The organism is Paracoccus aminovorans, assembly GCF_900005615.1.
Classification (GTDB): Bacteria; Pseudomonadota; Alphaproteobacteria; order Rhodobacterales; family Rhodobacteraceae; genus Paracoccus; species Paracoccus aminovorans.
This window is the reverse complement of the sequence record NZ_LN832559.1, coordinates 767580-823119: the sequence shown is the minus strand read 5'-3', so window position 1 is coordinate 823119 and position 55540 is coordinate 767580. Positions and strand designations below refer to the sequence as shown.

52 protein-coding genes and 1 tRNA gene (2 of these 53 only partly in view) are annotated in these 55540 nt (G+C 68.1%); 21 read left to right on the top strand and 32 right to left on the bottom strand.

What is annotated here, in order from left to right; genetic code table 11:
* From JCM7685_RS04130 to JCM7685_RS19995, 3 genes are all read right to left on the bottom strand, one after another.
* On the bottom strand, positions 1-591 hold the beginning of the coding sequence (locus tag JCM7685_RS04130; protein WP_074968382.1) for an MFS transporter. 720 nt of this gene lie to the left of the window's left edge; 591 of the gene's 1311 nt are visible here — the first part of the coding sequence; it begins with the start codon at positions 589-591; its stop codon lies off the left edge, out of view.
* 159 nt (positions 592-750) lie between these two features.
* Entirely contained in the window at positions 751-1977 is a 1227-nt protein-coding gene (locus tag JCM7685_RS04125) for a hypothetical protein (RefSeq protein WP_170848933.1), read from the bottom strand.
* A gap of 29 nt (positions 1978-2006) precedes the next feature.
* Positions 2007-3470, bottom strand: coding sequence for a hypothetical protein (locus tag JCM7685_RS19995; protein WP_197701067.1), 1464 nt, complete (start codon positions 3468-3470; stop codon positions 2007-2009).
* Between the two features lie 225 nt (positions 3471-3695).
* Between JCM7685_RS19995 and JCM7685_RS04115 the strand changes: the two genes are divergently transcribed.
* Positions 3696-4610 (top strand): hypothetical protein, encoded by a 915-nt coding sequence (locus JCM7685_RS04115; RefSeq protein WP_074968385.1) that lies wholly within the window; start codon positions 3696-3698, stop codon positions 4608-4610.
* Positions 4611-4622: 12 nt separating this feature from the next.
* Here the strand turns inward: JCM7685_RS04115 and JCM7685_RS04110 are convergent, their stop codons facing one another.
* From JCM7685_RS04110 to JCM7685_RS04090, 5 genes are all read right to left on the bottom strand, one after another.
* Positions 4623-5528, bottom strand: a complete 906-nt coding sequence (locus tag JCM7685_RS04110) for a glycosyltransferase (RefSeq protein ID WP_074968387.1) — start codon at positions 5526-5528, stop codon at positions 4623-4625.
* Positions 5529-5920: 392 nt separating this feature from the next.
* Positions 5921-5996: transfer RNA gene (locus tag JCM7685_RS04105), tRNA-Thr, on the bottom strand.
* A 52-nt stretch (positions 5997-6048) separates the two neighbouring features.
* Positions 6049-7845, bottom strand: coding sequence for a heme biosynthesis protein HemY (locus JCM7685_RS04100; protein ID WP_074968389.1), 1797 nt, complete (start codon positions 7843-7845; stop codon positions 6049-6051).
* Positions 7846-7856: 11 nt separating this feature from the next.
* Complete coding sequence (locus JCM7685_RS04095; RefSeq protein WP_074968390.1) at positions 7857-9314, bottom strand: COG4223 family protein; 1458 nt, start codon at positions 9312-9314, stop codon at positions 7857-7859.
* An 83-nt stretch (positions 9315-9397) separates the two neighbouring features.
* Positions 9398-10105 (bottom strand): uroporphyrinogen-III synthase, encoded by a 708-nt coding sequence (locus JCM7685_RS04090; RefSeq protein WP_074968392.1) that lies wholly within the window; start codon positions 10103-10105, stop codon positions 9398-9400.
* 70 nt (positions 10106-10175) lie between these two features.
* On the opposite strand from JCM7685_RS04090, the gene tsaD reads away from it, so the two are divergent.
* The 5 genes from tsaD to JCM7685_RS04065 are packed head-to-tail and all read left to right on the top strand — an operon-like array spanning position 10176 to position 14707.
* Positions 10176-11240 (top strand): tRNA (adenosine(37)-N6)-threonylcarbamoyltransferase complex transferase subunit TsaD, encoded by a 1065-nt coding sequence (gene tsaD / locus JCM7685_RS04085; RefSeq protein WP_074968394.1) that lies wholly within the window; start codon positions 10176-10178, stop codon positions 11238-11240.
* Positions 11237-12175, top strand: a complete 939-nt coding sequence (locus tag JCM7685_RS04080; RefSeq protein WP_074968396.1) for an NAD(P)H-dependent glycerol-3-phosphate dehydrogenase — start codon at positions 11237-11239, stop codon at positions 12173-12175. Before tsaD ends, JCM7685_RS04080 begins: the two co-directional genes overlap by 4 nt.
* Positions 12175-12447: a YciI family protein gene (locus JCM7685_RS04075; RefSeq protein WP_074968398.1), complete on the top strand. Its 273-nt coding sequence runs from the start codon at positions 12175-12177 to the stop codon at positions 12445-12447. Before JCM7685_RS04080 ends, JCM7685_RS04075 begins: the two co-directional genes overlap by 1 nt.
* Positions 12447-12872 carry an EVE domain-containing protein gene (locus tag JCM7685_RS04070; protein WP_074968400.1) on the top strand — a complete coding sequence of 142 codons (426 nt, stop codon included), beginning with the start codon at positions 12447-12449 and terminating at the stop codon, positions 12870-12872. The genes JCM7685_RS04075 and JCM7685_RS04070 overlap by 1 nt, the downstream gene beginning before the upstream one ends.
* Positions 12873-12910: 38 nt before the next feature.
* Entirely contained in the window at positions 12911-14707 is a 1797-nt protein-coding gene (locus JCM7685_RS04065; protein WP_074968401.1) for an ABC transporter transmembrane domain-containing protein, read from the top strand.
* Between the two features lie 30 nt (positions 14708-14737).
* Here the strand turns inward: JCM7685_RS04065 and JCM7685_RS04060 are convergent, their stop codons facing one another.
* The gene (locus JCM7685_RS04060; RefSeq protein WP_083412771.1) at positions 14738-15280 is read right to left on the bottom strand and encodes a CAP domain-containing protein; all 543 of its coding nucleotides are present in this window, start codon (positions 15278-15280) and stop codon (positions 14738-14740) included.
* A 132-nt stretch (positions 15281-15412) separates the two neighbouring features.
* Here JCM7685_RS04060 and lysM point away from each other — a divergent pair, with 132 nt between their 5' ends.
* The 3 genes from lysM (at position 15413) to JCM7685_RS04045 (ending at position 18949) form a co-directional block, all read left to right on the top strand.
* Positions 15413-15910: a peptidoglycan-binding protein LysM gene (gene lysM, locus JCM7685_RS04055; RefSeq protein WP_074968403.1), complete on the top strand. Its 498-nt coding sequence runs from the start codon at positions 15413-15415 to the stop codon at positions 15908-15910.
* Between the two features lie 127 nt (positions 15911-16037).
* Positions 16038-17924 carry an acyl-CoA synthetase gene (locus tag JCM7685_RS04050; protein ID WP_074968405.1) on the top strand — a complete coding sequence of 629 codons (1887 nt, stop codon included), beginning with the start codon at positions 16038-16040 and terminating at the stop codon, positions 17922-17924.
* Positions 17925-18214: 290 nt separating this feature from the next.
* Positions 18215-18949 carry a hypothetical protein gene (locus tag JCM7685_RS04045; RefSeq protein ID WP_074968407.1) on the top strand — a complete coding sequence of 245 codons (735 nt, stop codon included), beginning with the start codon at positions 18215-18217 and terminating at the stop codon, positions 18947-18949.
* A gap of 48 nt (positions 18950-18997) precedes the next feature.
* Here the strand turns inward: JCM7685_RS04045 and ettA are convergent, their stop codons facing one another.
* Complete coding sequence (gene ettA / locus JCM7685_RS04040) at positions 18998-20653, bottom strand: energy-dependent translational throttle protein EttA (RefSeq protein ID WP_074968409.1); 1656 nt, start codon at positions 20651-20653, stop codon at positions 18998-19000.
* Between the two features lie 71 nt (positions 20654-20724).
* Entirely contained in the window at positions 20725-21582 is an 858-nt protein-coding gene (locus tag JCM7685_RS04035) for a sulfotransferase family protein (RefSeq protein ID WP_074968411.1), read from the bottom strand.
* Positions 21583-21757: 175 nt separating this feature from the next.
* Here JCM7685_RS04035 and JCM7685_RS04030 point away from each other — a divergent pair, with 175 nt between their 5' ends.
* Both JCM7685_RS04030 and JCM7685_RS04025 read left to right on the top strand, forming a co-directional pair.
* Positions 21758-22609 (top strand): hypothetical protein, encoded by an 852-nt coding sequence (locus tag JCM7685_RS04030; RefSeq protein ID WP_074968413.1) that lies wholly within the window; start codon positions 21758-21760, stop codon positions 22607-22609.
* Between the two features lie 174 nt (positions 22610-22783).
* Positions 22784-23170 (top strand): putative zinc-binding protein, encoded by a 387-nt coding sequence (locus JCM7685_RS04025; RefSeq protein ID WP_074968415.1) that lies wholly within the window; start codon positions 22784-22786, stop codon positions 23168-23170.
* A gap of 68 nt (positions 23171-23238) precedes the next feature.
* Here the strand turns inward: JCM7685_RS04025 and rimO are convergent, their stop codons facing one another.
* Positions 23239-24624, bottom strand: a complete 1386-nt coding sequence (gene rimO / locus JCM7685_RS04020; RefSeq protein WP_074968417.1) for a 30S ribosomal protein S12 methylthiotransferase RimO — start codon at positions 24622-24624, stop codon at positions 23239-23241.
* A gap of 109 nt (positions 24625-24733) precedes the next feature.
* Here rimO and JCM7685_RS04015 point away from each other — a divergent pair, with 109 nt between their 5' ends.
* Positions 24734-25192, top strand: coding sequence for a hypothetical protein (locus JCM7685_RS04015; protein ID WP_231964683.1), 459 nt, complete (start codon positions 24734-24736; stop codon positions 25190-25192).
* 63 nt (positions 25193-25255) lie between these two features.
* Here JCM7685_RS04015 and JCM7685_RS04010 read toward each other — a convergent pair whose 3' ends face one another.
* From JCM7685_RS04010 to JCM7685_RS03985, 6 genes are all read right to left on the bottom strand, one after another.
* Positions 25256-25912 carry a L,D-transpeptidase gene (locus tag JCM7685_RS04010; protein ID WP_074968421.1) on the bottom strand — a complete coding sequence of 219 codons (657 nt, stop codon included), beginning with the start codon at positions 25910-25912 and terminating at the stop codon, positions 25256-25258.
* A gap of 144 nt (positions 25913-26056) precedes the next feature.
* Positions 26057-26818: an ABC transporter permease gene (locus JCM7685_RS04005; protein WP_074968423.1), complete on the bottom strand. Its 762-nt coding sequence runs from the start codon at positions 26816-26818 to the stop codon at positions 26057-26059.
* Complete coding sequence (locus JCM7685_RS04000; protein WP_074968425.1) at positions 26815-27744, bottom strand: ABC transporter ATP-binding protein; 930 nt, start codon at positions 27742-27744, stop codon at positions 26815-26817. Before JCM7685_RS04000 ends, JCM7685_RS04005 begins: the two co-directional genes overlap by 4 nt.
* A 121-nt stretch (positions 27745-27865) precedes the next feature.
* Positions 27866-28642: a lysophospholipid acyltransferase family protein gene (locus JCM7685_RS03995; RefSeq protein ID WP_074968427.1), complete on the bottom strand. Its 777-nt coding sequence runs from the start codon at positions 28640-28642 to the stop codon at positions 27866-27868.
* Entirely contained in the window at positions 28643-29572 is a 930-nt protein-coding gene (locus tag JCM7685_RS03990) for a cell division protein FtsX (RefSeq protein WP_074968429.1), read from the bottom strand.
* Entirely contained in the window at positions 29569-30243 is a 675-nt protein-coding gene (locus JCM7685_RS03985) for a cell division ATP-binding protein FtsE (RefSeq protein WP_074968431.1), read from the bottom strand. Before JCM7685_RS03985 ends, JCM7685_RS03990 begins: the two co-directional genes overlap by 4 nt.
* A 136-nt stretch (positions 30244-30379) precedes the next feature.
* Here JCM7685_RS03985 and JCM7685_RS03980 point away from each other — a divergent pair, with 136 nt between their 5' ends.
* Complete coding sequence (locus JCM7685_RS03980; RefSeq protein WP_074968433.1) at positions 30380-31300, top strand: zinc-ribbon domain-containing protein; 921 nt, start codon at positions 30380-30382, stop codon at positions 31298-31300.
* A gap of 3 nt (positions 31301-31303) precedes the next feature.
* Here the strand turns inward: JCM7685_RS03980 and JCM7685_RS03975 are convergent, their stop codons facing one another.
* The 4 genes from JCM7685_RS03975 to argH form a co-directional block, all read right to left on the bottom strand.
* Positions 31304-33808, bottom strand: a complete 2505-nt coding sequence (locus JCM7685_RS03975) for a DUF4175 domain-containing protein (RefSeq protein WP_074968435.1) — start codon at positions 33806-33808, stop codon at positions 31304-31306.
* Positions 33809-33898: 90 nt separating this feature from the next.
* Positions 33899-35164 carry a diaminopimelate decarboxylase gene (lysA, locus tag JCM7685_RS03970; protein ID WP_074968437.1) on the bottom strand — a complete coding sequence of 422 codons (1266 nt, stop codon included), beginning with the start codon at positions 35162-35164 and terminating at the stop codon, positions 33899-33901.
* Positions 35165-35176: 12 nt separating this feature from the next.
* Entirely contained in the window at positions 35177-35329 is a 153-nt protein-coding gene (locus JCM7685_RS19810; protein WP_170848934.1) for a hypothetical protein, read from the bottom strand.
* Positions 35326-36723: an argininosuccinate lyase gene (argH, locus tag JCM7685_RS03965; RefSeq protein WP_074968439.1), complete on the bottom strand. Its 1398-nt coding sequence runs from the start codon at positions 36721-36723 to the stop codon at positions 35326-35328. Before argH ends, JCM7685_RS19810 begins: the two co-directional genes overlap by 4 nt.
* Positions 36724-36745: 22 nt before the next feature.
* On the opposite strand from argH, the gene JCM7685_RS03960 reads away from it, so the two are divergent.
* Positions 36746-37288, top strand: a complete 543-nt coding sequence (locus JCM7685_RS03960; RefSeq protein ID WP_074968441.1) for a TlpA family protein disulfide reductase — start codon at positions 36746-36748, stop codon at positions 37286-37288.
* Here JCM7685_RS03960 and JCM7685_RS03955 read toward each other — a convergent pair.
* Positions 37263-37841, bottom strand: coding sequence for a DNA-3-methyladenine glycosylase I (locus JCM7685_RS03955; RefSeq protein WP_170848938.1), 579 nt, complete (start codon positions 37839-37841; stop codon positions 37263-37265). The two genes, JCM7685_RS03960 and JCM7685_RS03955, sit on opposite strands and share 26 nt — an antisense overlap.
* 101 nt (positions 37842-37942) lie before the next feature.
* Here JCM7685_RS03955 and JCM7685_RS03950 point away from each other — a divergent pair, with 101 nt between their 5' ends.
* The 3 genes from JCM7685_RS03950 to phbB all read left to right on the top strand — a co-directional run bounded on the left by JCM7685_RS03950 (position 37943) and on the right by phbB (position 41114).
* Positions 37943-38770, top strand: coding sequence for an EAL domain-containing protein (locus tag JCM7685_RS03950; protein WP_074968445.1), 828 nt, complete (start codon positions 37943-37945; stop codon positions 38768-38770).
* 359 nt (positions 38771-39129) lie between these two features.
* A complete protein-coding gene (locus tag JCM7685_RS03945) occupies positions 39130-40302 on the top strand; it encodes an acetyl-CoA C-acetyltransferase (protein ID WP_074968447.1) in 1173 nt (390 codons plus the stop codon).
* Positions 40303-40388: 86 nt separating this feature from the next.
* The gene (gene phbB / locus JCM7685_RS03940) at positions 40389-41114 is read left to right on the top strand and encodes a beta-ketoacyl-ACP reductase (protein ID WP_074968449.1); all 726 of its coding nucleotides are present in this window, start codon (positions 40389-40391) and stop codon (positions 41112-41114) included.
* Between the two features lie 95 nt (positions 41115-41209).
* Here phbB and JCM7685_RS03935 read toward each other — a convergent pair whose 3' ends face one another.
* The 3 genes from JCM7685_RS03935 to JCM7685_RS03925 all read right to left on the bottom strand — a co-directional run bounded on the left by JCM7685_RS03935 (position 41210) and on the right by JCM7685_RS03925 (position 42397).
* A complete protein-coding gene (locus JCM7685_RS03935) occupies positions 41210-41374 on the bottom strand; it encodes a YdcH family protein (RefSeq protein WP_074968451.1) in 165 nt (54 codons plus the stop codon).
* 68 nt (positions 41375-41442) lie between these two features.
* Positions 41443-42192 carry a tRNA1(Val) (adenine(37)-N6)-methyltransferase gene (locus JCM7685_RS03930; protein ID WP_074968453.1) on the bottom strand — a complete coding sequence of 250 codons (750 nt, stop codon included), beginning with the start codon at positions 42190-42192 and terminating at the stop codon, positions 41443-41445.
* On the bottom strand, positions 42185-42397 hold the full coding sequence (locus JCM7685_RS03925) for a putative signal transducing protein (protein ID WP_074968455.1): 213 nt from the start codon (positions 42395-42397) through the stop codon (positions 42185-42187). The genes JCM7685_RS03930 and JCM7685_RS03925 overlap by 8 nt, the downstream gene beginning before the upstream one ends.
* A 75-nt stretch (positions 42398-42472) precedes the next feature.
* On the opposite strand from JCM7685_RS03925, the gene JCM7685_RS03920 reads away from it, so the two are divergent.
* Positions 42473-43474, top strand: coding sequence for a polyprenyl synthetase family protein (locus JCM7685_RS03920; RefSeq protein WP_074968457.1), 1002 nt, complete (start codon positions 42473-42475; stop codon positions 43472-43474).
* Between the two features lie 61 nt (positions 43475-43535).
* On the opposite strand, the gene JCM7685_RS03915 is transcribed toward JCM7685_RS03920, so the two are convergent.
* On the bottom strand, positions 43536-44963 hold the full coding sequence (locus tag JCM7685_RS03915) for an ammonium transporter (protein WP_100526027.1): 1428 nt from the start codon (positions 44961-44963) through the stop codon (positions 43536-43538).
* Between the two features lie 253 nt (positions 44964-45216).
* On the opposite strand from JCM7685_RS03915, the gene JCM7685_RS03910 reads away from it, so the two are divergent.
* Positions 45217-47562 (top strand): transglycosylase domain-containing protein, encoded by a 2346-nt coding sequence (locus tag JCM7685_RS03910; RefSeq protein WP_074968461.1) that lies wholly within the window; start codon positions 45217-45219, stop codon positions 47560-47562.
* A gap of 335 nt (positions 47563-47897) precedes the next feature.
* On the opposite strand, the gene istB is transcribed toward JCM7685_RS03910, so the two are convergent.
* Positions 47898-48626, bottom strand: a complete 729-nt coding sequence (gene istB, locus JCM7685_RS03905; RefSeq protein ID WP_028030902.1) for an IS21-like element helper ATPase IstB — start codon at positions 48624-48626, stop codon at positions 47898-47900.
* Complete coding sequence (gene istA / locus JCM7685_RS03900; RefSeq protein ID WP_090271472.1) at positions 48626-50125, bottom strand: IS21 family transposase; 1500 nt, start codon at positions 50123-50125, stop codon at positions 48626-48628. The genes istB and istA overlap by 1 nt, the downstream gene beginning before the upstream one ends.
* Positions 50126-50192: 67 nt before the next feature.
* On the opposite strand from istA, the gene JCM7685_RS03895 reads away from it, so the two are divergent.
* On the top strand, positions 50193-51446 hold the full coding sequence (locus JCM7685_RS03895; protein WP_197701066.1) for a DNA cytosine methyltransferase: 1254 nt from the start codon (positions 50193-50195) through the stop codon (positions 51444-51446).
* Positions 51447-51585: 139 nt separating this feature from the next.
* Here the strand turns inward: JCM7685_RS03895 and JCM7685_RS03890 are convergent, their stop codons facing one another.
* From JCM7685_RS03890 to JCM7685_RS03880, 3 genes are all read right to left on the bottom strand, one after another.
* Positions 51586-52518, bottom strand: coding sequence for an IS5 family transposase (locus JCM7685_RS03890; RefSeq protein ID WP_100526019.1), 933 nt, complete (start codon positions 52516-52518; stop codon positions 51586-51588).
* Between the two features lie 533 nt (positions 52519-53051).
* Positions 53052-53648 (bottom strand): MlaC/ttg2D family ABC transporter substrate-binding protein, encoded by a 597-nt coding sequence (locus tag JCM7685_RS03885; protein ID WP_074970164.1) that lies wholly within the window; start codon positions 53646-53648, stop codon positions 53052-53054.
* The gene (locus JCM7685_RS03880; protein WP_074970166.1) at positions 53638-54336 is read right to left on the bottom strand and encodes an MlaA family lipoprotein; all 699 of its coding nucleotides are present in this window, start codon (positions 54334-54336) and stop codon (positions 53638-53640) included. The genes JCM7685_RS03885 and JCM7685_RS03880 overlap by 11 nt, the downstream gene beginning before the upstream one ends.
* A gap of 159 nt (positions 54337-54495) precedes the next feature.
* Between JCM7685_RS03880 and JCM7685_RS03875 the strand changes: the two genes are divergently transcribed.
* On the top strand, positions 54496-55540 hold the 5' portion of the coding sequence (locus tag JCM7685_RS03875; RefSeq protein WP_074970168.1) for a type I secretion system permease/ATPase. Its footprint extends 698 nt past the window's final position; 1045 of the gene's 1743 nt are visible here — the first part of the coding sequence; the start codon lies at positions 54496-54498; its stop codon lies beyond the right edge, outside the window.

Below are 55540 nucleotides of genomic sequence, written 5' to 3'. Positions count from 1 at the left end.
CACCCAGAGCCGCAGCCAGATGCCGATCAGCGCCGGCAGCGCGGCGACGGCGAAGATCCAGCGCCAGGGCTCCTCGGCGCCGGCCAGATGCGCGGCCCAGGCGGTCAGGGCGATGAGGATGGTGCCGACGGCCCAGAACCCCTCCAGCCAGACCAGCCAGCGGCCGCGATTGCGGGGCGGCAGGAACTCGGCCATCATCGCGTAATCGACCGGCAGCGTGCCGCCCACCGCCATGCCGGTCAGGAAGCGCAGCAGCATCAGCGACCAGATGTCCGGGGCAAAGACCGAGGCGAGGCCGAAAGCCGCGTCGCAGCCCACCGTCAACAACAGCACGTTGCGCCGCCCGATCCGGTCGGCGATGCGCCCGAACAGCGTCGCGCCGGCGAACATGCCCAGGAAGAACAGCGTGCCCGTCTGCAGCGCCTGCGGCACGGTCAGGCCGAAGCTGGCCGCGATCGAGGCGGCGGTGAAGCCGATGGCGATGACCTGCATCGCATCCGCCGCCCAGACCAGGCCGAAGATGCTCAGCAACCGCCGCTGGAAACGGCCGGCGCCGCCCTGGGTCAGGGCTTCGTCGATGGTCAGGTTCATGGCTCGCCTCCGCTGATCCGCCTGCCGGGCAGTTTTGCGACCACGGCCGCCATGTCCACCCGAAAACGCCGCAGCGCGGCGATTTCGTTGCGATTCTTGCGCCGCGCATGGAAAAAGGGCCGCCCCGAAGGACGGCCCTTGGCAAGCCTAGGCGCGCGCCTAGCCCAGGATCAGCTCGAAGCTGGGCAGCCACCGCTCGATGGTGAAGACGCGGCCGCCCCAGGCGACGCTGCGGGTCAGCGTGGTGCGGATCAGCCCGCGATGTGCAGCGTAGCCACAGCCCGAGGCATCGGTCAGCGTCCGGTAATCCGTCGCCGCACGCTGCATGGCATAGCGCACCGCCGTCACCGGCCCCGAGACGTCCAGCAGGATGGCGCCGCCCGACACCGAGGCCGCCGTGATCGTGCCGCCGCCCGCGACCTCCAGCCCCAGATGCGCCGGGTCGCCGCCGTAATCGGCATAGACCCCGGCGACGGTCGTCAGCGCCTCGTCCCCCCGGACCGAGATCGGGATGGTGATCCGGTCGCCCGTGCGCGTCGCAGGGCCGGGCAGCAGGCTCCAGGGCCGGCCGGCGGCGTCCTCGGCAGCGGCCCAGATCCCGGCCTCATAGGCGCGGACATATTCCGACCACAGCTTGTGGACGCCCTTCCCGTCGCCGTTGTCGATCTTGTAGGGATAAAGCGGCCCGATCAGCACCCCGCCCTGCGCCCGCACCAAGTCCAGCTGGTCCAGCTTGCAGTCGTGCAGATTGCTGGCGGCACCCTGCATATAGCCGCCGGTCTGGTGCAGGAACAGCTTCGGCGCCGCCGCCTGCCCGGTCAGCCGCGCGATCTGCGCGCGCCAGCCGGCCAGAGCCTCGGTCGCCGCCGCCAGCCACCAGCCGCGCGGACGCGAGACATCGGCCTCGCCCTGGTTCAGGAACAGGCGCGGCACCCGCACCTGCTTGCCATCGGCGGCAAAGACCCGCACCGCCTCGGCCAGCCACCATTCGGCGTTCTGCCAGGGCGTCAGCAGCCCGGCGCTGCCGGTCGCGGCGTCGCCGTCCAGATTCTCGATCGATTGCCCGCCGGCATCGTGGAACTGGAAGGCGATGCCGTTCGGCGCCAGCCCTTCGCGCAGCAAGCCGCAGGCCAGAACCGCGCCCTCGGGGATCGAAGTCTGCACCACCATGGGCGCGGCACCCGTGGCCGGAACCGCGGTGTCATAACCGTTCAGCAGCGGATTGGCGACATTGGCCACCGCGACCCCGTCCACGCGCCGCAGCCCTGCCAGCATCAGCGCGCCGGGATTTGCCACGCCGCCGAAAATATCGCGCCAGCGCCGGCCGTCCGGTGCGATCTCGGCGCCGAAATTCGCCCCCAGTGCCAAGGACTGGCCCCGGGACATCATCAGATCGACGGTATTGTCAGGCGCCGTTACGCCCCCCGAAAATGCGCGATCACATCCTCGAACCGCAGCGCGAAACTGCCGCCGACCGGCTTGGTGCAGACCGCGATCTGCTTGACCGTGCCGCGAACATATTGCCCGGTGCGCACCTGCGAGAAGTTGACGCCCGGCGTGCCGGCCGGGGTTTCCGACAGCATCGTGCCGGCCAGCGAAAAGGCGCGCACGGTGCCCGCCGCGTTGTTCACCTCGATGCCGACGACGAATTCCTGACCATAGGTCACGGTGCCCAGGGCGATGCTGCGGGCCGATCCGTCGTGATAGCGCGCCTGCAGGCTGCCGTTGTTGTTCTGGATCGCGATGGTGCCGCCCGAAGGGTTCGCCGCCAGGATCTGCGCCACGCCCGAGCCATAGGCGTCCAGCACCGCCCGCACCACGATGAAGGCCCCGTCCACATTGGGATTGCTGAGGTTCGTCGCCTGCAGGCTGCGGCCGTCGGCAAAGACGATGCCCTCGGCGCCCATGGCGATGGCCGCGCCCGATGCGGTCGCCGCCAGCGCCCAGCCGCCATTGCCCGCATTGGCCAGACCGGTCACCGCCGCGGCCGAGCCGGCAACGGCCGAATTCGCGTCGAAATAGCCCGCCGCCCGGGTCATATCCACCACCACCGGCGCCTCTGGCTCGACGATCAGCGAGGCGGTGGTGGCCTGGACCGCACCGGCCTCGTTCACCCAGCGCACCGCCAGCGCATATTCCCCCGCCCGCGCCAGTTGCAGCCGCATCTGCCCGTCGACCGAGGCGCGCAGGGAATCGCCGTTCAGCGTCACGTCCCATTCCGCCACCGGCGCCGGCGTGCCCGTGGCCGCGCCGAGGTTCAGCACCACCGTCGCCCCCAGCCCGGCGCCGGCCGGCGTGATCGTCGGCTGCTGCGCCACCGTGGGGGCGACGCCGGCGCCCTGCCCCGCGATCAGCGTGGCCCCCCGTGCATCCAGAAGCGGCACCGCGCGCCCGCCCAGATAGACCCGTTGCACGCCGCGGAACAGCGCCCCGCTGAGCCCGGCGTGGATCGCCAGCGGCGCGTCGCGCGCATCGACCAGCACCAGGTCGCTGTCGCGCTTCTGCCCAAAGGGCAGCGCCTCGTAACCGCTGAAATCCTGCGCCACGATCAGCCGCGCCAGCCCGCCCTCTTTCGCGGCCTTCAGGTTCTGGGCGCTGGTGCGTTCAAGGTCGCCCAAGGTGATGTCCTGCGCCGAGGCCAGAAACAGCGATTTCACCTCGAAGACCTTGGCGACATATTGGTTGTAACCCTCAATGGTCCAACTGGTGCCTGCCGTGTCGCCCTCGGCGTTCACGATCAGGTTCAGCGACCACTCGCCCCGCGCGTTGGTCGTGGCCTCGACGCGCTGGGTGACGATCCGGGTGCCGCCGAACACGTCCGAGCCGCTCAGCGTGGCGACGATCTTGCCCTCGGAAATGGGGGCGAGGGTGGCGTCCATCAGGACGCCCCTGACAATGGCTTTGTTCGGCATGGTGTTCCTCTGCTCATTCCGAAAGGCGCCGCCATTATCCCGGCGTTTCGGACGCGTTGCCGGCCCGGGAAAAGCAACGCCCCGGCGGCAAGGAAGCGGACCCAGGGCCCCGCAATTTTCAGTTGTATTTTACTTAATGCTGAACCAGTTTGTCGAAAACAACCTTTGCGTGTGCAACTTGCGAGGCCGACGATGGGACGGAAGCATATTCTTGCCGATCATGCCGACTATCGGATCACCCTGCTGCAAGCCGGAAACGCGCCCGCCGCGCGGGTGGTGGTCAGCTTCGGCGGCCAACCCTCGGACCTGTCGGATGTCGGCTTCGGCAGCAGTTTCGCGCTCGAGAACGGCTGGGACAACATCTTCGTAGCGCAGCGGCACGGCACGCAATACCAGGGGCTGTCGCTGCAGGATTTCCGCGCCGCTGTGCAGCCGGTGATCCAGGGGCGCGACGCGATCACCTATGGCGCCAGCCTGGGCGGCTATTGCGCGCTTTACTACGGCGGCGTGATCGATGCCCGCATCCTTGCCGCCGCGCCGATGCTGCCGGCCTGGAAACCGTTGAGAATCCGGCGCTACGCCGACCTGGAGATCCGTCATCTGGAACTGGCACAGGCGCCCCGTTCCAGCCGCAGCCCGGTGGTGCTTTTCGACCCCGAGCGGCGGCAGGACCATTTCCTGGTCAATCGCATGGTCCGGCCGGCCTATCCCGATGTCCGGCTGGTCCGCATTCCCTTCGCCGGCCATACCGTGCTGCTGACCCTGGCCGAGATGCGCTGCCTCAAGCCGCTGATCCGGGGCATCATCGAGCGGGACGAGATCGTGCCCTTCCAGCATCCCGACCCTCGGCATTCGGTCTGGCATATGGAAAACGCCCGCAAGCTGATGCGGACCGACCGCGGTCTGGCGATCCGGCATCTGGAAGCCAGCCTGGCGATCAAGCCCAGCAAGCAGGCGTTCAGCATGCTGGTCAGCGCCCTGCTGGGCGAACGGCGGACCGACGACCTGCGCCGCCTGCTGGACCAGAGCAAGGCCGCAGGCGACAAGGCGCTGACGCCGGTGCCCGCCGTGCAGCGCGAACTGGCGGCGGCCGGGCTGCCGTTCTAGGGGCGGGCGCGGTCAGGCCACGTCCTTGGCCTCGCCCTCGCCGTCCAGGCCCAAGAATTGCGGACGGCCGGCCTTTTCGCCGAGGTATCTGGCAAAGGTGGACAGCGCCAGGCCCTCGGGACCCAGATAGCTGAAATGCCGCGCCCACGCCCGCTGCACGTCCTCTTGCAGCGCCACGGTCATGCCGCGCTTGCGCAGGGTCTGCGCCTCGTGCCGCGGCGTGTCGTTGTCGCCGCGATGGGTGACGATGCAGGGGAAATGCGGATCGGTCACCGAAACCAGGTGTTGCGGAATCTTGTAATGCCCATAATCGAATACCGTGCGTGTGCTGTGCCGCACCGCAGCGCCGGCGCTGAAGAAGGGGCTGTACCAGTTGTAGATGCCCTCGGTCGGCCCGTCCGTCACGCAATAATACAGCGACGAGAAGCTGACCGCGAAATGGGCGTTGCGCCACAGGCCGGCGGCATGGCGGCGCAGGCGGCGGATGAAATCCTTGGACACGCAATCGTCGTCGTCCAGCCGGAACTGCACCGTGTCGGGCAAATCGAGGCCAAGCTCGGGCGCCAGCAGGGTGATCGCCTCGGACACATGCATCGGCGCGACGAAGCGCAACTCGACCTGCGCCATCCCCTCGCAGATCCGTTCCAGACGGGCGCGATAGGTTTCGGGCATGCGGTCCGAGGACAGGACCAGGAAGCGGAAATTCGGGTCGCTCTGCGCCTTCATCGAGGCCAGGGTCAGATGCTCGAAGGTGGCCAGCCGGGCCAGCATCCGCTCGGGCGCAAAAAGTTCGGCCGCCTTTTCGTCGTAGATCGCCTCAAGCTGGTCGTCGGTCTTGTTCCGATAGGCCTTCCAGTCGCCGCGCCCCAACATCGAGAACCGGCAAACGCCGAGGATCGCAATATCCTGTTCCTTCATTTACTCGCTCACAAGTTGCACCGCACCTGTTGCTAGCAAAGAAAAATGCATGGCGCTACAACAGAAAATACAATTTGTCTGCGCCTTGACGTTTCAGGCGGGCGCACAACGCAAGGTGGAAGCTGGAACCGCACGAAAGGACCAAGCCACCCGGCCCGACCGCGCCGTTCGCCCGTCCGTCTCTCGCCTCGCCGATGATCGCCTGGGCAGGACTGGAACTGGTCGATCGCGGGTGATCGTGCACGCTAGCCCGCCATCCCGGTCCTCGGCCTGTTCCGCGCGAACCGATTGACCCCCGGGACGACTAAAACTGCGGCGTGGTTCCGAAAGATGGATCAAAGAAAGAGAAACCCACGCAACTTCAATAAGTTGCGTGGGTTTTCGCTGGATCATGGTGCCGGTGAAGGGACTCGAACCCCCGACCCCATCATTACGAATGACGTGCTCTACCAGCTGAGCTACACCGGCATGCCATGTGCCGCGCCGGATAGCAGGTTCCGGCGCGGGCGGAAAGGGGGGATCAGTGTTTTTTCCCCGCAATCTTCACGGCATTCTCCTCGGGCGGCTCGACATCCGGGCGCACCGGCAGCAGGTCGCCCTGGCTGGCGATTACCGGCTTGTGCAGCGGTTCGGGCCGGGCCGGCGCCGCTTCCGCCGGCGGCGGAACAGGCGTCGGCGCGGGGGCCGCGACCGGCTCGGGATCGGGGTCGGTGACCGTCATCGCCGGCTCGGCGCCGGCCGCGCTCAGCGGGGCGCGGCGATAGTCCGATTCGCGCGGCACCATGCCCGGCTGGACATCGGCGATCTCGGCCGGCTCCTCTGCCGCGGCGGCTGCGGCTGCCGGGGCTTCGGGCGGCGCATCCACCATGCCCGCCGCCTGCGGCGGTCGCGGGGCGGCCGCGGCCGTCGGCACCGGGACCGGCGTCTCCGCCGCCTTGCCGCCGACCAGCAGCGGCAGCATCTCGGCCCCGCCGGCCGCCGGCGCGGTCCAGACCGCGCTTTCCGGCTCGCGCCAGGTCAGCGTGTCGAAACCGCCGCAGCTGTCGCAGACCGGAGACCAGTCGGCCATGACGTTGTGACATTTGTCGCAGACCCATTGCGGCCCCCGGCTGGCGACCAGCGCCCGCGCCAGGATGCCGCGCACCACCGCGTCGTCGGCGCCCTCGCCCCGCTCGATGGCGGCCAGGATCGACAGCGAGCGCACCGTAGGATGTTTCGAGGCCAGGTCGCCCAGCGCCCGCCGCGCGCCCGGGAAATCCTCGGCCGCCAGCAGCAGCTCGGCGTGCAGCAACCGGGTTTCCTCGTGGTCGGGGTTCTGCTTCATCAGATCCTCGAAGCGCCGCAACCGCGCGGCCGGCTTTTCGTCCGGCACGATCTCGGCATAGGCGGCGGCAAGCGAGGGATGCGGCCGGACGCTCCAGGTCTTTTGCAGGACTCGGCTGGCGTTCCTGGCATCGTTTTGGGCGATATAGCTGCGCGCGGCCAGCACGGCGGCCGGAATCAGGTCGGGACTGGCGCGGTTGGCGGAAATCGCCGCTTCGCGCGCGCTGATCGAATTGCCCTCGGCCAGCACCTCGGACGCTTCTTTCAGCGCCAGAACCGCATCGCGGCGCAGGTGCACGTCCTTGGGCAGCTGCCCCTGCTGGCGCTTGTCCTTCAGCACGGCACGGGCGCCTTTCCAGTCGCCCTCGCGGGTCTGCAGTTCCAGCAGCATGTCCTGAACCTCGCCATGCTTCGGCTTCAGCGCATAGGCCTTCTCGGCCAGCTTCAGCGCGGTGGCGGTGTCGCCCTCGGCCAGCTTCTGCCGCATCAGCCCGCGCACGCCGACGAAACGGGTGCGCTGGTCCGAAAGCAGCCGGCGATAGATCTCGCCCGCCTTGGCATTGTCGCCGGCGACCTCGGCCGCCTGCGCCGCCAGAAGGTCGGTGACATGCGGCCGGTCCAGCAGCTTCGCGGCCTTGGCCGCCTTGTCCTGGGCCAGCCTCCCCTCGCCCGAGGCGACGGCCAGCATGCCCTCGGACAGCGCGTCATAGCCCTTGCGCTCGCGCGAGCGGGCGAAATAGCGGTTGATCGCGGTCTCGTCGCCCAGAAGGAAGCGCACGAAGGCGACCAGCAGGCCCAGCAGCTTCACCGCCAGCCAGCCCAGCAGCACCACGACCAGAACCGAGACCAGCAGTTGCACCGGACCCAGCGTGTATTCGGTGCCGCCATAGACCATGCTCAGGCCCTGGCCGCTTTCCGAAAGCTGGATCGCGCCCAGGGTGACCGCCAGCACGATGGCGAAGAAGATCAGGATTTTCAAAGCCGAAAGCAGCATGCGCGCGTTCCTTACAAGCTGCCCGCGGCCAGAGCGGCCAGCGCGGCATTGGCTTCGACCCAGACCTTGGCCCGGCCGGTCCAACCCGACATGGCGTCCTGTCCGGGCTGCGGCAGGGTGGCGATCTCGGCCAGCGCACCCTTCAGGTCGCCCGCCTTCACCGCCGCATCGGCGCGCGACAGCACAGCGTCGGGATCGCTGCCCTCGCGCGGCTCGACCGAGCGGGCGCCGGTCTGCACCCGCAGGAAGTCGCCGATGGCGCCCAGCGCGCCGTCGCTCTGCGGCGCCTGCTTGATCGAGGCGGCCAGCCCCTCGCGCGCGGCGGCGGGGAATTCGGCACGCAGTTGCTCAAGCGTCGGCACGTCGCCCGCCAGCACCGGCGGAGGTTCGATCCCAGCTGCGCGAAGGTCGGACAGCGCCTGCTCGCGGGCGCCGCCGGTCTCGATCGCGGCCTGCAAAGCCGCGGCCGCGGTTGCGCCCAGGGCACGGCGATTGGCGGCATCGGCGCTTTCCTGCAAGGCACCGGCCTGGGATTCGGCGGCGGCGATGCGCTTCTCGGCCTCGGCGGCGGCGCTGGCGATCTGGGTCTGCAGCGCCTCGGCCTGGGCAGCAAAGCCCTGCAGCCGCTCGGCGACCGCCGGATCCACGACCGAGCGGGCGGCCAGTTCGTCGATGCGCAACTGCTGCGCGGACAGCCGGCCGTTCACGTCATCCAGGAATTGCCGCAAGCCGGCACCGTCCTCGCCCGAGACCACCGGCGAGACCGCCGGGCGGGCGGCCAGGTCCGAGACGGTCTTTTCCAGCGCCGCCAGCTTCTCGGCCTGCGCCTTCAGCGCCTCGGCATCCCCGGCATCCGCCAGCGCCTGCCGGGCGGCATCGGCGCCGGCCTCGGCGGCGCGCTTGGCAAAGGCGTCGGCGCGGGTCTGGATCTCGGCGCGGGCTGCCTCGCTGCCGGCGTCGCGGGCGGCGGCGATCTGGGCCTCGTTCGGAGCTTCTTCAGAGGCGCCCGGCTGCCAGGCGGCGGGCAGGTGCGGCAGCGCCCACCAGGTCACGGCAGCGCCCAGCCCGGCGGCGATCACGCCGCCCAGCAGGGTCGGCACGAAACCGGCCTTGCGCACCTCGACCACCTTGGTCTCGACCCGGGTCGGCGCGGGCTGAGTCGGCGCAGAGGGCGGGACCGAGGATTTCTCGGCCGGTTTCGGCGGCACCGGCGGCGGCGCAGCGGCGGGCTGCGATTCGGACAGCGGCTTGCCGGCCGGCTGCGGCTTCGGCGCGGCGGCGGCCGGCCCCTCGCCCGACCCGACCAGCTTCGATTCGACCAGAGGCTTCGGCTCGGACACCGCCGCGGCCGCCGCCTCGCCGGCGCTCACGGGGCGGCTGTCGATCACCGGGCCCGAAACCGCCTTCTTTTTCAGATCCTTGTCGGGGACTGCCTTGCTTTCGCTGGAATTGGCTTCTGGCTGTTTCACAATTCTTCCCCGTTCCCTTCGCAGATCGGCGCGTGGCCGCGTGACGGCACAGGCCGCGATGATGTCTGGCTCCCGCCGCAAGTCTAGTCGGGGCCGCGTGGCGCCTCAACCCGCCCCGGCGTCGTTTGTTGCACAGGCAGCAGCGAGATGACGGCGGCCAGCACCCCCGGCGCATCCGGCGTCGGCGCCACCGCGGCCCGCGCCGCCGGCGCGTCCCAGGCCGAGCGCGCCGCGGCGCTGATCGCCGCCAGCCACAAGGGTGCCCTCGCCCGCCCCGCCTGCTCGGACAGCAACCGGGCCGAGCGCGGCGAGAACAGCGGCAGGATCACCGGCGCCTCGCCCGCCAGCACCGCCAGGGCCGCGGCCGTCAGCGGATGCCGCAGCTGGTCATAGACCACCATCCCCGGCACCGGCAGCGTTTTCGCGACATGGGCGCCATGCGGATGCAGCCAGCCCCGGCCCAGCCCGTCGAGCAGCGGCAGCATCCGCGCCGCGTCCCCCGGCCCCTCGGTCACCCGAAACCCCGCCGCCCGCGCCGCATCGGCAGTGGCCGGCCCGACGCAGATCGCCGGCCGACCGCGTCCCGGCCCCGCCGAGGGCACCGCATGGATCGAGGTGAAGACCAGCCCCCGCGCGCCCTCCAGCCGCGCCGCGTCATGCGCCACCGGCACGATCTCCATCACCGGCGCGATCAGGACCCGCAGCCCCAGGGGCGCGAGGGCTGCGGCAAAACGCCGCGAGGCCGGCTCGGGCCGGGTCAGAAGCAGCAGGGGCTGGGCGGCAAGCGGCATGGCAATCGCGCGGTCAAGGTGTTACTTCCCCCTTGCCTATGCCTCGGGCGGCGCGGGAACAAGGACCAGCATGACACGGATCTTTCTGGGCATCGAAAGCAGCTGCGACGACACCGCCGCCGCGCTCGTGCGCGACGACCGGGCGATCCTGGCCTCGGTCGTAGCCGGCCAGACCGCGCTGCATGCCGATTTCGGCGGCGTCGTGCCCGAGATCGCCGCCCGCGCCCATGCCGAGAAGCTGGATATCTGCGTCGAGCAGGCGCTGGCCCAGGCCGGGCTGCGGCTGGACCAGCTGGATGGGATCGCCGTCACCGCCGGACCGGGGCTGATCGGCGGCGTGCTGTCGGGCGTCATGCTGGCCAAGGGGCTGGCGGCGGGCTCGGGCCTGCCTCTGGTGGGCGTGAACCACCTGGCCGGGCACGCGCTGACGCCGCGCCTCAGCGACGACATCGCCTATCCCTATCTGATGCTGCTGGTCTCGGGCGGGCATTGCCAGTTCCTGCGGGTCGAGGGGCCGCAAAGCTTTACCCGGCTGGGCGGCACCATCGACGACGCGCCGGGCGAGGCCTTCGACAAGGTTGCGAAATTGCTGGGCCTGCCGCAACCAGGCGGCCCCGCGGTCGAGGCGGCCGCCCTGCAAGGCGATCCGCGCCGCTTTGCCTTTCCGCGCCCGCTTCTGGACCGGCCGGGCTGCGACATGAGTTTCTCGGGGCTCAAGACCGCCGTGCTGCGCCAGCGCGACGCGCTGGTCGCCGAACAGGGCGGCTTGCACCGACAGGACCGCGACGACATCTGCGCCGGCTTCCAGGCCGCCGTGGCCGAAGTGCTGTCGGAAAAGACCCGTCGGGCGCTGGAGCTGTCTCCGGCGCCGGTGCTGGCGGTGGCGGGCGGCGTGGCCTCGAACCGCAGGCTGCGCGCGGCGCTGCATTACGTCGCGGCCAAGGCCCGTGCCGGCTTTGTCGCGCCGCCCCTGCAGCTGTGCACCGACAATGCCGCGATGATCGCCTGGGCGGGGATCGAGACCTATGACGCCGGCCAGCGCGACGGCATGGACCTGGCCGCGCATCCGCGCTGGCCTCTGGACCGGGACGCGACACCGATGCTGGGCACTGGCAAGCGGGGAGCCAAGGCATGAGCGTGGCGGTGATCGGCGCGGGCGCTTTCGGCACGGCGCTGGCGGTGGTGCTGGCGGCCAAGGGGCCGGTGACCCTCTGGGGCCGCGACATCGGCTGGCGGGGCGAGAACCCGCGCCTGCCCGGCATCCCCCTGCCAGACAGCCTGCGGGTGACCGACGTCATCGAGGACTGCACCGCCGAAACCGTGCTGCTGGCGCTGCCGGCGCAGGTGCTGGGCGGCTTTCTGGCCGAGCAGGCGCCGCTGTTCGACGGCCGCAACCTGGTCAGCTGCGCCAAGGGCATCGATCTGGCCACGCTGACCGGCCCCTCGACGCTGATCGCCGCCGCCTGCCCGCGCGCGACGGTCGCGGTCCTGACCGGCCCCAGCTTCGCCGGCGACATCGCCCGCGGCCTGCCCACCGCGCTGACGCTGGCCTGCGCCGACACCACGGCGGCCGAGGCCCTGCAGCGCCGGCTGTCCACCGGCGCACTGCGGCTCTATCGCAGCACGGACGTGACCGGCGCCGAACTGGGCGGCGCGCTGAAGAACGTCATCGCCATCGCCGCCGGCGCCGCCATCGGCGCGGGCTATGGCGACAGCGCCCGCGCCAGCGTCGTCACCCGCGGCTTTGCCGAGATGACCCGCCTGGCCGTCGCGCTGGGCGCCCGCCCCGAGACGCTGACCGGCCTCTCGGGCCTGGGCGACCTGGTGCTGACCTGCACCTCGGAACAGTCGCGCAACTTCCGCTTCGGCCTGGCCCTTGGCGCGGGCCGCGACTTCGCCGCCGGCACCACGGTCGAGGGCGCCGCCACCGCCCGCGCCGTCGCCGCCCTGGCCCCCCGGCTGGGGGTCGAGCTTCCGGTCTCGCAACTGGTCGCGGGGCTTGCCGAAGGCCGGGTCGCCATGGAACATGCCCTTGATATTCTGCTGAACCGTCCGCTGAAGGAGGAATGATGCCCCTGTTCGCCCTGATCTGCCGCGATGCCCCCGGCATGCTGGAAACCCGCCTCGCCGTGCGCGAGAAGCACCTCGGCTGGCTGGACCGGCGCCCCGGCCTGCAGCTGGCCGGCCCCTTCATCGAGGACGGCCGGCCCTGCGGCTCGCTGCTGATCGTCGAGGGCGAAAGCCTGGACGAGGTCCGCGCCTGGGCCGCGCATGATCCCTATGCCGAGGCCGGCGTCTTCGGCTCGGTCGAGATCGTCGAATGGCGCAAGGTGATCGGCTGATGGCCTGCTGGCTGTTCAAGTCCGAGCCCGATGTCTTCGGCTTCGACGACCTGATCGCCAAGGGCGCGGCGGGCGAGCAATGGGACGGCGTGCGCAACTATCAGGCCCGCAACAACATGCGCGCCATGAAGGTGGGCGAGCGCGGCTTCTTCTATCACTCGAACGTCGGCAAAGAGGTCGTCGGCATCTGCGAGGTGGTGGCCGAAGCGCATCCCGATTCGACCGCCGAAGACCCGAAATGGGAATGCGTCGACGTGAAGGCGGTGGCCCGGCTCGTAACGCCGGTCACGCTGGACGACGCAAAGGCCGAGCCACGGCTCAGGGACATGGTCCTGGTCAACAATTCCCGCCTGTCGGTGCAGCCGGTCTCGGACGCGGAATGGGACGTGATCCTGGAACTTGCCGGCGGCACCCGGCCGCTCTGACCCCGAACCATCCCAGGCCCGCGCCCCAGGAGCGAAACATGGCACGCAGTCCGAAACCCATCGTGGACCGCCCCACCACGAAGCGCATCGGCGCGCTGCGGGCGCTGTGGCCCTTTGTCCGGCCCTATCGCGGCCTGCTGGCGGCGGCCCTGCTGGCGCTGACCGTGACCGCCGGGATCAGCCTGGTGCTGCCGCTGGCGGTGCGCCGGGTGGTCGACGGCTTCGACGAGGGCGCGCAGCTGCTGGACCAGTATTTCGGCGCCGCGCTGGCCATCGTCGCGCTGCTCGCGCTGGGGACGGGGATGCGCTACTATCTCGTGACCCGTCTGGGCGAGCGCGTGGTGGCCGACATCCGCAAGGCCGTGTTCGACCGCGTCATCGCGATGAGCCCGGCCTTCTACGAGCGGGTGCTGACCGGCGAGATCATCAGCCGCATCACCACCGACACCACGCTGATCCAGTCGGTGATCGGCTCGTCGGTGTCCATCGCACTGCGCAACTTCATGATCCTGATCGGCGGCATGGCGATGCTGGTCTGGACCTCGGCCAAGCTCTCGGCGCTGGTGCTGCTCTTGGTGCCGCTGGTGGTGGTGCCGATCGTGGTGCTGGGCCGGCGGCTGCGCAAGCTCTCGCGCGAGAACCAGGACTGGATCGCGCTGTCCTCGGGCGCGGCCTCGGAAAGCCTGCTCTCGGCGCAGACGGTGCAGGCCTTTACCCACGAGGGCCCGACGCGGGCACGCTTCGACGAGGTGACCGAACGATCCTACGATTCGGCGCTGAGCCGGGTCAGGACGCGGACGGTGATGACGGTGATCGTGATCTTCCTGATCTTCTCGGGCGTGCTGGGCATCCTGTGGGTCGGGGCGCGCGACGTGCGGCTCGAAGCGATGACCGTCGGCGAATTGGTGCAATTCGTCATCTATGCCGTGCTGGTCGCCGGCGCGGTGGGCGCGCTTTCCGAAATCTGGGGCGAGTTGCAACGCGCCGCCGGCGCCACCGAAAGGCTGAGCGAGCTGCTGACCGCCCGCGACAGCCTCACCGACCCGGCGCAGCCCGTCGCCCTGCCCCGCCCGGTCCGCGGCGCCATCGGCTTCGACCGGGTGACCTTCCACTACCCCTCGCGGCCCGACCGCTCGGCGCTCGAAGGGGTCACGCTCGACATCGCCCCGGGCGAGACGGTGGCGCTCGTCGGCCCCTCGGGTGCCGGCAAGACCACGGTGATCCAGCTGCTGCTGCGCTTCTGGGACCCGGACGCCGGCACGGTGACCATCGACGGTATCGACCTGCGCGACATGGCGCGGGCCGATTTCCGCCGCGCCATCGCGCTGGTGCCGCAAGACCCGGTGATCTTTGCCGCCACCGCGCGGGAAAACATCCGCTTCGGCCGGCCCGAGGCCAGCGACGCCGAGGTCGAGGCCGCCGCCCGCGCCGCCCATGCCGACGAATTCCTGCGCCTGCTGCCCGACGGCTACGACAGCTATGTGGGCGAGCGCGGGGTGATGCTGTCGGGCGGCCAGAAGCAGCGCATCGCCATCGCCCGCGCCATCCTGCGCGACGCGCCGATCCTGCTGCTGGACGAGGCGACCAGCGCGCTGGACGCCGAATCCGAACGGCTGGTGCAAAAGGCCGTGGACGATCTGGCCCGCAGCCGCACCACCATCATCATTGCCCACCGCCTGGCGACGGTGAAGAAGGCGGACCGCATCGTCGTCTTCGACCATGGTGGCATCGTGGCCCAGGGTCGGCACGAGGACCTGGTGACGCAGGGCGGTCTCTACGCCCGGCTGGCGCGGCTGCAGTTCACCGAGGGCGCGTTGGATACGGCGCCGGCTTGACCCGCGCCGGCCCGTGCGCCCTGCGGCGTTTCAGCGCGGCGCGCTGTAGACGGCGGCCCAGAACACGGTCTTGCCGTCCGAGCCAACCGCCTTGCCGATGCCGTAATGGCGCACCTGCGGGATCAGGATATTGGCGAGATGCCCGCTGGAGCGCCCCCATTCCTGCAGCACGCGCTGCTGGGTGAACGGCCCCGCCGCGATGTTCTCGGCGGCGATGCTGGGGCGATAGCCCTCGTTCTTCAGCCGTTGCATCGGCCCCTTGCTGCTGCTGCCGCGATGCGACATCACCCCGCGCCGCGCCATGTCGCAGGCGTGGCGCGCCGCGACCGCCGCCAGTTCCGCATTGGCGCGAACCGGCGCCAGTCCGCGCGCCTTGCGGGTGGCATTGGTGGCTTGGGCCGCTGCCTGGTTTTCGGGCAGCGACGTCTGGTAGCAGGTGACGGCCCCGCGCCGTTCCAGATTGAAACTGACCGATTTCGTCGAGACTCGCACCTGGATCTCGGCCAGCGCCGGCGCGGCAAATAGTCCCGCAAGCGCCAGAAAAACAACGCATTTTGCTGTTTTGTTCAACATGGTGATCCCTCGTTTCGAGGCACGCTAGGACCGATAGTTCAGTTTCTCAACTTCCGATTGCCGAAAATTGTATGGAACCGCGGTTTGGGCGGAGCGTTGCCGTCGGGATGCAATCCTGGACAAGGAGGGACCATGGCCATCTGGGATTTCGTGAAGGACGCCGGAAAATCGCTGTTCGGCAGCGAGGCCGAGGCGAAAGAGGCGCCCACCCAGCCCGCTCAGGACCCGCAGGCCGACACCGACCGCAAGGTCGCGGCGCTGAAGGGCGAGTTGAAGGCCCTGGGCCTGACCGGCAAGGACGTGCACCTGACGCTGCGCGGCGACACCGTGGTGATCGCGGGCCAGGCCCGCGACCAGGAGACGCTGGAAAAACTGATCCTCGCCGTCGGCAACATCAAGGGCATCGCCCGGGTCGAACTGGCCGAGGGCGCCGGGACCGAAACCCCTGCCCCGGCGGGCGCCAAGCCGGTGTTCCACACCGTGCAGAAGGGCGAGACGCTGTCGGCCATCGCCCAGAAATATCTCGGCAAGGCCGGCCGCTATACCGAGATCTTCGAGGCCAACAAGCCCATGCTGACCGATCCCGACAAGATCTATCCCGGCCAGACCCTGCGCATTCCGCAGGCCTGATGCCGCCGTGCTGACGCTGCGTTTCGCCGCGCCTGGGGCATGGCCCCGCTTGCCCCGGCGCGGCATTTCGGACCATTCTTGCCCATGGGGCCGGCTGCGGCCCGGGGGGATTTTCGGGGAGGATTCAATGGTCAGGTTCGCGAACGTCGCAGACCGCGATGCGGTCGAGGCGGAAATGCCCTATGCGCAGCGCGCGCTGCCCGGCACGCTCTACCAGGCCCTGACCCAGACCCGCGACCGCCATCCGCAGCGCCCGGCGATCAGCTTCCAGCTGTTCTCGGACCCCAAGGCGCCGGCGCGGACCCTGACCTGGACCGACTTGCACGAGCGGGTGACCGAGACCGCCAATCTGTTCCACAGCCTCGGCGTCGGCCCGCAGGACGTGGTGGCCTATCTGCTGCCGAACTGCCTGGAAGCGCCGGTGGTGCTGCTGGCCGGCGCCACCGCCGGCATCGTGAACCCGATCAACCCGCTGCTCGACCCCGAACAGATCGCCGGCATCCTGCGCGAGACCAAGGCCAAGGTCGTGGTCACGCTGAAGAGCTTTCCCAAGACCGACATCGCCCAGAAGGCCGCGCTGGCGGTGGCCCAGGCGCCGACGGTCCAGGCCGTGCTGGAGGTCGATCTGCGCGGCTACCTGACCGGGCTCAAGCGGCTGCTGGTGCCGCTGATGCGGCCCAAGGTGCCGACCCGACACCAGGCGAAGGTGATGGATTTCGAGGCGGCGGCAAGCGCGCAACGCCACGACCGGCTGCTGTTCGAACCGCCGCCCGAGGACCGCGTCGCCGCCTTCTTCCACACCGGCGGCACCACCGGCACGCCCAAGGTGGCCCAGCATAAGCAATCGGGCATGATCTACAACGGCTGGCTGGGCGGCACGCTGCTGTTCAGCGAACGCGACGTGCTGATGTGCCCCTTGCCGATGTTCCACGTCTTCGCCGCCTATCCGATCCTGATGTCCTGCCTGATGTCGGGGGCGCAGCTGGTGATGCCCACCCCGGCCGGCTATCGCGGCGACGGCGTCTTCGACAATTTCTGGAAGCTGATCGAGCGCTGGCAGGCCACCTTCCTGATCACCGTGCCCACCGCCATCGCCGCGTTGATGCAGCGGCCGGTGAACGGCGACGTGTCGTCGCTGCGCACGGCGATCTCGGGTTCGGCGCCGCTGCCGATGGAGCTCTACAACCGCTTCAAATCCGCCACCGGCGTCGAGATCGCCGAAGGCTACGGGCTGACCGAGGCCACCTGCCTGGTGTCGGTCAACCCCATCGACGGGCTGAAGAAAGTCGGCTCGGTCGGCATCCCCCTGCCCTATACCCATGTCCGCATCCTGCGCCGCGTCGACGGCGCCTTCCAGGAATGCGCGGTGGACGAGATCGGCGAGATCTGCGTCGCCAACCCCGGCGTCTACGAGGGCTCGACCTATACCGAGGCCGACAAGAACCGCGACCTCTTCGCCGAGGGCCGCTTCCTGCGCACCGGCGACCTGGGGCGGATGGACGCCGACGGCTATCTGTGGATCACCGGCCGCGCCAAGGACCTGATCATCCGCGGCGGCCACAACATCGACCCGGCCGAGATCGAGGATGCGCTGCTGTCGCATCCCAAGGTCGCCTTCGTCGGCGCCATCGGCCAGCCCGACGCCTTCGCGGGCGAACTGCCCTGCGCCTATGTCGAGCTAGTCGCGGGCGCCGAGGTTTCGGTCGATGAGCTTCTGGAGCACGCGCGCACCCATATCCACGAACGCGCGGCGGTGCCGAAACACATCGAGATCCTGCCGGAACTGCCCAAGACCGCGATCGGCAAGATCTTCAAGCCCGACCTGCGCAAGCTGGCGATCACCCGCGTCTATGACGACGCCCTGGCCAAAGCCGGGTTGGCGGTGAAGGTGGCCAAGGTGGTGGACGACAAGAAGCGCGGCCTGGTCGCGCGGCTGGATCGGACGGGCACGGTGGACGAACAGGCGGTGGCGGATTGCCTCGGGCAGTTCACGCGACCTTGGGAATGGGCCTGACGGCGCATTCCCGGCAGCTTTCGGGATCGGAACGACGGCGAATCTGCCTGGCTCCGAAGTCCATTCTCACGGAAGTCTTCGCAGGCTTAAGGCCCTGGAACACTTCCTGACGCCGTCGGCACCGCTCTGGCGACCCGGGCACAACTTTCCTTTGTCGAAGCCGGTGCGTCGTTCCGCCCGATCCGGCCCCGCCGCACACACACCGCGCACGACCTCTCCAAAAGGCAGCTTGCCGGCCCTGCCGGCGCCTACCATGCTGCATCCGGTTTCACGGTTTTGTGAGGTTTGCGATGCGCTGTCTGTCCATCCTGCTTTCCGCGGTCCTCGGCCTTGGCTTGGCTCCGGCCGCCGGGGCATGGGAAAAATCGCGCGATGTCGACTATCCCGCCACGGCGCAATGCCCCAGCGAGAACATGTGCCTGCTGGTCAGTTGCCCCGCGCCGGGCAAGCCCAGCTTCGAAATGCTGGTCATGGAGCATGGCAAGGCGTCGGGCGAGCCATTCTTCATCGCCGTGGACGGCCGGCGTTTCGACTTCATCCTGCCCGACTATGGCGCGAACGGGTTGTATCGCTGGACGTTGCAAACGGCTTTCGCCGATGCGCTGACGAAAGGCCGGACGGCGACGGTACAGTTCGACCTGCAAGGGATGGCACATCAGGTATCACTGCGCGGCAGCAGCGCAGCCATCGGGCAGGTCCTGGCCAGCTGTGGCGCAAAGGGCGCCGCGACATCAGGTCCCGCCGCACGTCTGACCGGCCTCAGCCCCGAGACCGATTGCCAGACCGCGACCAGCACCGGCCTGGTGGTGGACCGCACCCTGTCGGGCGGCAATCTGACCGCTTTCCGGTTCAAGGACCAATATGGCGTGGACTACGTCAACGTCGATCCGCCGCGCAACAGCAAGGCGCTTCAGGCGCAACTGGCGCAGTTGATCACCCCGGGCGCCCGCCTGCGGGTCGAACTGCACGGCTGCGGCGCCGGGGCAAGCATCGTCGTCCTGTCCTCGGTGGAGGCGATCCGGTAGGCCGCCCCCTTTCCGCGCCGACCGCAGAGAGGTCGGCCCGACGCCCGCTTACCGGGTGAACTTCTTGTATTTCACCCGCTTCGGCTCAATTGAATCCGGGCCGAGGCGGCGCACTTTATCCGCCTCGTAATCCTCGAAGTTGCCCTCGAACCATTCGACATGGGCGTCGCCCTCGAAGGCCAGGATATGCGTGCAGAGCCGGTCGAGGAAGAAGCGGTCGTGCGAGATGATGACCGCGCAGCCGGCGAAATCCTCCAGCGCCGCTTCCAGCGCCTGCAGCGTTTCCACGTCCAGGTCGTTGGTCGGTTCGTCGAGCAGCAGGACGTTGCCGCCGGATTTCAAGAGCTTCGCCATATGGACCCGGTTGCGCTCGCCGCCCGACAGCAGGCCGACCTTCTTCTGCTGGTCGCCGCCCTTGAAGTTGAAGGCCGAGGCATAGGCGCGACTGTTCATCGAGGCGTCGCCCAGCACGATCTGCTCGGCCCCGCCCGAGATTTCCTCCCAGACGGTCGCCTCGGGGTTCAGCGCGTCGCGCGACTGGTCGACGAAGGACAGTTTCACCGTGTCGCCATAGCTGATCTCGCCGGCATCGGGCGCCTCATGGCCGGTCAGCATCTTGAACAGCGTCGACTTACCGGCGCCGTTCGGGCCGATCACGCCGACGATGCCGCCCGGCGGCAGCGAGAAGGTCAGATCCTCGATCAGCAGCTTGTCGCCCATCGCCTTTTTCAACCCGGTGACCTCGATCACCTTGTTGCCCAGCCGCTCGCCGTTCGGGATGATGATCTGGGCGTTCGACAGCTTCTCGCGCTCGGACTGGCCGGCGAGTTCGTTATAGGCGTTGATCCGGGCCTTCTGCTTGGCCTGCCGCGCCTTTGCGCCGGCGCGGATCCATTCCAGCTCGCGCTCCAGCGTCTTCTGCTTGGCCTTGTCCTCGCGCGCTTCCTGCTCCAGCCGCTTGGCCTTCTGCTCCAGCCAGGCCGAGTAATTGCCCTCGTAGGGGATGCCGCGGCCGCGATCCAGCTCCAGGATCCAGCCGGTGATGTCGTCCAGGAAATAGCGATCGTGCGTCACGCAGAGGATGGTGCCGGGATATTCGATCAGGTGCTTTTGCAGCCAGGCGATGGTTTCGGCGTCCAAGTGGTTGGTCGGTTCGTCCAGCAGCAGCATGTCGGGCTGTTCCAGCAGCAGCTTGCACAGCGCCACGCGGCGGCGTTCGCCGCCCGACAGGCTTTCGACATCGGCATCGTCGGGCGGGCAGCGCAGGGCCTCCATCGCCACGTCGATCTGGCTGTCGAGGTCCCACAGGTTCTCGGCATCGATCTCGTCCTGCAGCTTCGCCATCTCCTCGGCGGTCTCGTCCGAGTAGTTCATGGCCAGCTCGTTGTAGCGGTCGAGCTTGGCCTGCTTGGCCTTCACGCCCTCCATGACGTTGCCGCGCACGTTCAGCGCCGGGTCCAACTGCGGCTCCTGCGGCAGGTAGCCCACGGTCGCGCCCTTGGCGGCCCAGGCCTCGCCGGTGAAGTCCTTGTCGATGCCGGCCATGATGCGCAGAAGCGTCGACTTACCGGCGCCGTTCACGCCGACGACGCCGATCTTGACGCCGGGCAGGAAGTTCAGGCGGATGTTCTCGAACGTCTTCTTGCCGCCCGGATAGGTCTTGGACACCCCGTCCATGTGGTAAACGAACTGGTAGGAGGCCATGATCTTTCCCCGTCTCTGATACCCGTGAAGCTGCGCGCTATGTAGTCGAGCCCGCCCGAAAGGGGAAGGCTTCAGCGGAAAGCCTTGGTGAAATCCAGTCCGAAGCTGCGGTCGAGGAAATCGAACTGCGGCTCCAGCTTTTCGCGGAGCCGCTTGCGGGCCTTGTCCGGCACCACCAGCGCATTGTCCGAGGCGAAGACCTTCTTGCCGATGTCGCGATAGTCGTGGGGGTTGAGGCCCAGGAATTCCTCGACCCGGCGCAGGAAGCCCAGCGGATCGCGGGCGATCATGCCGAAGGGCATGTAGAGCAGCCGGTCCGGCCCGAAATGCGCGTTCCAGCGCGGCACATAGCTCATGTAGTCGCCGCGGTCCATCAGCACCGGGTCCTCGACCTCGCGCAGCCAGTCCTCGACGGTCTTGGGTTTGCGGCGGGCCCGGCTCAGGTTCATCTTCAGCTGCGAGATCGCCCGGTCCACCGGATGGCGGATGATGTAGATGAACTTCGCCTGCGGCAGGAACTTGGCGATGAACGCGACCCCGTCCTCGGGCAGGGTCGAATATTCCGGGGTCACGTCGATCGGATGCGTGCCGGCGGGCGCGGGCGAAAACACCAGTTTGTACCAGTGATTGGTGAACATCGGCTCGCGGGTGATGCGGTCGAGATAGCGGATCATCTCGGCCGGCATCGTTTCGCCGCGCGCCGCCCAGCGCTTCTCGATGTTCTGGCGCCCGCGGCGATAATGCCAGGGCAGCCATTTGCGATGCTCTTCGACGAAACGGTGGTTGAAGAACTGGACTTCCTTGAAGGGCGGGGTCCAGACCTCGGGGTGCTGCGACAGCATCTGCGACAGCCAGGTGGTGCCGGCCTTCTGCGCGCCGATGCCCAGGAAATCGGGCTTGCGGGGCTTGCCTTCGGGGTCCCAGTTCATCCGTTCCGCCTTGTTCCGTCCGCTTCCCCGCCTGATTAAGCCAGCACGCCGCCGGGGGGAAGTCACGCGGGCGGCGATTTCGCGCGAAAGATGTAGGGACGCGACCGCAAGAGGCATCCGACCCGTCGACTTGCCGCGCGACCGGCGCTAACCTGCCGCCAACAGGGAGGTGCAGATGACAGGTTTCCTGCCGAACGACCGCCGGGCGCCGCAGCATTGCCCGGCGCCGCGCAAGACGGTGCTGAGCCCGGGCGACGCCATGCGGCGCAACCGCGTGCTGCCGCCGGCGCAATGCCGGGACAACCGCGCCAAGCTTGCCAACCTGCGCAATCTCATCGCCGCGGCCGAGCGCGAATACCGCCAGACCACGCTGGAACTGGACCGGCTGAACGAGGAGGGCCGGGTCTGGCTGGTCGTCGACCTGATCCACAAGACCGCGCTGGCGACGCTGGACCTGGGCGCGGCGATCATGCAGGTCTCGGGGATGAAGGCCGGCGACGGGGTGCGGATGCTGGCCGACGGCACCCAGACCTTCAGCGATGTCTACGGCGGTGCTGCGGGGGTGGCGGACGGCTCGGTCTCGGGCAAGGAATTCGCCCGCACGCTGGCGCAGCGGGCGCTGACCCATACCCCGGCCAAAGGTGCCGGGGCCGCCTATGCCAAGGGCACGGCCGATCTGGCCCTGGGCGGCTGGTCCGGCATCGACAACATCACCGGCGCGCAGGGCGGCAGCGCCCGGAACGCCCGCACCGCCGAGGCCGGGATCGAGGCGGCGGCCGGACTGATCCAGCGCACCGCCGATACGGTGGACACGCCCGCATCCAAGCGGGTCGGCGCCGCGGCGCAGATCGCCAAGGCGATGGCCAGCTACAACCGCGAGCTGGAGGGCGCCTTCAACCGGCGGCTGGAGACCTCGGGCAACCTGATGGCGACCAAGGCGACGTTCCAGGCCACGATGCAGCGCACCATGGCCCGCTATCGCCGCGACGCCGCCGAACTGGAGCAGCTGCTGGAAGGCTGCATGTAGCAACACCCGGGCAAGGGCCCCGCGGACGCGCCCGCCATGGCGCGACGCCGGAACCGGCCGCGCCACCGGATCGGGAAATCCGGCCTTGGGGCGCCCGCAGGCTGCGACACCCTGTCCGTCGACAGCGCCGTGCACCCTGTGCTTCACTGCGGGAAAGAGCATGCGAGGCCGACGATGAACTCCCGCGCCCAGCTTCCCCTTGTCTATTCCTGCTCCGGCTGTTCCAGCGCGGCGCAGATGGCGAATTACCTGGCGGTGCAGATGGATCGCCGCGGGCTTGCCGAGATGTCCTGCATCGCCGGGGTCGGCGGCGACGTGCCGAAACTGGTGCGCATCGCCACCTCGGGCCGCCCGATCATCGCCATCGACGGTTGCGCGCTGGCCTGCGTGCGCAACTGCCTGGCCCGCCACGGCGTCGCGGCATCCGAATACCACCTGCTTTCCGACCATGGCGTCCGCAAGCGCTATGGGACCGACTTCGACCCCGAGGAAGCCGCGCGGGTGCTGGCGGAACTGGCCGAATCCCTCGACGCCGAATCCGCATCCCGCGCCAGGGCATGACCGCACCGACTGCCAGCCGCCCTGCAAGGGCCGCGCCTTGGCCGCCCGCTTCCCGGCCAGACGGGCCGCTAGTTCAGCCGGCCCCAAAGGTCGTATTCCCCGGCCTCGTCCACCGTCACGCTGACGATGTCGCCGGGTGAAAGCGCCTCGAACCCCTCGTCGATGAACAGGTTGCCGTCGATCTCGGGCGCGTCGGCCATGGTGCGGCAGGTGGCGCCCTCGCCGTCCACGCTGTCCACGATCACCTCGATGCGGCGGCCGACCTTGGCGGCGAGCTTCGCCTCGGAAATCGCCTGCGCTTTTTCCATGAAGCGGTCCCAGCGCTCCTGCTTGACCGCGTCGGGGACGTGATCGGGCAGGTCGTTCGCCCGCGCGCCCTTGACGTTTTCGTATTGGAAGCAGCCGACGCGATCCAGCTGCGCCTCGTCCAGCCAGTCCAGCAGGGTCTGGAACTCGGCCTCGGTCTCGCCCGGATAGCCGACGATGAAGGTCGAGCGCAGGGTGATGTCCGGGCAGGCCGCGCGCCAGGCCGCGATCTCGTCCAGGGTCTTCGCCGCCGCCGCCGGCCGGGCCATGCGCTTCAGCACGTCCGGGTGGGCGTGCTGGAACGGGATGTCGAGATAGGGCAGCACCAGCCCGTCCGCCATCAGCGGGATCAGGTCGCGCACATGCGGATAGGGATAGACGTAATGCAGCCGCACCCAGGCGCCCAGGCCGCCCAGATCGCGGGCCAGGTCGGTGATATGGGCGCGGTGGCCGCGCTCCGTCGCATATTTGTGGTCGAGGCCGTAGGCCGAGGTATCCTGCGAGATCACCAGCAGCTCGCGCACGCCGGCCTCGACCAGCTTCTCGGCCTCGCGGATCACCGCATGCGCCGGGCGGCTGACCAGCTTGCCGCGCATGTCGGGGATGATGCAGAACTTGCAGGCGTGGTTGCAGCCCTCGGAAATCTTCAGATAGCTGTAGTGCCGGGGCGTCAGCTTGACGCCGCTGGCCGGCAGCAGGTCCACGAAGGGATCGGGGCTGGGCGGCACCGCCGAATGCACCGCGTCCAGCACCTGCTCGTATTGCTGCGGGCCGGTCACGGCCAGCACGGAAGGGTGCGCGCCGGTGATGTATTCCGGCTCGGCACCCAGGCAGCCGGTGACGATGACCTTGCCGTTTTCCGACAACGCCTCGCCGATGGCCTGCAAGGACTCGGCCTTGGCCGAATCGAGGAAACCGCAGGTGTTCACGATCACCGCGCCGGCGCCCTTGTAGTCGGGGCTGATGGCATAGCCCTCGGCCCGCAGCCGGGTCAGGATGCGCTCGCTGTCCACCAGCGCCTTGGGACAGCCGAGGCTGACCATGCCGATGGTCGGTTGCCCGTGCCTTCGCCCCCCCTCCCCTTGTGCAGAGTCGAAGATCGGGCTGGGGGCTAGATCGGGGCGCAACAGGGGCGGGTTCTGGCTCATGATCCTCGGCATATAATGCGCAGCGGCCTGCTTGTTAAGCGGCAAGCGCGGCTCGCCGGAACGTCATTTGGACTTGCGCGTTCGTCCGGGCATATCTGGGGGCATGAACATGAGATCCATAACCACCCGCCTTTCCCGGGCCCTGCGCCTGTCGCTGGCGCTGCTGGCCGGGGCCATGGCGCTGCCCGCTGCAGCCCAGCCGCGCGGCAAGCCCATCGTCATCCTGAACAACAAGGGCGGCAATGTGATGGAGGCGATCAAATATCGCAACAAGCTGGCCCGCAGCGGCCGGCCGGTCGAGGTGCGCGGCTATTGCCGCTCGGCCTGCACGATCTATATCACCCTGCCCAACGCCTGCCTGGGACCGGGGGCCACGGTCGGCTTCCACGCGCCGCGCATCCCAGGCACCACCATCATCCCGCCGCTCGTGGACGAGCTGATGGCGCAGTATTACCGGGGCGGCATCCTGCGCAAATGGAACAACGAGTGGAAGCATTCGCTGAAGATGCACAAGATCAGCGCCCGCCAATATGTCGCGCTGGACCCGCAGACGCGGCTGTGCCGCTGAACTGATAGGCAGCGCGCGCTTATCGCAGACAGGGGCCGGGTTGCGCACCCGGCCCATGCCGTTTCAGAAGATCGCGACCTGGGTGCCGACTTCGGCCGTGTCGTAGAGCGACAGGATATGCTCGTTGTAGAGGCCATAGCAGCCACTGGACGAGCGCCGGCCGATCTTGCGGGTGTCATGGGTGCCGTGGATCAGATAGGCCGGCCAGGACAGATACAGCGCCCGCGGCCCCAGCGGGTTCATCGGATCGCCGCCCGCGACGCTGACCGGCAGCGTCGGGTCGCGGCGCCGCATGTCGGGCGTGGGCGTCCACCGCGGGTTCTCGGCCTTGCGAACGACCTCGGTCTTGCCGCGCCGGGTCAGTTCCTCGGAAACCGGGATCGAGCAGGGAAAGACCCGGTGCGTGCCGTCGGCCGTCCAGTAGTTCAGCGTCTTGGACGAAATATCGGCCAGAATCACGCCCTTGCCCAGGCTTGGGAAAAATTCGCTCCAATGCCGCTGGGTGAAGGCCGAGATGTTGCGGCGGGTATCGGCGTTCGGATCGACCTGATACAGTCCGATGTCGGGCGCCTGCCCCGCCTGCGCCCGGCCCTGCACCGGCAGGCCGGTCGCGGGGTCCAGCTGCTGCGCCAGGGCCAGCCCGGGCACAAGCGAGGCCCCCCCCGCGATCATCCCCATCAGAAACCGTCGTCGATCCGTCCCGGCACTGTCCCGCATCATGTTCTTTTCCGTTCTTTGCAATTTTCTCAAGGCCTTGCAGGCCATGGCAGCATTGCTACCCGAACGGATCGGAAAAATCCCGTAAAGCAATCTCACGCTGCTTCACGATGATGCGGACGGCCGGCCCCGGACGTGCTGCGGGTGTTATTCCCGCAGCCGCCAGCCGGTCGCGAAGATCCAGCGGATCGCGGCCATGCAGACCACGATCACCAGCGAGACCGCCGCCAGCGACACGCCCACCGGCACGTCGGCCAGGCCGAAGAAGCTCCAGCGGAAGCCCGAGATCAGATAGAGCACCGGGTTCAGCTTGGCGACGCCCTCCCAGAAGGGCGGCAGCATCGAGGCCGAATAGAAGGCGCCGCCGAGGAACACCAGCGGCGTGATCACCATCATCGGCACGATCTGCAGTTGCTCGAAAGACTTCGCCCAAAGCCCGATGATGAAGCCCAGCAACGAGAAGGCCAGCGCCGTCAGCACCAGGAAGGCCAGCATCCAGAACGGATGCGCGATGTGGATGCCGGTGAACCAGAAGCTGGTCAGCAGGATCACCAGCGCGATCAGCACCGCCTTGGACGCCGCGGCGCCGACGAAGCCCAGCGTGACCTCGATCCAGCCGGTGGGGGCCACCAGCAGCTCATAGATGGTGCCGGCGAATTTCGGGAAATAGATGCCGAAACTGGCGTTGCTGACCGACTGCTGCAGCACGGTCAGCATCATCAGCCCCGGCACGATGAAGGCGCCGTAGGGCACGCCCTCGACCGCCTGGATGCGCCCGCCGATGGCGGCGCCGAAGACCACGAAATACAGCACCGTGGACAGCACCGGCGAGGCCAGCGACTGCCAGACCGTGCGAAAGAACCGCGCCATCTCGTGGTTATAGACCGCGCGGGCGGAGCGCCAGTTCATGCGGTTTCCTCCTCGACCAGCGACATGAAGATTTCTTCGAGGCTGCTTTCCTTGGTCGAGACGTCGCGCACCGCCAGCCCGTGCCCGGCCAGGTCGGCCAGCAGATGGGCGATGCCGGTGCGTTCGGCCCGGGTGTCGTAGTCATAGCCCAGCTCGCGGCCGTCGGCCGACAGCACCAGCCCGCGCCCGGCCAGCCCGGCGGGCAGCGCCGCCAGCGGCGCGTCCAGGGCGATGGTCAGGCGCTTCTTGCCGAACTCGCCCATCAGCTCGTCCTTGGGCTTGACCAGCAACAGCGCGCCGCGGTTGATGACGCCGATGCGGTCGGCCATGTCCTCGGCCTCTTCCAGGTAATGGGTGGTCAGGATGATGGTCACGCCCTGCGCGCGCAGTTCGCGCACCACCGACCACATCTCGCGCCGCAGGGTCACGTCCACGCCGGCGGTGGGCTCGTCCAGGAACAGCACCTTGGGGCGATGCGACAGCGCCTTGGCGATCAGCACCCGCCGCTTCATGCCGCCCGACAGCTCGCGGGTCTTGGCGTCGCGCTTGTCCCACAGCGCCAGGCTGCGCAGCAGGCTTTCCAGATAGGGCTCGTCCGGCGGCTCGCCGTAGAGGCCGCGGGTGAAGCGCACGCAGTCGATGACCTTCTCGAAGGGCTCCAGCGCGATTTCCTGCGGCACCAGGCCGATCAGCTTGCGCGCCGCGCGCCAGTCGCTGCGGATGTCGTGGCCGCCGACGCGCACCGTGCCCTCGGTCGGCACCACGAGGCCGCAGATGATCGAGATCAGCGTGGTCTTGCCGGCGCCGTTCGGGCCCAGCAGCGCCAGGATCTCGCCCTCGGCGATTTGCAGCGAAACGTCGTTCAGCGCCGCGGTGCCGCTGCCGTAGCGTTTGGAAATGTGGTCGATGTCGATGATCGGACGCATGTCGTCCTCCTGTTTCCGGTCCCGGCGCGCAATCACAGAGCCCGGGCGAATCGGGACGGCAGGTTGGACCGGCCCTCTGCGGGGGGCAATGGCAAAATGCCGCACCGGACGCGGCGTCGTTTCAGGCCGGGGACTCGGCGGGGACCAGGCCGCCGGCCTCGGCGAACAGCCGGCCGCTCGCCGTCTCGATGCGCTGTTCCAGCAGGTCCATGACCTGGGACGAGCGCAGGCCGGGCGGCAGCGGCTCCAAGAATTCGATCACCGCGACGCCGCCGCGGATCGGGATGCCGCGCTTGGGCCAGAACATGCCGCAGTTCACGGCGACCGGATGGATGGTCAGGCGGGTGGCGCGCTGGATGGTGCCGGCGCCGTGCTTGTAGGGCAGGCGCTGGCCCGGCCGAGTCCGGGTGCCCTCGGGATAGATGATGAGCTGGCCCAACCCTTCGGGACGGGCCTGGGCGGTCTCGACCTCGGCGATGATCTGTTTCAGCGCCTCCTTGCCCCGGGCGCGGTCAATGGGGACCGAGCCGACCTTGCGGGCGAACCAGCCCATGATCGGCACCCGCAGCACCTCGCGCTTCATCACGAAGGCGCGGCGCGGACAGGCCTGGGCCAGCGCCAGGATGTCGAGAAAGCTCTGGTGTTTCGAGGCGACGATGCAGTCGCCGCGGGGCGGCGTGCCCCGGACCTCGACCCGCAGCCCCAGGATCACGCGGGCCGCGCCCAGCATCTGGCCCAGCCAGACGGTGGCGACGCGGTTGGCGGCCTCGGTCCCGCGCAGGCCCTGCGGCAGGCCCCACAGGCCCAGCACCAGCGTCGCCAGCGCGATGTAGAGGTAATAGGCCAGCGCGCGCGGCCAGTCGAGGATCGAAGGCGGGCGCGGCTGGTAGCGGCTCATTCAGCGCACCTCGCGCAGGATCTTCAGCGCGGCCCAGCGGGTGGCGGCGAAGCCGATGGCGGCGGCAAAGACCGGCACCAGCAGCGGCCAGAGCCAGCCCCAGCCCTGAAAGCCCAACCCGGTCAGAAAGGCGCCGGCCTGGTCCACAGCGGGCAGCGCCCAGACCGCGACCATGCCCAGGGCCGTGCCGCCGGCCGCCCCCATCGCCGCGCGGCGGGTGAAACGGCGCACGAAGGCGGTGGCGATGGTGATGTCGCGGGCGCCGATCAGCCGCAGCACCCGGATCACCTGCCCGTTCGCTGCCATCGCCGCCTTGGTCGCCAGCGTGATCATCGCCGCCGAGGCCGCCGCGATCAGCGCCAGCGAGATCAGCCCCAGCGCCCGCAGCCGGTTCGCGGCGGAAACCAGCGGCTCACGCCAGCGGGTGTGGTCGTCCAGCACCGCGCCCGGCGCCTCGCCCTGCAGGCGCAGCCGCAGCGCCTCGGCGTCGAAGCCGCTCGAGGCCTCGGTCACCTCGATCAGCCGCGGCACCGGCAGCGCCTCGACCGGCACGTCGGGACCGAACCACGGCTCCAGCAGCTTCTCGACCTCGTCGTCGGGCAGCTGCCGCGCCTCGGCGACACCGGGCGTGGTCTCCAGCGCCGCCATCACCGCCCGGGTCTGCTGGTCCATCTGATCCGCGGGGGCCGAGATGCGGACGGTCACGGTCTGCGCCAATTCGCTGGACCAGCGTTCTGCCAGCCGCCCGGTCGCCAGCGCCAGCGCCAGTGCGAAGACCGCCAGAAAGGCCATGGCCCCGGCAGAGAACACGGTCAACTGGGCGGTGAAGCCGGTCGGCGGCACCACGCGGTCGTGGCCCGCCGGATCCGGCCGGGTCAGCCCCCGCCACAGCGCCGCGAGGTCGAGCGATTTCAGATCGGCTTTCTTCACAGGTCCGCCCCCGCCAGTTGCAGCCTCTTGCCCGCGATGCGCAGCACCCGCGCCTGCACCTGCTGCTTGGCGGCGCGGATCAGGTTCAGGTCATGTGTCGCGATCAGTACAGCCTTGCCCGAGCGGTTCAGCTCGATCAACAGCTGCAGCAGCCGCATCGACATCTCCCAGTCCAGGTTCCCCGTCGGCTCGTCCGCCAGGATCAGGTCGGGCGACATGACGACGGCGCGGGCCAGCGCGGCGCGCTGCCGCTCGCCCCCCGACAGTTCCGGCGGCAGGGCGCGGGCCTGGCCCGACATCTGCACCCAGGACAAGAGGTCGCCCAGGGCCGGCATGTCCACCGGCTCGCCCGAGACGATCAGCGGCAGGGCGATGTTTTCCGCCACCGGCAGGTGGTCCAGGAACTGCGTATCCTGATGCACCACGCCCACCCGCCGGCGCAGCGCGGCGATGCCGTCGCGCGACAGGCCGCGCACATCCTCGCCAAAGGCCGACATGCGCCCGGCGCTCGGCAGCAGCTCGGCATAGCACAGCCGCAGGAAGGTGGTCTTGCCCGAGCCCGAGGGTCCGGTCAGGAAATGGAACGAGCCCGGCTGAAGCGTCAGCGACATGTCGGCCAGCAGCGGTTCCCCGCCGCTGTAGCCGAAGGACAGGTTCTGCATTTCGATCACGGATGACTCCTTGCCTGTCGGCTGCTTGGCGCGCCGTTTCCGGCTTGATAGAACAGTCCCGCGGCGAATGCGAGACGCCCGCTTGTTGGAAAACCGCCCCGGACGGGCCAGGAAACACGCCAGGAGACAAGATTTCATGCGCCTGACCTGCCCCCGATGCGCGGCCCAATACGAAATCGCCGATTCCGCCATTCCCCCGGCGGGGCGCGAGGTGGAATGTTCGGCCTGCAGCCATGTCTGGCACCAGCCCGGTGGACAAGCCGCCAGCCCGGCCGAATCGCCCGCCTTCGACCCCGGGGCGCGCCCGGTGCTGAGCAGGGCGCTGGACGAGTCGGTGCTGTCCATCCTGCGCGAGGAAGCCGCCCGGGAATTGCGCGCCCGCGCCGGCCAGCCCCACGCCGAGCCTGCCGATCACATTCCCGCGACGGAAACGGAAGCCGAGGCCGGGACCGCCGAGACCGATTGGCCGGCAACCACGCTGAGCGCCCCGCCGGAGGCCGCGCCGCCCGAAACGCCGCAAGCCGCCGCAGTGGCCCCCGAGGCCGAAACCCCGGTTGCCGAGGACCCGGCGCCGGAAAGCCCGCAACCGGAAGCCGCCGCGCCCGAAGCCCGAGAGCCCGAAGCCGAGAGCCCCGAAATCCCGGCGGCCGAAACTCCGGCCGAGAACGCGTCCGGCCGGCCCGGGCCGATGCCCGCCATGCTGCCCGACGCGGCGGAACTGGCCGCGACCCTGACCCGCCCGGCCCCGCGCCGGCCCGCGCCGGAACCGGCCGAAGAACCCATGCGCGCCGCGCTGCGCCCGGCCGAGCCCGAGGCGCCGGCCGTCGCCCCGACCCGGCCCCAGGCGCCGGTCCCGGCCCTGGTGCCGGAACCGCGGCCGCGTTCGGGCTATGGCGCCGGCTTCGGCCTGGCCGTGCTGCTGGCGCTGGCGGCGGTGACGCTTTACACGCTGGCGCCGCAGGTCCCGGCCGGCAAGGGCGGCACCGTCCTGGCCGAATGGCGGCAGGGCATCGACCGCGGCCGGTTGTGGCTGCACGACCGCATCCTGGGCGAATAGGGTTCAGAAATTCTCCAGCAGCCGGCCCAGGTAGTCGCGCTCGTCGCGCGGCCGCTCGCGCTCGCCCGACCGGCGGCGGATCTCGTCCTGCAAATCGCGGGCCTTGCGCGACGGATCGGGCCCCTCGGCCAGCGGATCGCCGCCGGCGATGGAACTGCCGTCGCCCGACAGCGCCCGGCCCAGAGGATCGGTCTGCGGCGGACGGTCATAGGGCTGCGCCAGCCCGCGCTGCCCGCGCGAATCGCCCGATGGACCCTCGGGACCGTCCTGCTGCCCGCCCTGCTGCGGCTGACCCTCCTGCCCCTGCTGCTGGTTCTGCGCCCGCATCTCGCCCAGCGCGCGCATCCCCTCGCGCATGGACTGGATCGCCTGGGCCTGCCGCTCCATCGCGCCCGAGGGGTCGCCTTCGCGCAGCGCGCCTTCGGCCTCCTCCATGGCACGGCCGGCCTCGTCCAGCTGGCGGCGGGCCTCGTCGCCCTGCGGCGTGCCGCGGCCGGGCAGCAGGCCGCGCTGCCGGCCCAGATCCTCTCGCAGCGCGCGCTGGCGGTCGGCGAGCTGCCGGTTGTCCTCGCTGCCCTGCCCGTCCTCGCCCTGCTGCCACTGGCCGTATTGGTCCTGCATCTGGCGCATCGCCTCGTCGGCCAGCTTCTGCTGGTCGCGCAGCGTCTCGGCCAGCCGGTCCGAGGGGCGCTGGCGGCCGCCCTCGCCGCCCTCGGATTGCGTCACCTGCAGGTTCTGCATCATGCGGTTGAACTGATCGAGCAATTCCTGCGCCTCGGCCATGCGGCCCTCGTTCATCAGGCGCTGGATCTCGTCCATCATCTGCCGGATCTGGTCGCCGCTGATCTGCTGGCGGTTCTGCGGCGAGCGGTCGAAGCGCTGCGACGGGTCCTCGCCCTGCTGCTGCGCCAGCATGTCTAGGTAATCGTCGGTGGCCTGCTGCAATTCGTCCATCAGCCGCTGCACCTCGTCGGGGCTGGCGCCGTTGCGGATCGCCTCGCTCAGCCGCTCCTGCGCCTGCTGCATGCGCTGCAGGGCATCGGCCAGCCCGCCGTCCTCCAGCGCCACCGCCGCGTCCCACAGCACCTGCGCCAGCCGGCCCCGCGCCTCGTCCGACAGGTCGCCGGCTTCCAGTGTGCCGATGGCGCCCTGCAATCCCGTGTACAGGCCTTCGTCCATGAAGCCCTCGGGCTGCCAGCTGGCCGCACGCAGGACCTGGGCGCTGCGGGCGGCATTGGTCCGCGACCACAAGAGATCGCGCCGCAATTCGATCAGCGCCGCCGCCAGCGGGTCGAAAAAGCGCCGTCCCGGCAGCACCATCCGCATCGGCGCTGACACGCCCTGCTGCCCGATCCCGTCCTCGACCTTCAGCGAAACGGTCACCGGCAGGTTGGCCCAAGGGTGGCGCGACAGGTCGCCGACCAGCCGGCCGCGGATATCCTTGCGGCTGCCGGTCGCGGGCAGCGGCAGGTCCAGTTCGACCGGCGGCAGCGGCTCGGGATCGGGCGCAAGGCCGAAGCGGCGATCGATCGAGGCCAGGTCCAGCGCGATCACCGCCTGCCCGGCCGCGATGCCGTTGTCGTCGCTGGCGGCGAATTCCTGGACCAGCCGGCCGTCGGCGCGGCGCTCGGGCGCCTTGCCGGGGGCCACCTCGGGCGCGGCATCGGGCAGCACGGTGACCTCGAAACGCCGGCCGCCGACCGCGATCACGCCGTCGCGCTCGGCCATGAAGGCAGGCGCCGCGGGCTCCCCGCCCGCAACCGCGGCGCCGATGTCCTGCTCGACCCCGATGTCCTTGCCGTAGAGCCGAAAGCTCAGCTTCGAGCCTTTGGGCAGCGCAAGCCCCTGCCCCTCGGGCAAGGCGTTCAGGTAAAGCACCGGGCGGCGGGTATAGGCCGGAGGCTCGGCCCAGCCCTCCCAGGCCGGCCCCGCCGCGGCGCCCGGGCGCAGCTCGGGCGCGGGACGAAAGGTCGCCCCCAGGGCGGCGATGCCCTGCCCCAGCTGCCCGCTGGGCGCAAAGATCGCGGCCATGACCAGCGCCACCATGCCGACCAGCCGCAGCGCCGCAGGATCGCGCCAGCGCAACCGCGCGTCGGGAACGACAGGCCGCGCGGCGGCGGCGGCGGCACGCATCTGCGCCAGATGCGCCTGCCACAAGCCCGCCGCACCCGCGTCGCCGGCCCCGACCGCCACCCGGTCGCGCAATGCCGACAGCGGCCGCCCCGGCAGCGCCAGATCGACCCGCAGCCGCGCCGCCTCGGCCGGCGGCCGGCGGAAACGCCAAGCCCCCCAGCCCGCCGCCAATACGGCGGCCAGCGCCACCAGTCCCGTCAGCCAGGCCATCGCCCGCAAGGACAAGATCTCGGCCGCACCAAAGGCCAGCGCCGCCAGCGCCAGCGCCAGCAGCACCGCCAGCGGCCAGAAGGCACCCGCAACCGCCTCCCACCACAGGCCGAGGCGGGTCAGCCCGACCGCCCAGCCGATGCGGCGGCGCTCAACGCGATCCACGGTGCCGCCCCCGCCTTCTTCGTTGCAAAAATACTCCGCGGGGGTCCGGGGGTGTGAAACCCCCGGCAGCCACGCGGAAGGAGCGGATGCCTATAGCCATTCCGGGATGGTATCGCGTCCCAGCATTTCCTCAAGCGTGGGCCGCGGGCGAATGACGGCGAATTGATCGCCGCTGACCAGCACCTCCGGCACCAGCGGCCGGGAATTGTATTCCGAGGCCATCACCGCGCCGTAAGCCCCGGCCGAGCGCAACGCCACCAGATCCCCCGGCGCCAGCGCCGGCAGACCGACCGCCTTCCGGAAGGTGTCGCCGGTCTCGCAGACCGGGCCGACCACGTCGAAGGCGGCGACCTCGGCCCCCGGCGCCGGCTCGACCACCGGCACGATGTCGTGATGCGCCGCATACATCGCCGGCCGGATCAGGTCGTTCATGGCGGCGTCGAGGATCAGGAAATCCCGCCCCTCGCCCTCTTTCAAATAGATCACCGAGGACAGCAGGATCCCCGCATTGCCCGAGATGTTGCGCCCCGGCTCGATCTCGATCTCGCAGCCCAGATCGCCCACCGCATCCCGGATCACCTGGCCGTATTCAATGGGCAGAGGCGGCGCATTGTTGTCGCGGCGATAGGGAATGCCCAGGCCCCCGCCCATATCCAGCCGTCGGATGTCGTGCCCGTCCGCGCGCAGCGCCCGGGTCAGGTCGGCCATCTTGGCATAGGCCAGCCGATAGGGTTCGAGATCGGTCAACTGGCTGCCGATATGCATGTCGATGCCGACGACCTCGATCCCCGGCAGGGCGGCGGCACGGGCATAGACCGCGCGCGCCTTGGCAATCGGGATGCCGAACTTGTTCTCGGACTTGCCGGTGGCGATCTTCTCATGCGTCTTGGCGTCCACGTCCGGGTTCACCCGCACGGCGATGGGCGCCACCACCCCCAGGGACGAGGCCACCTGCGACAGCAGTTCCAGCTCCGGCTCGGATTCGACGTTGAACTGGCGGATGCCGCCCGTAAGCGCCATGCGCATCTCGGCCGTGGTCTTGCCGACGCCGGAAAACACGATCCGCTCGCCCGGCACGCCCGCCGCCTTGGCCCGGGCGTATTCCCCGGCCGAGACGATATCCATCCCCGCCCCCAGGTCGCCCAGCAGCTTCAGCACCGCCAGGTTCGAGTTCGCCTTGACCGCGAAACAGACCAGGTGATCGCACCACGCCAGCGCCTGCTGGAACAGCCGGAAATGCCGGGTCAGCGTGGCGGTGGAATAGACATAGACCGGGGTGCCGACCTCGGCCGCGATCCGGGCCAGGGGCACGTCTTCGGCATGAAGCTGGCCGTCCAGATAGTTGAAATGATCCATGGCGATCCCGGGTCAGAGCTTGGAAACCACGCCGATCCGCGCCTCGCCGCTGACCTGCAGGCCGGGCGGCGGGGTCTCGGGACGGGTCGGGGCGCCGTCGACGCCGCAGGCGGCCAGCGTCGCCAGCATCAGAGCCAGCGCGGCCAGAAGCAGGGAATGCGTCATGCCAGCTTCTCCTTCCAGCGGGCGATCTGGGCGCGGACCTGCGCCGGCGCCGTGCCGCCATAGGACATGCGCGAGGCGACCGAATTATGCACGCCGAGCACGTTGTAGACATCGGCGGTGATCGCCGGATTGACCGACTGCATCTGCTCCAGCGTCAGGTCCGGCAGGTCCACGCCCGATTTCTCGGCCATGGCGACCAACGCGCCGGTGGCATGGTGCGCATCGCGGAAGGGCAGCCCGGCCTCGCGCACCAGCCAGTCGGCCAGGTCCGTCGCGGTGGAAAAGCCCGAGCCCGCCGCCGCCTCCAGCCGCTCGCGGTTCGCGGTCAGATCGGACAGCATCCCGGTCATCGCCGCCAGCGCCAGCATCAGGTTGTCGGCGGCGTCGAAGACCTGCTCCTTGTCCTCTTGCATGTCCTTGGAATAGGCCAAGGGCAGGCCCTTCATCACCACGAACAGCGCCACGGCGGCGCCGAGGATGCGGCCGATCTTGGCCCGGATCAGTTCGGCCGCGTCGGGATTCTTCTTCTGCGGCATGATCGACGAGCCGGTCGAGAACCGGTCCGACATGGTGACGAAGCGGAACTGGGCCGAGGACCAGATCACCAGTTCCTCGGCCAGCCGCGACAGGTGCACGGCACAGATCGCCGCGCTCGACAGGTATTCCAGCGCGAAATCCCGGTCGCTGACCGCATCCAGGCTGTTCGCCATCGGCCGCTCGAAGCCCAGCGCCTTGGCCGTCGCATCGCGGTCGATGGGGAAGCCGGTCCCGGCCAGCGCGGCGGCGCCCAGGGGCGATTCGTTCATCCGCCTGCGCGCGTCCTGGAAGCGCGACAGGTCGCGGCCGAACATCTCGACATAGGCCATCATGTGATGGCCCCAAGTGACGGGCTGCGCGGTTTGCAGATGGGTGAACCCCGGCATCACCCAATCCGCACCCTTTTCCGCCTGCGACAAAGCCGCGCGGATCAGCGCGTCCAGCCCAAGGGTGGCCGCGTCGCATTGGTCGCGCACCCACAGCCGGAAATCGGTCGCCACCTGGTCATTGCGGCTTCGCGCCGTGTGCAGCCGCCCCGCCGGCTCGCCGATGACCTCTTTCAGCCGCGATTCCACGTTCATGTGGATGTCTTCCAGCGCGGTCGAGAACGGGAAATTCCCCGCCTCGATCTCTGACAAGACCGTGAGAAGGCCTTCCCCGATGGCCTCGGCATCGCTAGTGCTGATGATGCCCTGCGCCGCAAGCATCGCCGCATGGGCGCGGCTGCCCCGGATGTCCTGGGCATAGAGCCGCTGGTCGAAGCCGATCGAGGCATTGATCGCCTCCATGATCGCGTCCGGGCCTGCGGCGAAACGTCCGCCCCACATCTGGTTGGCGGTGGAGGGCTGCTCGGTCATGGATTGTCCTTCGGGGGGTGGAATGCGTTGGCTGGTTCTTTATACGGCGCTTGTCCTTGGTGCAAACGCCGGATGGGCGGGCGAAATCGACTGGCAGGCCGCGCATGACGGCGGGCTGGCCAAGCTGCAGCAGACCGACCCGGCCCCGGTGCCGGCGACGGAATTCACCGACCCCGAGGGCGGCACCCATTCGCTGGCCGACTATCAGGGCAAGGTGGTGCTGCTGAATTTCTGGGCGACCTGGTGCGCCCCCTGCCGCGAGGAGATGCCCTCGCTCGACGCCCTTCAGGCCCAGATGGGCGGCGAGGATTTCGAGGTGGTCGCCATCGCCGCGGGCCACAACCCGCCCCCGGCCGTGCGGAAATTCCTGGACGAGGAAAAGATCGCCCATCTGCCGGTGCGGCTGGATCCGCGCCAGGGCCTCGCGCGCGAGATGGGGGTGATGGGGATGCCGGTGACGGTGCTGATCGACCGCGACGGCAACGAGATCGCCCGGCTGATGGGCGGCGCCGACTGGTCCTCGGACGCCGCCAAGGCCCTTATCCGTCAGGCGACAGCGCCTTGATTCGGCCATGGCAGGGGCAATGGGTCATGTGGTCGTTGACCAGCCCGCAGGCCTGCATGAAGGCATAGGTGATCACCGGCCCGCAGAAATTGAACCCACGCTTTTTCAAGGCCTTGGCCATGGCGTCCGATTGATCGGTCTTGGCCGGGACCTCGACCATGCTGGCGAAATGGTTCTGCACGGGACGCCCGCCGACGAAGGACCAGATGAAGGGCGAGAAGCCCTCGGACGCTTCGATGTCCAGGAAAAGCCGGGCACCCTTGACCGCGGCCTCGATCTTGCCGCGGTGGCGGATGATGCCGGGGTTCTTCAGCGCCGATTCGACCTCGGCCTCGCCCCAGCGGGCCACGCGCTCGGGGTCGAACCCCTCGAAGGTTTCGCGAAACGATTCGCGCTTGCGCAGGATGGTGATCCAGCTCAGCCCGGCCTGGAAGCCGTCCAGCACCAGCTTTTCCCACAGCGCGCGGGGGTCGTATTCGGGCACCCCCCATTCCTCGTCGTGATAGGCGACGTAAAGCGGGTCGGTTCCGCACCAGGTGCAGCGTTCGGTCATGTCGGGCAAGGGTCTGTTAACCTCGAGTCGAGAAAGCATCTCGAGTTTACGCGATCTTAGGAGATGATCGCCAGACTTTCGCCGATGACAGGAGTCTTGGCATGACCGACAATTTTGATTCGCAACAGGATTCGGGTTCCCCGCTGGATTTCGCGGTCGACCAGCAATCGCGCGTGACCATGGCCATGGTGCGGCGGGCGGTGGCGCGCGGGGACGGGGTGCTGGCCTATCAGCCGGTGGTGCAGGCGGACCGCACCGAACACGTCGCCTTCCACGAGGGGCTGATCCGAATCATCGACGAAACCGGCCGCATCGTGCCGCTGCGCGATTTCATGCCGCTGGCCGAAACCACCGAACTCGGCCGCCAGATCGACTGCATGTCGCTGACGCTGGGGCTGAAATCGCTGGCCGAGGAACCCTCGCTGCGGCTTTCGATCAACATGTCCGCGCGCTCGATCGGCTATCCGGCCTGGCTGCGCATCCTGCGCGACGGCATCGCCCAGGACGACAGCATCGGCGAACGGCTGATTCTGGAGATCACCGAAAGCTCGGCCATGGGCATGCCCGAGGTGGTCGGCCGCTTCATGCAGGAACTGCAGGCGCATGGCGTCAGCTTCGCGCTGGACGATTTCGGCGCCGGCTATACCTCGTTCCGCTATCTGCGCGACTTCTGCTTCGACATGATCAAGATCGACGGCCAGTTCATCCGCGAGATCGCGGGCCAGCGCGACAACCAGGTGCTGACCCGGGCGCTGCAATCCATCGCCCATCACTTCGACATGTTCACGGTCGCGGAATCGGTCGAAACGGCGGACGATGCCGCCTTCCTGATCGACATGGGCATCGACTGCCTGCAGGGCTATTATTTCGGCGCCCCGACCATCGTGCCGCCATGGAGATCCCCGAACACCGCCGCCAAGCGCAACTGACTCCGCCCTGGCCGGTGTCCCAGGCCGGGTAACGCAACGCAGGCACGGCAACGCGGCGCGGCGCCCTGTGGCGCGCGATTCCGCATTTTTTCGTCCGTGGTAGACGGCGCAGACCTCCTTCGCGCGCGCCGTTTTTCCAGATCCCGCGTTCACCGGCGCGGACACTCCGGGGACGAAAGATTGCGCGGCTTGCGGGCTCCGCCGCCGCCACGCCCGGGCCGCTGCGAAGGTGCGGCTCGGGCGCGGGTGCGGGCGACGGCGTCATCGCCCGCACCGGCAAGTCCGCTTGACCTCGCGGAACGAAACGGCAAACAGTTCACCTGTACCGATCTTTTCGGCCATCAGGGAAGGAGCCCACCATGACAAAAGCCGTTATCGTATCCGCTGCCCGAACGCCCGTAGGCAGTTTTCTGGGGTCCTATGCGAGCCTGCCGGCGCATGAACTGGGCGCGATCGTCCTGAAGGCCATCGTCGAGCGGGCCGGCATCGACCCGGCCGACGTGTCCGAAACCATCCTCGGCCAAGTGCTGACCGCCGGCCAGGGCCAGAACCCCGGCCGCCAGGCCCATATCAAGGCCGGCTACCCGCAGGGCTCGGCCGCCTGGGTGCTGAACCAGGTCTGCGGCTCGGGGCTGCGCTCGGTCGCGCTGGCGGCGCAGCAGGTGCTTCTGGGCGATGCCACCGTGGTCGCGGCCGGCGGCCAGGAATCCATGTCGCTCTCGCCCCATGCCGGCTATATCCGCGCCGGGCAGAAGATGGGCGACATGAAACTGCTCGACACTATGATCAAGGACGGGCTCTGGGACGCGTTCCACGACTATCACATGGGCACCACGGCCGAGAACGTGGCGACGAAATGGGGCATCACCCGGGCCGAGCAGGACGAATTCGCCGTGGCCTCGCAGAACAAGGCCGAGGCCGCGCAGAAGGCCGGCAAGTTCGCCGATGAAATCGTGCCGGTGACGATCAAGACCCGCAAGGGCGACACCACGGTCGACGCCGACGAATACATCCGCCACGGCGCCACGCAGGAGGCGATGGAGAAGCTGCGCCCCGCCTTCAGCAAGGACGGCACCGTGACCGCCGGCAACGCCTCGGGCCTGAACGACGGCGCCGCCGCCGTGCTGGTGATGACCGAGGATGAGGCCAGCCGCCGCGGCCTGACGCCGCTCGCGCGCATCGCCTCCTATGCGACCGCCGGCGTCGATCCGGCGATCATGGGCTCGGGCCCGATTCCGGCCAGCCGCAAGGCGCTGGAAAAGGCCGGCTGGTCGGTCGGCGACCTCGACCTGGTCGAGGCGAACGAGGCCTTTGCCGCCCAGGCCATCGCCGTCAACCGCGACATGGGCTGGGACCCGTCGATCGTCAACGTGAACGGCGGCGCCATCGCCATCGGCCACCCGATCGGCGCCTCGGGCGCGCGCATCCTGAACACGCTCTTGTTCGAGATGAAGCGTCGCGACGCCAAGAAGGGTCTGGCGACGCTCTGCATCGGCGGCGGCATGGGCGTGGCGCTCTGCGTCGAGCGCTGAGCTGAAAAAAGGTGCGCGCAATGATCTTGCGCGCACCGAACGCGTTCGGTAACACAATTTCACGACCATTTTAAAAGGGGGAAGAAATGGCAAAAGTGGCTCTTGTGACCGGCGGTTCGCGTGGCATCGGTGCGGCGATCTCGAAGGCCTTGAAGGACGCGGGCTATACCGTCGCCGCCAACTATGCCGGCAATGACGACGCCGCCCGGGCCTTTACCGAGGAAACCGGCATCAAGACCTATAAATGGTCGGTCGCCGATTACGACGCCTGCGCCGCCGGCATCAAGCAGGTCGAAGAGGAACTGGGCCCCATCGCGGTGCTGGTCAACAACGCCGGCATCACCCGGGACGCGATGTTCCACAAGATGACCGCCCAGCAGTGGAAAGAGGTCATCGACACCAACCTGACCGGGCTGTTCAACATGACCCATCCGGTCTGGACCGGGATGCGCGACCGCAAGTTCGGCCGCATCGTCAACATCAGCTCGATCAACGGCCAGAAGGGCCAGGCCGGCCAGGCGAACTATTCCGCGGCCAAGGCGGGCGACCTGGGCTTCACCAAGGCCCTGGCGCAAGAGGGCGCGCGCGCCGGCATCACCGTGAACGCGATCTGCCCGGGCTATATCGGCACCGAAATGGTGCGCGCCATCGACGAAAAGGTGCTGAACGAACGCATCATCCCCCAGATCCCCGTCGGCCGCCTGGGCGAGCCCGAGGAGATCGCCCGTTGCGTGGTGTTCCTGGCCTCGGACGACGCGGGCTTCGTCACCGGCTCGACCATCAGCGCCAACGGCGGCCAGTTCTTCGTCTGACGCCTTCGGAAACGGTCAACGGCCCGCGATAGTCGCGGGCCGTTTTCTTGTATCCGTCAAAAGCCCCGGGGTGGGACGGACCCACCCCTTCGCACCTAGTGCGACAGGCGCGTGATCTCTTCCTTGAGGCGAAGTTTTTCCTTTTTCATCTGCGCGATGGCGAGGTCATCCGTCGCCGGGCTGCGATGCGCAGCCTCGATGGCGTTTGAAAGCGACTGGTGTTTGCGGCGAAGCTCCTGGACATGGGATTCAACCGTCATTCCGTCCTCCTCTTGGATTGATCGAACCATCGGATTGCAGCACAGATTCGTCACATTGTCACCGAAAATCACCTATCCCGCAGGTTGAGCGCGGCGCCTTGCCGCAGCACGGCATCGGCGGGCCCGGTCAGGTCCTCGCCATGGCCCGAATGCGACGGTTTTGCGTGCATGACGAAGGGGCTTAGCAGCCGCATCGGGCTGCGCGATCCCTTGCGCGCGGTCAGGATGACCCGGCCCGCCTCGGCCCCTGTCCGCGCCGCCACTGGCAGGATCGTGATCGCCCCGGCCGACGGCGTCAGCGCCGCCAGCATCTCGCCGAGTCGCTCGGCGCGCTGGATCATGGTCAGCCACCCCCCCGGCCGCAGCCGGCGCAGCCCGGCGGCGATCCAGCCGGCCAGCGGCGTCGCCTCGTGCCGCGCCGTGCCGCGTCCGGGGTCGGGCGCCACCGAACCGCCGCGGAAATAGGGCGGGTTGGCGATGACATGGTCGAAGGATCGGTCGCGCAGCGCCGCCGGCATCCGCGCCAGGTCGCCTTCGAGGATATCGGCATCGACGCCGTTCGCCGCGACATTGCGCCGCGCCAGCGCCGCATAGCCGGGCTGAAGCTCCAGCCCGGCCAGCCGCAGCCCGGGCACCCGCGCACCCAGGCAGATCAGCGCCACCCCGGCGCCGCAGCCCAGTTCCAGCGCCGACTCGCCCGGGCGGGCCGGGCAGGCCGCCGCCAGCATCACCGCATCCGCGCCGGCGCGATAGCCGCGCACGGGCTGCGCAATCGTCAGCCGGCAGCCGAGGAACCCGTCCTCGCGCGTGTCATTCATGGTGGATGCGGTTGTCGCGCAGGATGGCGCGCGCCATGAACAGGTCGCGATCCGCCACCATCAGCCGCCGCGGCAGGATGCCGAGCGAGCCTTCCAGCACGCTCATGTGCTGGTCCAGCAGGAAAGCGGCGATGCCCTCGGCCGCCAGAAGGTCGGCCACGCGGGTGATCAGAAGCGGGTCGGTGGTGCGCAGAAGCTCTTTCATGATGCGCGAAACGCTACGCGGCTGTTGCGCCTGTGTCCATGGCGTGGCAATGCCTTGCGGCGAAAGGGGATCGCCATGGGCATGAAGGAAAACGTCTCGAAGCCGCTCGACCGGCTGTCGGCGGAACTCGCCGGTGACATGGACCGGGTGAACGCGCTGATCCGCGAGCGCATGGCCAGCCGCCACGCGCCCCGCATCCCCGAGGTGACCGCGCATCTGGTCGAGGCCGGCGGCAAGCGGCTGCGGCCGATGCTGGTCCTGGCTGCGGCGCGGCTTTGCGGCTATCAGGGCGACAGCCACGTGCTGCTGGCGACGGCGGTCGAGTTCATCCACACCGCGACGCTGCTGCATGACGACGTGGTGGACGAAAGCCGCCAGCGGCGCGGCCGGCCGACGGCGAACCTTCTGTGGGACAACAAGTCCTCGGTGCTGGTCGGCGACTATCTGTTCGCCCGCAGCTTCCAGCTGATGGCCGATACCGGCAGCATGCAGGTCATGCGCATCCTGGCCAATGCCAGCGCCACCATCGCCGAGGGCGAGGTGCTGCAGCTGACCGCCGCCCAGGACATCTCGACCTCGGAAGACACCTATGTCCAGATCGTGCGCGGCAAGACCGCGGCGCTGTTCTCGGCCGCGACCGAGGCCGGGGCGGTGGTCTCGGGCGCCGATCCGGCGGTGCAGCAGGCGCTGTTCGATTACGGCGACGCGCTGGGGATCGCCTTCCAGATCGTGGACGACCTGCTGGACTACGGCGGCTCGACCACGACCATCGGCAAGAACGTCGGCGACGATTTCCGCGAGCGCAAGCTGACCCTGCCGGTCATCAAGGCCATCGCGGCGGCCGATGCCGGCGAGCGTGCCTTCTGGGAACGCACCATCGCCAAGGGCGACCAGCAGGACGGCGACCTGGAAACCGCACTGGACATCCTGAACCGGCGCGGCGCGCTGACCGCCGCGCGCGCGGATGCCATCGCCTGGGCCGACCGCGCCAAGGCGGCGCTGGCGGCGGCGCCGGACCGGCCGTTGCGTGCGATCCTGTCGGACCTGGCGGATTTCGTCGTCTCGCGCCTGTCCTGATTCCTTCCGAACGTGAAAAAGCCCCGCTTGCGCGGGGCTTTTCGCTGCGCCTGAACGGCCCTCAGCTGTTATAGGCGCTCTCGCCGTGGGTGGTGACGTCCAGGCCCTGCCGCTCGTCATTCGCCGGCACGCGCAGCCCGATCACCGCCTTGACGATCATCAGCGCGATAAAGGACACCACGGCCGACCAGACCACCGCGACGGCCACGCCCAGCACCTGCGTCGTGACCTGCCCGGCGATGCTGTAGTCGGCCGAGACCGCCTCGGTCGCATAGTCGTAGATGCCCGAGCCGCCCAGCGAAGGCGCCGCGAAGACGCCGGTCAGGATGGCGCCGACGATGCCGCCCACGCCGTGGATGCCGAAGACGTCGAGGCTTTCGTCGATCCCCAGCTTGCCCTTCAGCGAGATCACGAACCACATGCACAGGAAACCGGCGGCCAGGCCGATCGCGATGGCGCCCATCGGGCCCACGAAACCGGCGGCCGGGGTGATGCCGACAAGGCCGGCGATGGCGCCCGAGACCCCGCCCAGAAGCGACGGGTGGCCGCGAAAGATCCACTCGCCAAAGGCCCAGGCCAGCCCGGCGGCGGCGGTGGCGACGGTGGTGTTCAGGATCGCCAGCGCGGCGGTGCCGGTGGCCTCCATGTTCGAGCCGGCGTTGAAGCCGAACCAGCCGATCCACAGCAGGCAGCCGCCCAGCAGGGTAAAGGGCAGGTTGTGCGGCGCCATCAGCTCCTTGCCATAGCCCAGGCGGGGGCCGACGACGATGGCGGCGACCAGACCGGCGATGCCGGCGTTGATGTGGATGACCGTGCCGCCGGCGAAGTCCAGGTCGCCATGGCCGAACAGGAAACCGCCGGGCGCGTCATAGGCCGAGGGACCGCCCCACCACCACACCATATGCGCCATGGGCAGGTAGCTGAAGAAGAACCAGATCACCACGAACATCAGGATCGCCGAGAATTTCATCCGCTCGACCGTGGCGCCGACGATCAGCGCCGGCGCAATGCAGGCGAAGGCCATCTGGAAGATGACGAAGACATATTCCGGCACGAAGACATTGGTGGTGAAGGTCTCGGCCAGCGACGCGGTGTCGACCCCCGCCAGGAACGCCTTCGACAGCCCGCCGATGAAGGGCGTCAGCGCCGTCGCCTCCTCGGCCGAGCCGGCGCCGGTGAAGGCCAGCGAATAGCCGAAGCAGACCCAGAGCAGCGACATGACGCAGAAGACGGTGAAGACCTGCATCAGCACCGAGAGCATGTTCTTCGATCGCACCAGCCCGCCGTAGAACAGCGCCAGCCCCGGCACGGTCATCATCATCACCAGGATGGCCGAGACCATCATCCAGGTGGTGTCGCCCTTGTCGACGACGGGCGCGATGGTCTCCACCACCGCGGGGGCGGCGGCGTCCTGCGCCAGGGCGGGCCAGGCCAGCCCGGTCAGGGCAAGCGCCGGGATCATGGGTTTGATCGCGGAGGGTCTCATCATCTTGCTGCACCTTCTTTCTGCATCGCGGCAGTTCCGTCCCGGCCAGAAGACGCGGGCCCGCCGCCCCGGCACAAGGTTTGTGCAGCTTCCCGCCGGCGCCGACGCGGGTCTGCCCGGATTTTGCGCAGTCCTGCCGGGGTTTGCGCGTGCTCGCGGCAGTTCACCGATCGGTCATCGCGGTTCTCAACCCCGGGGCTTTCCTGTATGGTCCGCGCCAACAGGCCGGAGGACTCGGCCGGGCAGGATAACAGGCATGAAGACACCGACCGGCAAGGGCCGCATCACCGCGGACAAGCGGAATTTCGACCAAGCCCCTCAGAAACAGCAGAAACAGCGGCCCGCATCGGGCGGAAAGCCGCCGCGCAAGCCGCGCCGCGGCAATGTCGTGACCCGGGGAATCGCCGGCTTCGTCACCCTGGTCTGGCGGGTGGTCTGGGGCTCGTTCTGGCGGCTCGGGCTGACGGTTGCGCTGATTCTCGCCGCCGCGACCTTCTATTTCTACACCACCCTGCCCGAGGCTTCGGCGCTGTTCGACGGCCGTGCCCGCGGTTCGGTCACCATGCTGGACAGCGAGGGGCGGACCTTCGCCTGGCGTGGCGAAACCTTCGGCATGGTCAGCGCCGACAAGATCGCCCCGGTGCTGAAGGATGCCGTGGTCGCGACCGAGGACAAGCGATTCTACCAGCATTTCGGCGTCTCGCCCCGCGGCGTCGCCTCGGCGATCAAGATCAACATGGCCGCCGGCCGCGGCCCGCTGGAAGGCAACGGCGGCTCGACCATCACCCAGCAGGTGGCGAAGCTCCTGTGCCTGGGCGACACCTTCGACCCGATCCGCTGGAAATCCGAGGCCGAGTTCGAGGCCGAATGCCGCAAGTCCTCGATCTGGCGCAAGGTCAAGGAAGTTCCCTACGCCCTCGCCATGGAGGCAAAATATTCGAAAGAGGACATCCTTAACATCTATATGAACCGCTCGTATCTGGGTGCCGGCGCACGCGGCTTCGAGGCGGCGGCGCAGCGCTATTTCGACAAGTCGGCGGCGGACGTGACCGCGCCCGAGGCGGCGATGCTGGCGGGCCTGCTGAAGGCGCCCAGCTATTTCGCCCCGACCTCGAACCTGCAGCGGGCGCAGGATCGCGCCACGGTGATCCTGGGCCTGATGCATGAGCAGGGTTTCCTGGACGATGCGCGATATGCCGAGGCCAAGGCGCATCCCGCCGTGTTGTCCAAGGCGGCGGCGGCGCGCGCAGGCGGCTATTTCGCCGATTGGGTGATGGAATCCGGCCCGGGCTTCCTGACCAGCGAGACGACCGAGGACGTGACCATCAAGACCACCTTCGACCAGCGCGTGCAGCGCGCGGCCGAACGCGCCTTGCAGCGGGTCTTCGACGAAAAGATTTCCAAGGGCTCGAAGGCGCAGGCGGCGGTGGTGGTGATGTCGCCCGACGGCGCGGTACGGGCGATGATCGGCGGGCGCGACAATACCGTCGCCGGCACCTTCAACCGTGCAACGCAGGCCAAGCGCCAGACGGGTTCCAGCTTCAAGCCCTTCGTCTATGCCGCGGCGCTGGACCAGGGCTATGGTCCGAACGACATGGTGTTGGACGCGCCCTTGACCATCAACGTGCGCGGCTCGGGGCCGTGGTCGCCGCAGAACTATACCCGCCGCTATTCCGGCGAGGTGACGCTGACGCGCGCGCTGTCGCAGTCGCTGAACACCGCGACGATCCGGCTGCAGGAAATCGCCGGCCGCGACGCGGTGCGCCGGGTGGCGCGCGACTTCGGCGTCTCGGACGAGCTGGCGACGGGCCCCTCGCTGGGCCTGGGCGTGTCGGATGCGACGCTTTTGAACATGACCGCCGCCTATGCCGGCATCCGCAACGGCGGAACCGCCGTCGCGCCCTATGGCTTGCAGGAGCTGCGCATCAAGGGCGACGACCAGGCGCTGATCGGCCAGGCCGGCGGCATGGGACAGCGCGTGATCTCGCAAAAGGCGGCGGGCGAGCTGATCGGCATGATGCAGCAGGTGATCGAACATGGCACCGGCACCCGCGCCCGGCTGAAGGGCCGTCCGGCGGCGGGCAAGACCGGCACTACCTCGAGCTATCGCGACGCTTGGTTCATCGGCTTCACCGGGCAATATGTGACCGGGGTGTGGATGGGCTATGACGACAACAAGCCGCTGAAGGGCGTGACCGGCGGCGGCTTGCCGGCCGAGATCTGGCAGGCGGTGATGACCGAGATCCACGACGGCCTGCCGGTCGAGTCCCTGGGCAATTTCGTCTTCGACCCGAACAGCGCCGTGCCGCAGGTGGTCAGCTCCGACGATGTCGGCGGCAGCGATCCGCTGGCCGCAGCGCTCTCCGAAGCCCTGGGCCAGCCGCAGCCGCAGGGCCAGGCCGCACCCGAGACGGTGCCGCAGGACCAGGCCGGCGGCCGCGTCCTGCCCGACCCGGGCACCCAGGCGCCCGGCGGCCCGCCGACCTTTCCGGCCGAGACCGTGACCAGCGGCCCCGAGGCCGAGATGCCGGCCGACGACCTGCCACCCGACGACCCGCTGACCCAGGCTTTACGCGGTATCGACGGCGTCTATCAGCAATAGGAAAAGGCCGGTCCCGAGGGGCCGGCCTTTTTTTGTTTCAAGCTGACTCCAGCACCGAACTTCGCTGGACTACGACCTAGCCCGCTGTGGCAGGTTTATCAAGGACTTACGTGAGTCCATCCTATGCCGGTGCTTTCAGCAACTTGACCCGGCTTCCGTCCGCGTGACTCCCACGTGGCACCTGGAAACGGGGTGTCGAAGGTGTCAATCGGCATTCAAACGGGCCCCCTGATCGGCGTCCAAAAGTGACCCCTTTGGCGCGCGGGTGAGCAGGCCCGTGGCGGCGTAGCTTTCCAGCTGGCGCAGCCGACGCGGGCCTGCGTTTTGGAGGGTGTTCAGGCTCGGGTTTTGATGCGCCAGCTGTCGTTGCCGGTCTCGACGATGTCGCAGTGGTGGGTGAGCCGGTCGAGCAGCGCGGTGGTCATCTTTGCGTCTCCGAAGACGGTCGGCCACTCCCCGAATGCGAGGTTGGTGGTGACGATGACGGAAGTCTGCTCATAGAGCTTGCTGATCAGATGGAACAGCAGCTGGCCGCCGGACTGCGCGAATGGCAGGTATCCGAGTTCATCGAGGATGACGAAGTCGAGCCGCATCAGATGTTCTGCAAGCCGGCCTGCCCGTCCGGCACGGGCCTCGGCCTCCAGCCTGTTCACCAGATCGACGACATTGAAGAACCTGCCCCGGGCACCATTGCGGATGACCGCGCGCGCTATGGCCACAGAGATATGGGTCTTGCCGGTCCCGGTGCCGCCAACCAGCACGACATTGCGCTGTTGGCTGAGGAACTCCCCGCTGGCCAGATCTCGCACCAGGGTCTCGTTGATTGGGGTGTCATCGAAGGTGAACTCCTCGATCTCCCGGGCATAGGGCAGCTTGGCGGTGGTGATCTGGTATTTGACCGACCGCGCTTTCTTCTCGTTGATCTCGGCGGCCAGAAGATCTCCAACGATCTGGCGGGGTTCGTGCTGGCGGCGCACAGCCACCGCCATGAGTTCGTCATAAGCGGCGCGCATCCCGTAGAGCTTCAACTCGCCCATTGCAGCCATGATGTCAGCACGATCCATCAGCAGGCCCTCCGCAGCAGATCATAACGGGCGCAGTCCGCCACAGGCTCATGGGTCAACTGCAAGGCCGGAGAGGTCAGCAGAAGCGGTGGTGGTTCCGGATCTCGCCTGCGGGATAGAATATTGAGGATTACATCGGCAGAATGGACGCCTTGCGAGAGAGCTTCGGCACATGCCTTTTGAACCACAGGCATCCCTTCCGTCAGCACAGCGCCGAGGACCTTCACCATCTGGCGGTCGCCATCTGAGGAGCCCTGCAGCTTGCGGCGGATCTGTTCAAGAGCTCCGGGAAGAACCCAGTCCTTGAACGGTGCGCCGTTACGCAGCGCCCCGGGTTTGCGAAGCAGAACAGGCACATAATGCCAGGGATTGTAAACCGTTCGGTCCCGGCCGAAGTGACGCGGGTGGTCTCCGACCAGTCGGCCCTCCTGCCGGATCTCGATCCGCTCAGCATAGGCCCTGATCTCGACCTGCCGCCCGACAGCCGTTGCCGCGACGGAGTATTTGTTGTTGTCGAAGCGCACGAGACAGGTCTTTGACACCGCCGCAGGCAGTGAATGGAATCCGTCGAAGCGCCCGGCATAGGGGACAAGGTGCGGGCGCTCTTCCTGGAAGACCTGCCAGACGGTTTTGTCCGTCAGCTCCGGATGCTTGCTGGTTCTGGCCGAGGCGATGCACTTGTCCAGCAGCCAGGCATTCAGTTCCTCGTAGCTCTTGACCCTGACGCGGGGCGCGAAAAACCGCTGACGGACAGTGCCGACCTGGCTCTCCACCTGGCCTTTCTCCCAACCCGCAGCAGGGGTGCAGGCAACGGGTTCGACCAGATAATGGCTGGCCATCTGCAGGAACCGACGATTGTAGAGGCGTTCCTTGCCGGTGAAGATGGTCTCCACCGCCGTCTTCATGTTGTCGTAGATCCCGCGGGTGCAGGTGCCCTTGAAGAAGGCGAAAGCCCTGTCGTGGGCATCGAACACCATCTCCTGCGTCTCGCGCGGATAGGCCCGCACAAAGAACATCCGGCTGTGGCACAGGCGAACATGGGCCACTTTGATGGTGGTGGTCGCCCCATCGATCACCACAACCTCGTGGCTCCAGTCGAACTGATAGGCTTCACCGGGCGCAAAGCTCAGGGGCACGAAGGCGGCAGAAGCGCCTGAACTCTGAGTGCGTGCCCAGTTCGAGGCGTAGCGGCGCACCGCGTCATACCCACCTTCATAACCGAGACCGCTCAGTTCTTCGTAGATCTGTATCAGAGACTGACGTTCCCGGCTGGACCGCGCGGCGTTGACCTCCAGCAGCCGGTTGAGTTCCCCCAGCCAGGCACCCAGCTTCGGGCGCGGCTGCACCGTCCGGGTATAGGTGAACTCGGTAATCCCGGTGCGGATCACCTTCCGCACCACCTTCTTCGACAGCTTCAGGTCACGGCAGATCGTCTTGATCCCCTTGCCCTCGGTGAAATGTAGCCGCCTGATTTTTGCGATTGTCTCCACGATCAGCATCCCGTGCTCGGCCTCCGATAATCATCGAAGGCACAATGGACCCAACCCCCGGTCGGTGGGGTCCATTTTGGACGCCGATCACCCCAGAAGCGGGGTCCTTATTGCAAGCCGTTCAACACCCGGAAAGCCGCATACCGCCTTCGATGTTCTTGCCGCAGGACTCCCCTGCCAGGCATTTGCCCGCATCGGTCGATCCAAGCTCCGTTCCGTGAAAGGTGATGAGGATGCGTTCAAGAACGACCCGCGTGCCTCGCTCTACCGCAGATTCCTGGGAATTGTCGATGAGACCCGGCCTCTGGCCATCCTTGTGGAGAACGTGCCCGACATCATGAACTTCGGCGGGCACAACGTGCCGGAGGAAATCGCGGAAGGGCTCAAGGACCGTGGCTATGTCACCCGGTACACGCTGCTGAATGCGGCATTCTATGGCGTACCCCAGCTTCGGGAGCGGCTTTTCCTCATCGCGGTTGATGACAGCCTGGGCATCATTCCGGAGTTTCCTTCGCCAACTCATTACATGGAACTGCCGCGTGGCTACGAAAGCAGCCGTGCGGTTGCACTCAAGCATGTCAGAGATGAGGATTCACACTTTTCTCCCATCCCGGTGCATGGCAGCAAATTGCCGCCATCCATAAGTACCGACGCAGCGCTATCCGATCTTCCATTCATCTCGGATCATCTGCGGGACATGACGATCCTTCGCAGAAGGAAGGTACAGGAAAGATTACCGTACCGTGAAGGCAATGCGCCTTCCGCATATGCCAGTCTGATGCGGAACTGGGAGGGCTTTTCCACCGATGAGGACGTGAGCGGAAACATGATACGGCTGACCGCACGTGATTTTCCGATCTTCGGCCGCATGCCGCGAGGCGGTGACTATCCCGTGGCGCTTCGCATCGCGCACCAGATTCTGGAAGAAAAGCTCCAGCAGGAACATGCGCGGCCAAGGTCGGGTTCTGTCCGCTACAAGACGCTGGAAAAAGCCACGGTTCCGCCATACGACGTGAGCAAGTTCCCCAACAAATGGTGGAAGCTCGACCCTGATGCTCCATCCCGGACATTGACGGCTCATCTCGGCAAGGATACCTACTCTCATATCCACTATGACGGAAGACAGAAGCGCATGATCTCCGTGCGAGAGGCCGCGCGGCTTCAATCCTTTCCTGACGGGTTCGAGTTCGCGGGAGCGATGAACCCATCGTTCTGTCAGATCGGCAACGCGGTTCCGCCGCTGCTGGCGCTGGCAGTCGGGAAAGCACTCATGGGAACTCTGCGGCAGGCGATTTCAGATTTTATTACCAACGCGCGCAAGGTTGCGTAAAGACATCGTTTTGCGTGCCGGAAATCTTGTGGCAATGATTGAAAATCGTGCTCATGAATGGCGACTTACTTGAAAACCGTATCTCGACTCTGTTGCACCAAAGAGTTGATGGCCGGATTTCCCCTTTCCCCGGACAGATCTATCCCACGGCCTCTGTGACGGGGGTGCCAAGCGCGGTGTAACGGTTCAGAATAGCGATACGGACCTGAAGCTCGGCGACCTGTCGGTCAAAGTCCCGTGCCATGAGGCGCTGACCCAGCAGTTTCACACAGTGCATCTTCGTCTCGACGCGGCTTCGGGGGTGGTATCCACTCCATCGTCGCCAGAGGGCACGACCGAGGTATTTCGATGCCCGCAGAGCCTCGTTTCGTGCGCCCGCGCCGGCGGCGACTGTCTTCCAGGGTTTGGCGTTCTTGCGGGGCGGAATGACAGCGTCGGCGCCGCGGTCAGCGATGGCATCGTGGCATTTGCGGGTGTCGTAGGCGCCGTCTGCTGTGACGCGGCCGATCTGCTCGTGCGCCGGGATCTGTTTGAGCAGGTCGGGTAACACCGGCGCATCGCCGATGTGGCTCCCTGTGATCTCCACCGCCCGAACCTCCAGCGTTTCCTCATCAATCCCCAGATGGATCTTGCGCCAGACGCGCCGTTTCGGGCCGCCATGCTTGCGGGCGTGCCACTCGCCTTCGCCCTCGACCTTGATGCCAGTGCTGTCGATCAGCAGGTGCAGCGGCCCCTTGGACCCGCGATACGGTATGTTCACAGCCAGGGTCTTCTGGCGACGGGACAGGGTGCTGAAGTCAGGCACCGTCCAGTCGAGACCAACCAACTGCAGCAGGCTCTCGACGAAACCAGTCGTCTGCCTGAGCGCCATGCCGAAGAGCACCTTCATCGAAAGACACGTCTGAATGGCGGCATCGCTGTAGGTCTGCTGGCGGCCACGCCTGCCTGTCGGCGCGGCATCCCAGCTCATCTCGGGGTCGAACCAGATCGTCAGCGAACCCCGGCGCTTGAGCGCTTCATTGTAGGCTGGCCAGTTCCGGGTTCTGTATGTCGGGGATGCGGGTCGGCTCATGCAGACCAGCTACCGTACGGGTTTCATCAGATGAATCCATGACAGGATTTGTGCAACAGAGCCGGTGGGCTGTGGCACTGTCGGTCTTCGTTGGCGCTGGAGGTACACAGTACATCTGTGCTCGATCCAATGCTTCTTCGAGTTGATGCCTTTGGGGCTTGCAGTCGTATGCCAGACCCTCGGATCATCAAAGAACGCGCAGCCAAAAGCTGCGCGTTCTTCGTTCTGGATGCCGAACAATCAATCGGGCTATGATGATGGAACAAACCTGCCGCCTGCTGGCAGTCGTCTGCGATGCAGTGCGTTCCGGCTTCCTACCGCGACGCTCTCATGTGGCTCCTAGCCCACACAGCCGCAGTCTCGCAAAGCGGCCCGAAAGAGAGCCAACCTACTGTCCCACATAAGCTTTCAAGCCCTTCAGGATTTGTACAAAGGGCTTGACATCGGCCATTTTTTGCCTCATCAGCGCGGTCGGTAAGGGCTGCGCCGTTGCGGTGGGTATTTGGAAAACGGAAAGATGCCGCTGTCGCGCCTCAGCCTGCCTGTTGCAGGTCGGCGGCCAGCGCCGCGAGGTCGCCCTTGCGCCGCGCCAGCAGGGCGCCGATCTCGGCCCGTTCCGAGGCGAGCATGTTCACCCCCTCGATGATGATGTTGAAATAGCGGCTTTTCCCGGACTTGTCCGAGACGTGCCATTCCACCTCCATCGGGCTGCGGCCCTTGAGATGGGCGATCGAGGTCACGGCGAAGAAGGATTTGACCGGCTTGGCTCCGGTGACTTCGATCTTCGAGCCGATGAACTCGCGGAAGCGCTTGCCGTATTTGCGGCCGATATAGCCCTGGAAGGCCTGCTTGTAGGCGGCGAATTCGGCCGGCGCGGCCGCGCGCGCCGCCGGGCCCAAGGCCGAGCGGGCGATGATGTCCACATCGGCGTAGCGCGCGAAGATCGCCTCGAATTCGCGATACATCTGCGCCGGCGGCCGGCCCGAGTTGATGACGGCATAGACCTCGTCCAGCGACTTCTGGATCAGCGCCTTGGCCTGGGTCGTGTCCAGCGCCCAGGCCGGCGTCGCGGCCACGGCGAGCCCGGCCCCGATCAGCCCCAGGACTCCGCGGCGGGTCTCATTCGGCATAAGGGTCAATGGCCTCTCCTTCCTGTCCGAGTTCATGGCGGCGATGCTGCGACCAGATCAGCCGCGTCTGGGCGTAACTATCGGCACTTTCATAAAGGACGCTATCGACGGAATCGCTGAAACGCCCCCGCTCACCGGCTTTTGAGGCCACCCGCGCGCCCATGCCGATCAGATACTGGTCGCGGTTCAGCCAGCCGCGCATCGGGTCGATCACGATGTCGACAACCCGGCCCGCCGCGTCGCGGGTGCTGGAAGGCCCGATCAGCGGCAGCTCCAGATAGGCGCCCTCGCCCACGCCCCAGACCGCCAGCGTCTGGCCGAAATCCGTGTCCTCCTCGGGCAGGGCGAAATCCTGGCCGGCGGGGTCCAGGAAGCCCGCGAGGCCCAGCGTCGAATTGACCAGGAAGCGGAAGGTCGTGCGCACGGCCGGCGCCGGCTTGCCCTGCAGCAGATGATTCACGGCCTTGCCCGGCAGTGCCAGGTTTGAGCCGAAGTTCCCAACCGCCTGAACGGCTTGGCCGGCTTCCCCACCCGAGGCGCCGCTACTGGCCCGCTTGACCAGATGCGTGTCCACGCCCTTGTTGAAGGCGTGAACCCGCCGGTTCAGCGGCTCCAGCGGATCGGCGATCTGTCCCGAGGGCTGCGGACCGGCGCAGGCGGCAAGGCCCAGGCCTGCGGCAAGAAGCATCCAGCGGCTCAATGTTTTGCTAACCTTCCCTTGCTAGTCCTGGGGTCTCAGGCCGATTCCCGCGCATCGGGAATACGATCTGTTCTGATGCTTGGACTTGGGATAAGCGCAGCAACAGCGCCCGGCAACCCCGGCCGGACGATCAGGAAAGGAACCGGCATGGCTTCGCCGCCGATGCGACATCACGGGCGACAGGAGCTGAGCAAGGCGCGGGGCCGCGCCTGGCAGCTTTACGCCTTCGTCGGGCTGTTTTCCTTTGCCGTGAACATGCTGATGCTCACCGGACCGCTGTTCATGATGCAGGTCTATGACCGCGTCCTGGCCTCGCGCTCGGTCGAGACGCTGACCGCGCTGTTCCTGCTGGTGGTGTTCCTGTTCACGCTGATGGGCGTCCTCGACCTGGCGCGCAACCGCATCATGGCCCGCGTCGCCGCCCGCTTCCAGGAACGAATGGAGGGCCGGGTCTTCACCGCCGCGCTGCAGGACGGCCAGGCCGCCGGCTCGGACCTGGTGGTGCGCGGCGGCATGCGCGACCTCGAGGCGGTGCAGCGCCTGATCGGCTCACCGGTGCTGATGGCGCTCTTCGATCTGCCCTGGGCGCCGTTCTTCCTGGCCGCCGTCTATATCTTTCACCCGCTGCTGGGCGCGGTTGCCACCGCCGGATTGCTGATCCTGGTGGTCGCCACGGTGCTGAACCAATGGCTCAGCCGCGAATCGCTGCAACAGGCCGCCATCGCCAGCCAATCGGCCGAGCGCATGTCCGACCTCTACCGCGACGAGGGCGAGCTGATCGGCTCGCTCGGCATGCGCGCCGCCGCCTTCAGCCGCTGGCAAGAGGCGCGCGACCGCGCCACCGAGGCCGCCATGCAGGGCAGCGACCGCGCCACGGGATTCACCGTGTTTTCCCGCAGCTTCCGGCTGTTCCTGCAAAGCGCGCTGCTGGCCGCCGGCGCCTGGCTGGTCCTGAAGCAAGAGGTGACGCCCGGCGCCATGATCGCCTCTTCGATCCTGATGGGCCGGGCACTGGCCCCGATCGAGCAGGTGGTCGGCGGCTGGTCCATCGTCCAGCGCGCGCAGGACGGCTGGAACCGGCTCGCGGAACTGCTGTCGCGCCGGCCGGCACCTACCCCCCGCACCCCCCTGCCCCGGCCCGACGCCCAGCTCGAGCTGCGTAACCTGACCGTGATCCCGCCCGGCCAGGGCA

Excerpts from the sequence above, each read along its gene's own strand:
- JCM7685_RS03955 (WP_170848938.1), bottom strand. The coding sequence starts at position 37,841 with ATGACCGAACGCTGCACCTGGTGCGGAACCGACCCGCTTTACGTCGCC.
- istA (WP_090271472.1), bottom strand. The coding sequence starts at position 50,125 with ATGCTGATCGTGGAGACAATCGCAAAAATCAGGCGGCTACATTTCACC.
- JCM7685_RS03960 (WP_074968441.1), top strand. The coding sequence starts at position 36,746 with ATGCGTTGGCTGGTTCTTTATACGGCGCTTGTCCTTGGTGCAAACGCC.
- JCM7685_RS03930 (WP_074968453.1), bottom strand. The coding sequence starts at position 42,192 with ATGAATGACACGCGCGAGGACGGGTTCCTCGGCTGCCGGCTGACGATT.
- tsaD (WP_074968394.1), top strand. The coding sequence starts at position 10,176 with ATGACACGGATCTTTCTGGGCATCGAAAGCAGCTGCGACGACACCGCC.
- JCM7685_RS03885 (WP_074970164.1), bottom strand. The coding sequence starts at position 53,648 with ATGCCGAATGAGACCCGCCGCGGAGTCCTGGGGCTGATCGGGGCCGGG.
- JCM7685_RS04090 (WP_074968392.1), bottom strand. The coding sequence starts at position 10,105 with ATGCCGCTTGCCGCCCAGCCCCTGCTGCTTCTGACCCGGCCCGAGCCG.
- JCM7685_RS19995 (WP_197701067.1), bottom strand. The coding sequence starts at position 3,470 with ATGGACGCCACCCTCGCCCCCATTTCCGAGGGCAAGATCGTCGCCACG.
- JCM7685_RS19810 (WP_170848934.1), bottom strand. The coding sequence starts at position 35,329 with ATGACGCATTCCCTGCTTCTGGCCGCGCTGGCTCTGATGCTGGCGACG.
- JCM7685_RS04005 (WP_074968423.1), bottom strand. The coding sequence starts at position 26,818 with ATGAACTGGCGCTCCGCCCGCGCGGTCTATAACCACGAGATGGCGCGG.
- lysA (WP_074968437.1), bottom strand. The coding sequence starts at position 35,164 with ATGGATCATTTCAACTATCTGGACGGCCAGCTTCATGCCGAAGACGTG.
- JCM7685_RS03910 (WP_074968461.1), top strand. The coding sequence starts at position 45,217 with ATGAAGACACCGACCGGCAAGGGCCGCATCACCGCGGACAAGCGGAAT.
- lysM (WP_074968403.1), top strand. The coding sequence starts at position 15,413 with ATGGCCATCTGGGATTTCGTGAAGGACGCCGGAAAATCGCTGTTCGGC.
- JCM7685_RS03980 (WP_074968433.1), top strand. The coding sequence starts at position 30,380 with ATGCGCCTGACCTGCCCCCGATGCGCGGCCCAATACGAAATCGCCGAT.
- JCM7685_RS03995 (WP_074968427.1), bottom strand. The coding sequence starts at position 28,642 with ATGAGCCGCTACCAGCCGCGCCCGCCTTCGATCCTCGACTGGCCGCGC.
- argH (WP_074968439.1), bottom strand. The coding sequence starts at position 36,723 with ATGACCGAGCAGCCCTCCACCGCCAACCAGATGTGGGGCGGACGTTTC.
- istB (WP_028030902.1), bottom strand. The coding sequence starts at position 48,626 with ATGGATCGTGCTGACATCATGGCTGCAATGGGCGAGTTGAAGCTCTAC.
- rimO (WP_074968417.1), bottom strand. The coding sequence starts at position 24,624 with ATGAGCCAGAACCCGCCCCTGTTGCGCCCCGATCTAGCCCCCAGCCCG.
- JCM7685_RS04050 (WP_074968405.1), top strand. The coding sequence starts at position 16,038 with ATGGTCAGGTTCGCGAACGTCGCAGACCGCGATGCGGTCGAGGCGGAA.
- JCM7685_RS04045 (WP_074968407.1), top strand. The coding sequence starts at position 18,215 with ATGCGCTGTCTGTCCATCCTGCTTTCCGCGGTCCTCGGCCTTGGCTTG.
- JCM7685_RS04060 (WP_083412771.1), bottom strand. The coding sequence starts at position 15,280 with ATGTTGAACAAAACAGCAAAATGCGTTGTTTTTCTGGCGCTTGCGGGA.
- JCM7685_RS04025 (WP_074968415.1), top strand. The coding sequence starts at position 22,784 with ATGAACTCCCGCGCCCAGCTTCCCCTTGTCTATTCCTGCTCCGGCTGT.
- JCM7685_RS04065 (WP_074968401.1), top strand. The coding sequence starts at position 12,911 with ATGGCACGCAGTCCGAAACCCATCGTGGACCGCCCCACCACGAAGCGC.
- JCM7685_RS03880 (WP_074970166.1), bottom strand. The coding sequence starts at position 54,336 with ATGCTTCTTGCCGCAGGCCTGGGCCTTGCCGCCTGCGCCGGTCCGCAG.
- ettA (WP_074968409.1), bottom strand. The coding sequence starts at position 20,653 with ATGGCCTCCTACCAGTTCGTTTACCACATGGACGGGGTGTCCAAGACC.
- JCM7685_RS04125 (WP_170848933.1), bottom strand. The coding sequence starts at position 1,977 with ATGTCCCGGGGCCAGTCCTTGGCACTGGGGGCGAATTTCGGCGCCGAG.
- JCM7685_RS03945 (WP_074968447.1), top strand. The coding sequence starts at position 39,130 with ATGACAAAAGCCGTTATCGTATCCGCTGCCCGAACGCCCGTAGGCAGT.
- JCM7685_RS03915 (WP_100526027.1), bottom strand. The coding sequence starts at position 44,963 with ATGATGAGACCCTCCGCGATCAAACCCATGATCCCGGCGCTTGCCCTG.
- phbB (WP_074968449.1), top strand. The coding sequence starts at position 40,389 with ATGGCAAAAGTGGCTCTTGTGACCGGCGGTTCGCGTGGCATCGGTGCG.
- JCM7685_RS04035 (WP_074968411.1), bottom strand. The coding sequence starts at position 21,582 with ATGAACTGGGACCCCGAAGGCAAGCCCCGCAAGCCCGATTTCCTGGGC.
- JCM7685_RS04010 (WP_074968421.1), bottom strand. The coding sequence starts at position 25,912 with ATGATGCGGGACAGTGCCGGGACGGATCGACGACGGTTTCTGATGGGG.
- JCM7685_RS04080 (WP_074968396.1), top strand. The coding sequence starts at position 11,237 with ATGAGCGTGGCGGTGATCGGCGCGGGCGCTTTCGGCACGGCGCTGGCG.
- JCM7685_RS03925 (WP_074968455.1), bottom strand. The coding sequence starts at position 42,397 with ATGAAAGAGCTTCTGCGCACCACCGACCCGCTTCTGATCACCCGCGTG.
- JCM7685_RS04075 (WP_074968398.1), top strand. The coding sequence starts at position 12,175 with ATGCCCCTGTTCGCCCTGATCTGCCGCGATGCCCCCGGCATGCTGGAA.
- JCM7685_RS04000 (WP_074968425.1), bottom strand. The coding sequence starts at position 27,744 with ATGCGTCCGATCATCGACATCGACCACATTTCCAAACGCTACGGCAGC.
- JCM7685_RS04015 (WP_231964683.1), top strand. The coding sequence starts at position 24,734 with ATGAGATCCATAACCACCCGCCTTTCCCGGGCCCTGCGCCTGTCGCTG.
- JCM7685_RS04030 (WP_074968413.1), top strand. The coding sequence starts at position 21,758 with ATGACAGGTTTCCTGCCGAACGACCGCCGGGCGCCGCAGCATTGCCCG.
- JCM7685_RS03890 (WP_100526019.1), bottom strand. The coding sequence starts at position 52,518 with ATGAGCCGACCCGCATCCCCGACATACAGAACCCGGAACTGGCCAGCC.
- JCM7685_RS04110 (WP_074968387.1), bottom strand. The coding sequence starts at position 5,528 with ATGAAGGAACAGGATATTGCGATCCTCGGCGTTTGCCGGTTCTCGATG.
- JCM7685_RS04070 (WP_074968400.1), top strand. The coding sequence starts at position 12,447 with ATGGCCTGCTGGCTGTTCAAGTCCGAGCCCGATGTCTTCGGCTTCGAC.
- JCM7685_RS04100 (WP_074968389.1), bottom strand. The coding sequence starts at position 7,845 with ATGCTGCTTTCGGCTTTGAAAATCCTGATCTTCTTCGCCATCGTGCTG.
- JCM7685_RS03935 (WP_074968451.1), bottom strand. The coding sequence starts at position 41,374 with ATGACGGTTGAATCCCATGTCCAGGAGCTTCGCCGCAAACACCAGTCG.
- JCM7685_RS03950 (WP_074968445.1), top strand. The coding sequence starts at position 37,943 with ATGACCGACAATTTTGATTCGCAACAGGATTCGGGTTCCCCGCTGGAT.
- JCM7685_RS04115 (WP_074968385.1), top strand. The coding sequence starts at position 3,696 with ATGGGACGGAAGCATATTCTTGCCGATCATGCCGACTATCGGATCACC.
- JCM7685_RS03920 (WP_074968457.1), top strand. The coding sequence starts at position 42,473 with ATGGGCATGAAGGAAAACGTCTCGAAGCCGCTCGACCGGCTGTCGGCG.